Below are 50,047 nucleotides of genomic sequence, written 5' to 3'. Positions count from 1 at the left end.
CGCCTACAGCGCCCCTGTGGCAGCTGCCAGCGCCGTGTTCCTGATCTACCCCTTCGGTCAGGGATCCTTCTCTGACGGCATGCCCCTCGGCATCTCGGGCACCTTCAACTACATGCTGGTGTTCCAGGCTGAGCACAACATTCTGATGCACCCCTTCCACATGCTGGGTGTGGCCGGTGTGTTCGGTGGAAGCCTCTTCTCCGCCATGCACGGTTCGCTGGTGACCTCCTCGCTGGTGCGTGAAACCACCGAGAGCGAGAGCCAGAACTACGGCTACAAGTTTGGCCAGGAGGAAGAGACTTACAACATCGTGGCAGCCCACGGTTACTTCGGTCGCCTGATCTTCCAATACGCCTCCTTCAACAACAGCCGCAGCCTGCACTTCTTCCTGGCTGCCTGGCCTGTGGTTGGCATTTGGTTCACCGCCCTGGGCGTGAGCACGATGGCCTTCAACCTGAACGGTTTCAACTTCAACCAGTCGATCCTCGACGGCCAAGGCCGTGTGGTGAATACCTGGGCCGATGTGCTGAACCGAGCTGGTCTGGGCATGGAAGTGATGCACGAGCGCAACGCTCACAACTTCCCGCTCGATCTGGCCGCCGCTGAAGCCACCCCCGTGGCTCTGATGGCTCCTGCGATCGGCTGAGGTCACCCCTCAACCCAACAGGCGTTCGAATCATCGATCACCTTTCTGGCCCTTCTCTCCAAGAGAAGGGCTTTTTTGTGTCTTGGGATCGGATCGATCTGATCCGTCAGCCAGCAAAGCGATCAGCCGGCAAATCGATCGGCCGCGGAGCGATCGGCTGGGGCCGCATACCCCCACGTCCGCACAGAGCTGCAAGACGTTGAGCCGGTAACTCCCCCCTACCTTTCTTCGATCCCGTGGTGTTGCTGCGTCTGCAGATCCGCTCGTGGCGGAGCAACACGGCGGGCCATGGCAGCGTGCCTTCCGGTCCAGGCTGCCGCGTCAGGTTGAACCGGCAATGCTGTGGCGGAAGCGCGGTTCCAGCAGCAGCTCCAGATCCTGGGTTGCTGGCTGGGGTCTGCCGAAGAGATAGCCCTGGAAATGGCGGCAGCCCGCCTCCTTCAACAGAGTCCATTCCTGCTCGGTCTCAATCCCCTCGGCGATGACCCGCAGTCCCAGGGTGTCGCAGAGCGCCACGATCGCCCGCACGATCGCGGCATCCTGGGGATCGAAGCTGAAGCGTTCCACGTAGCTGCGATCAATCTTGACTTCCTGCACCGGTAGCCGGCGCAGGTAGGTGATCGAAGAGAAGCCGGTGCCGAAATCGTCGAGGGAAAAGGCGAGATCGTGCTCACTGAGCTCACGCATCCGCTTGGCCGCGAAGTCGAGATCGGTGAGCACCGTGGCTTCGGTGATCTCCAGGTTCAGCAGCCTTCCGGGGATCCCGGTGTCGTGCAACAAAGAGATCAGATCGCCGGGGAAATCCGGATGGAGAAACTCCGTGGGACTGATGTTCACAGCAACCCGCAGATCCGGCAGCCGCTCCAGGCCCCAGCGTGCGATCTGGTGGCACACGGTTTCCATGCTCCAGCGCCGCAGAGCATGGATCACCCCCGATTCCTCGGCGATTGGGATGAATTCAGCCGGGGAGATCAGGCTGGATCCCTTGGGGTCCCAGCGCATCAGGGCCTCCAGTCCGCAGAGCTGGCCCTTGTCGTCTACCTGGGCCTGGTAGTTGACGCGCAGTTCGTCGTCTTCAAAGCCCTGGCGCAGCTTCGATTCGAGCCGGCTGCGGGTCTCGATCCGTTGCAACATGGCGGGTTCGAACAGCTTGACCAGGTTGCGCCCCAGCTTCTTGGCTTCATAGAGCGCCACATCAGCCCGTTGCAAGAGGGTGTCGACGCTGAGGTCGTTGGTGGTCATCAGGGCGATACCGATGCTGCCGCTGCTGTGCACGACGCCGATATCAATCACCTTGGGCTGGTGGAGGGCCTCCAGAATCTCGCCGGCGATCCGAAAAGCTTCCCGCTTGGCGGCCTGGGGTGTGGCGCCGAGGTTCTCGAGCACCACCATGAACTCGTCTCCCCCTTGCCGGGACACGGTGTGGCTGTCCCGCATCAGGCGACGCAGCTGGCGGCCGATCAGGCAGAGCAATTGGTCGCCAGCGGCATGGCCGTGGGTGTCGTTGAGGATCTTGAACCGGTCGAGATCGAGCATCAGCACGCCATGGATCCGATCGACCCGCGGAAAGGCGATCGCCAGCTGCTGCAGCCGATCCACCAACAGGCGCCGATTCGGCAGTTCGGTGAGGGGGTCGTAGAAGGCGAGTCGATGCACATGCGCCTCGTGCCGCTTGCGTTCGGAGAGATCGAGGATCGATCCGGCGAAGTGGGTCGGACGTCGTTCCTGGTCGCGGGCCACGATGCCTCGACTCAGCACCGTCAGAAAGGATCCGTCCTCGTGGCGTAAGCGCAGTTCGCTCTCGACGCTGTCGATCTCACCAGCCAGGGCCCGCTCCAGCTGCAGCTCGAAGGCGGGCCGGTCCTGAGCATGAATGCGCTCCAGCCACAGACCGGCGGTATGGCGGGCTTCCAGCGCCTGGTGGCCGAGCATGTTCAGCCAGCGCACCGAGAGGAAGCAGCTGTCGTTGGCGATGTCCCAGTCCCACCAGCCATCGTTGGTGCCCTGCAGCACCAGTTCCAGGCGCGACTCAGAGGCATGCAGGGCCTGCACCTGGGCTTCAATCCTGAGGTGATCGCACTCCCGATCCAGGTGGGCGGCGAACTTCTCGGCGATCAGGCTGAGCACCTCGGTGGCATCGGTGCTGATCGGCTCGAAATTGGCGGCCACCGAGCGCCGGTTGGCGGCCAGCAGCACGGCATGGCAGCGGCCCTGGCGGCCGATGCTGCGGCAGGCCAGGGCGTCGCAGAGATCGAGGCCAGGCAGGATGCCGCCCATCTGGTTCGGCAGGATCACCGCCTGAGCCGAACCGAGACTGGCCAGATAGGCCGCCAACCGCTCGATCGAGTCGGAGCTCTCCTGCAAGGGCGGATCGCTGGGCAGGCTGCCGCAGAGGGCGAAGTCCCAGACATGATCGGAGGCCTCGGACGGCGCCACCCACACGGCCCCGATCCCCAGATCGAGCACATCCGCGATCGCCTCAGCCACGATATCGATTGCCCGGCGGCTGGGACCGCTTGCCAGCAGGGAGTCCGAGAGGCGATTGAGTCGGGTGAGCTGGGCGATCTGGTGATCGAGCCTGCAGCGCAGTGTGATCAGCTCCTGCTGGAGCCGTGAATAGGCCACGGCCCAGTCCCTGATCTCAGGCGGGTCGGGGCGCATGGTCATCCGTGGGCCCTGCTGCGGCCAGTCATGCCGGATCGACGCGGTACAGAGCCGCCAGTGCCGTGGTGTAGTTGTGATAGGCGTTCGATCCACCCAGCTGGGCGTACTCGCCGAAGCCGTACATGCCGAACCAGGGGGGAACCTGGCCCTGGTCAAGAAAGGGTTGCTGCATGCGGTGGACCAGCTCCTCCTTGATGACGCGGTTGAACAGGCGGCGGCCGCGTGCCAGGCAATCAGCGTGGAACACCGCCACCGGGGGACCTGGGGGAGCGGCGGCGGTCATGGCGGCCAGCATGCGGTCCATGTCCGCGAAGATCCTTTCTTCATCCCGCACCGTAAGCCGGAGGGACGTGCCTGCGGCGCACTCAGTGGCATAGATGATCTCACCGGCGGCGGTGTGATGGGTCACGACCCGCAGGATGTGGTCATTGCCGTAGTCCGCGGTCAGCTCCGCCGGCAGCAGCTCGGCCAGGGCCCCGATCGGAATGGTGTCCGCTTCGCTGGCATCGGCCGGCAGGCCGAGCCGTTCGAGGTAGGCGCTCCAGGCCGGCTGCCCATTGATCCGCACGATCCTGTTGCCCCGGGCTTCGCTCACCCATAGCGGCTCTCCCACCGCCACGAAGCCATGGCTGGCCTGAGTGATCACCGCCAGGCTCGGGTCCCAGATTCCCACCGCGAAGGCGGCGTGCTGGTACAGCACCCCGTCGATCGCTTGATGGGTGCTGACCCCCTGCATCTGATCGGACGAGGTGGCACCGAAGATCACCACCTCCGGTCCAAGCACCGATTCAATCCCGGCGATCAGGCGGTCGTTGGCGATGTCGATGCCGGAGGCAAGCAGGTAGAGCATGCGCACCGGCTGCGGCGCGGCCTCCTGCAGCCCCCGGGCCAGTTCAGCGCCCTTCTCGAAGGAGGTCGGCCCCAGCAGTCCATCGACCTGGGCGACGCTGCAGCCCTCACCCGTGATCCCCATCACGGCAATGTCGTGCATGGATTCCCCGGGCCCCTCGCGGCCCACCACCCCGGCGCAGGAGGCGGCCAGGATGCGTGCCTGCGGACACTGACGGGCAGCCACGGCACTGAGCGCCAGCAGGTCGTGCCCCACCACCGCATTGATCAGCAGCAGGGAACATTCAGGCTGGTCGGTGCCGTAGGCCTGCTCGAGGGCCTCGAGAATCGCCCGCTCGGCATTCACGGCGCGGATGGTGCCGGAACGGAACTCGAGCATGGTGCTGCCAGTGGGCAGGGAACGTCTTGCCATCGACAGTAGCGAGATCCCTGCTTCTGGGGCCTCAGACTTTTGCGGCCGTCAACAGCTGTGGCTGCCGGCAGGGTGGCCTGCCTGCAGGGTCGGCTTCAGCGGGCTCTGCTCCAGGCTCCTGCTCCTTCAAGCCAGCTCTGCGCCATGGCCGTACAGATCCATGGCGGCACGGCTCCAAGGCGTTGCCGCTTCAAGGCTGTGCTTGCCGCTTCAAGGCAGTGCTTGCTGCTTCTAAGCGGTTCTGCTGAAAGAGTTTCCCCGCAACGTCAGCGTGTCTGCAGGCAGGGTCGCTGCTATTGATCAGAGTCCAGAAGCACGCAGCTGTTGAGGATGCCAGAGATGGTTGGCTGGGTGGTGGTAGGTGCAGAACTGGAAAAGTGTGAAACAGCGAAGTGGAAAAGCCGGTGACTGGATTTGAACCTGCGACCTACTGATTACGAATCAGTTGCTCTACCGCTGAGCTACACCGGCAACCCCCTGAAACTAGCATTCGCCTTCACGTTGTCCCCTGGTGGTGCGTCTCATGGGATCCAGGCAGGACGACTCCCGGTCGCGCGATCTCGATCCCGCCCTGCGCCAACGGCTGCTCACCGAGCTCCGCACTCCCTGGCGAGGGCTGCGCCGGGCCTTGTGGTTCGCACTGCTGGCTTCGGCCAGTCTGGGCCTGGCCACGATGGCTCTGAGGGGCGCCAGTGGCGAGGGGGTGGCCTCAGCCGATCTGTTGATCCAGATCGGAGCCTTCGTGATCTTTGCCGCGCTCCTCTGGTTCGATCGCACCAAGGAGAGCTGAATCGTCGGTCTGGTGGTTGGCGGCCTGTTCTGGCCCTGATTCCAGGGCGGCGGCGGCTGGATCTGGTGTGATGTCTGCGTTGATCGCATCAGGTAGAGCTGTCTCGCTGGCTTCGGCAACGAGAGGCTCCCTTGCCGCCGCCTCTGGAGCTGTCGCAGCGACAGGCAAGGAAATGGCCAGATCCGGAAGCAACAACAGGGGGAGACCGAGGCAGAGCCGCCTGTCCTCCAGTTCCACCTGGCTGAAGGGTGCTGCAGCCGCGATCGCGGCTGGGCTGCGGCTGAGCAACCAGGCGCTCTGAATCAGCTGCTGCCACTGCCACAGCATCAGGGTCAGCACCGGCATCGTCAGCAGCAGGGCCTGCAGCCGCTGATCACCATCCAGCAACGCCAGTGGTCCAGCCACCAGGGCAGCGTGACCATCCAGCCACCAGAGCAGGGGCAGCCCCGCAACGGCGCCAGCGATCAGCCCCCCCCGCAGCAGCGGGGCCTCCTGCAGGCGGCTGAGCCGCCGCTGCTGATCCCGACGGGCCCGCAGTGGGGCCTGCACAAGCAGCAGGGAGAAAGGGTCCGGAGGCCGGCGCCAGAACAGTACCGCCGGCACCAGTACGCCGATGGCCCAGGTGAGCAGCCGTTCCAGGCCAGGCCATGGGCCTGGATCACTGCCCCCGAGCAGCAACAGCACCACCAGCGCTTCCAGGGGAAGGGCGGTGATGCCGAGGAGCTGCAGCCACAGCAGCGGTTCGCTGCGGGGATTCACGACGATCAGGTGCTGAGAGTCCGGCGCTGGGTGACGAACTTGTAGGCCTCGACCCGGTCGCCTTCCTGCCAGGCGTTGAAGCGATCACAGCCGATGCCGCACTCGAAGCCGGTGGCCACCTCCTTGACATCGTCCTTGTTGCGGCGCAGGGAGTCGAGATCGCCCTCGTACACCTTGTCCTTGCCGCGGTGGACGCGCACCTTGCAGTTGCGCTGCAGCTTGCCGTTGGTGACATAACAGCCGGCCACGGCGCTCTTGCCGATCGTGAACACGGCGCGCACTTCGGCTTCGCCGAGGGATTCCTCGACCAGCTCCGGCTCCAGCAGGCCTTCCATGGCCATCTGGATGTCTTCGAGCAGTTTGTAGATCACCTCGTAGTCGCGCACATCGACCCCGGTGGCATCGGCGGCGCGCTTGGCGCCGGAGGCCATCGAGGTGTTGAAGCCCACGATCACGGCGCCGGAGGCGGCCGCCAGGTCCACATCCGTTTCGGTGATCTCGCCCGGTGCCGAAAGCAGCACCCGCACCTGGACCTCGTTCTTCGGCAGTTGCTCGAGCGATCCGAGGATCGCCTCCACACTGCCCTGCACGTCGGCCTTGAGGATCAGATTGAGCTCCTTGAGTTCGCCCTCGCTGACCTGGCCGGACATCGAGGCCAGGGAGACCCGGCGGGAGGCCATCTGCTGGGCCAGGCGGGTCGCCCGGGCCTCATTCGCCCGATCGCCCACCACACTGCGGGCGGTCTTCTCATCGGGGTAGACCTCGAATTCGTCGCCGGCGGTGGGCACTTCGCTGAAGCCCAGAGCCTCCACTGCGCAGGAGGGGCCCGCTTCCTTCACCCGCTTGCCGGTGTCGTCGACCATGGCGCGCACCTTGCCGAGCACAGGGCCGGCTGCCAGTACATCGCCGGCCCGCAGGGTGCCGTTCTGGATCAGCAGGGTGGCCACCGGTCCCTTGGCCTTGTCGAGGTGGGCCTCGATCACGGTGCCGCGGGCCATCCGATCCGGGTTGGCCTGGAGGTCTTCCACCTCCGTCACCAGCAGGATCATCTCCAGCAACTTGTCGATGTTTTCACCCTTGATGGCGCTCACCGGCACCATCACGGTGTTGCCACCCCAGTCTTCCGCCACGAGATCCTGGCCGGACAGTTCCTGCTTGACCCGCTCGGGCGACGCGCCCTCCTTGTCGATCTTGTTGATCGCCACCACGATCGGCACTTCGGCTGCTCGGGCATGGCTGATCGCCTCCAGGGTCTGGGGACGGACACCGTCATCGGCGGCCACCACCAGCACAGCCACGTCGGTCACCTTGGTTCCACGGGCACGCATGGCGGTGAAGGCCTCGTGACCTGGGGTGTCCAGGAAGGTGATGCGGCGGTGCTCGCCGGCGTGGGGGATCTCCACCTGGTAAGCACCGATGTGCTGGGTAATGCCACCGGCTTCGCCGGCTGCCACGCGGGTCTTGCGGATCGCGTCCAGCAGGCTGGTCTTGCCATGGTCGACGTGGCCCATCACCGTCACCACGGGAGGGCGGCGGATCAGGTGGGCCAGATCGCTGGCCTCGATCATCTCCACCGTCTTCTTGGCGGCGGCCTCGACGTCGTCTTCAAGCACCGGCACGCCGAATTCCTCGGCCACCGTTTCGATCGTGGAGAGATCCAGCGTCTGGGTGACGGTGGCACTGATCCCCTTGAAGAACAGGCTCTTGATGATCTCGGAGCTCTCGACACCGAGTCGGTCGGCCAGTTCCTGCACCGTGAGGTTGCCCTCCGGCACGATCAGCATCTCGGGGCGCTGAGCCTTGGCCTCGCGAGCAGCCCGGAGCTCCATGGCACGGCGGCGCTGGCGCTGGCGGGTGGTCTCCTTCTTGCGCTTGCGCACCGCCACGGTGGGCTTGGGTGCGGCGGCGACGGCGCTGCGTGGCTTGGCCGGGCGAGCCAGGCTGGCCTGCAGAACCAGAGCTTCCTGTTCGCCAGCGAAGCCGCCGGTCTCGGCGGTGAGCGCATCATCGTTGTCGCCGATGATGTGGACCTTCTGCCGCTGTTTCTGCGGCGAGCGGCTGCGCAGCGCCTCTAGTTTGGCGCTGTCGTCCCAGTCGGGGCGGCGGGGCCGGTTGGTTCCGGCCGGCATGCCGGGCCGGAAGGCCGGCCGGCGGGGCGCGTTCGGCGGGGTGGCGGTGGGACGGGCCGGATCGGTGCCGGTGCCTGCCGCCGCTTCGCCACGCTCAGGCCGGCGCGGCGCTGCCGCGATCGGCCGGGCATTGGGCTTCTGCAGCTGCATCAGCTCGCCGGGAGCCATCGGCTTGCGCATGCCGGCCGGCATGCCTGGGCGGGTCACGCCGGTCGCACCGGGGCCGGCGGCATCACGGCGGATGGGCTTGCCCACCAGCTCGAGCGGGGAGGTGCCGCTGCGATTGCCGGCACCGCGGGTACCGGCCTGGCCGGGCCGCACCGGAGCGGGGGCCGCAGGCCGCTGCGGTGCCCCGGGCCGTGGCCCCGTGGCTGTGGGACGGCTCACCGGCGGTGCTGCCGGACGGCCGCCAGCAGCGGCGGGAGCAGGGGTTGGGGTGGGCTGGCCGCTCTGGCTCTGGGGCCGACCCACGAGCTGGGGTTTTCCGGCTGGCCGTGCCGGCTGGCCGCCCGTGGCGCGTTGGGCTTGGCCGGGACGCTGCGGCATCGCGGGCCGCGGCGATGTGGGGCGGGCGTTGGCCCCGGGGCTGGCCGCTGCTGGCGCCTCGGGTTTCCGGGGTGGCGGGCTGGCAGCAGGTTTAGCCGGTGCCGGGGGCTTGATGACGGCGGCAGGACGGAGAGGTGCCGGCGGCTTGGCCGGCATGGCAGCAGGTTTGGCCGCTACCTGAGCTGGCTTGGCAACCACTGCAGCAGGCTTGGCGGCAACAGCAGCAGGCTTGGCGGCCGGTTTCTCAGGCGTGGCCGGTTTGGCTGCCGGAGCAGGGGGCGCCAATTCAGGCCGGCTGGGGCTGGCCGGCTTGGTGGCGATGACGGTCGGAGGTGCGGCTGGCCGACTGGGTTTGGCCGGCGCCGGGCGGTTGGGCGCAGCGGTAGACGCTGCCGGCCGACTGGGGGCGGCTGGCTGGGGCGCCGCTGCCGATTTCGGCGCTGCCGGCCGGGCGGGGGGGGCAGCGGGCTGGGTCGGGCTGGGAGGGGCGGCGGCCACCGGACGGGCGGGGGCAGCGGGCTTGCTGGGAGCCACGGCGGGGGGCTGGGGTTGGGTGTCGGCTGCGGCTTTCTTCACGGAAAGAATGGCCTTGGCGGGCGCTGCCGGGGCAGCTGGGGTCGCTCCGGATCCGTTGCCCTTGATCAGGGTCCGGATGCGGATGGCCTCGTCGTCGCTGATCGAGCTGCTGTGGCTCTTCACGGCGATGGACAGTTTTTCGGCGGCGTCGAGCACGTCCTTGTTCTCCAGGCCCAGGTCCCGGGACAGCTCATAAATTCTGACTTTGCCGCTGCTGGTCATTCAGGTCTCCAAGGGTCGGGGCCATCCGGCCGCCAGTCGGGACAACGGGTGCCACCGGGCCGCATCCATGCTGCAGCCACGGTTCATCTTGCCTCAGAGGTGGTCGCGTCGTCGTCGCGCAGACGCTGGTCAAGCGTGGCGATGATGGAATCCGCAACCTGGGTGCGCAGGGCCCGTTGGAGCCGCTTGCGCCGTTTCGCCTCGTCCAGGCAACTGCGGCTGGGGCAGAGGTAGGCCGAGCGGCCCATTCCCCTGTCCAGTCCGATACCGCCCTGCGCCAGCCGGATCACCCGCCAGAGCTGTTCACGGTTGAACAGCTCTCCGCAGGCGACGCAGCGGCGCAGAACGGGTCGCGCCATCACCGGGTTCCATCCTCGGCGTCTGCGGCGGGTTCAGGGGCGCCCTGGGATTCCGTGTCGCTGGCGTGATCAGCCGCAGCTTCAGGGGTGTCTGTGGCAGTCGCCTCAGTTGGGACATCGGCTTCTTCAGGCTCCACTTCGTCCGGCTCCGCATCAGCCAACTCAGCTTGAGCCAGCTCTGCTTCGCTGTTGTAGTCACCCCCCAGCATCTCCTCGTCCTCGGGCAGGGGATAGAGCTCGCGCAGGCGGGCGTCTTCCTCGGCGCGGGCGGCCTGCTCAGCGGCCAGGCGAGCCTCCGCCTCCGATTGCAGCGCCTCCTCTTCCTGGCGCAGGGCGATCAGTTCGGCCACCTTCTCGTCTTCGCTGGCCTGGTCGTATTCGGCGGCGTTCTTGATATCGATCTTCCAGCCGGTCAGTCGGGCGGCCAGGCGCACATTCTGCCCTTCGCGGCCGATGGCCAGGCTGAGCTGGTCGGGGGGCACCAGCACATGGGCGTGGCGTCCATCGGGATCCACCAGCCGCACCATGTCTACCCGGGCCGGGCTGAGGGAGTTGGCGAGGTACTGACCCGGATCGGGAGACCAGCGGATCACGTCGATCTTCTCGCCGCGCAGTTCGTTGACCACCTGCTGAATGCGGGAGCCGCGGGCTCCGATGCAGGCTCCGACCGGATCCACTTCGCGTTCGACGCTGTCGACCGCCACCTTGGTGCGGGGGCCGACCGATCGGGAGGGGGGGTTGGCCTCGCGGGCCACGGCCACGATCCGTACCGATCCTTCCTGGATCTCAGGCACTTCGTTCTCGAAGAGATACACCACCAGGCCGGCGTTGGAGCGGCTCACGAACAGCTGCGGGCCACGGCGAGGCACCTCGCTCACCTCCTTGAGAAACACCTTGAAGGTGGCGTTGGCGCGGTAGTTGTCGTTGGGCAGCTGGTCACGGCGCGGCAGTTCCGCCTCCACTTCGGGCCTGCCCAGGCCGCTGCTCACGGCCATGATCACGCTCTGGCGCTCGAAGCGGATCACCCGGGCGGTGAGCACCGGATCCTCCAGATCGGCGAACTCCTCCTGGATCATGCGACGCTGCTGATCCCGCAGCTTCTGGGCCAGCACCTGCTTGGTGGTGGCGGCGGCCATGCGGCCGAAGTCGTCCTTCTCAGGGGTCACATCCAGCACCACCGTGTCCCCCACCTGGGCGTCCGGGGCTACCTGGCAGACTTCTTCGTAGGCAATCTGATGGTCGTCGCTCTCGACCTCATCCACGATGATCTTGCTGGCCAGCACCCGGTAGCCCTCTTCATCGAGGTCGAGCGAGACGTCGAAATTGCTGAAGTAGTCCTCTTCGAACGGATCTTCGCTGATGCCCAGATACAGAGTGCGCCGGTAGCGCTCATAGCCCTTCAGCAGGGCCTCCCTCAGAGCGGCCTCCACCACCTGGGGGGCAAGTTTCTTCTCTTCGCTGATGTCCTCGATCAGGTTGTTCAGACCGGGGAGCAGGACGAGGGCCATGGACGAATCGGTGGTGGATGGAAAAAAAAGGGGGGGGGAGACGAACCGGAAGCGCGGGGGCTCAGGCGCTGCCGTCAGGAGTGACCAGGCGGACGCCAATCACCGCGTCGCGGGGGATGCGCACGATGCGGCCCCGCTGGTTGAGGCGCACGTCAGTGGCGTCGCGTTCCAGCAGCAATCCCTCCAGGCTGGTGCGAAGCCCTTTGGGGTCATCGAAACTGACTTCCACGGGAAAGCCACGGAAGCTGTGAAAATCCCGATCGTCGTGGAGCTCTTCGCCGATGCCGGGACTGGTGATCTCCAGAACATAGGCCTCGGTCAGCAGCCCGGACGTCTCAATCGCTTCGGCCAGCGGTCCGCTCAGGCCGGCGCACTCATCGAGGTTGATGTCGGCGCCATCGGCTCGCTGCACCACCACCTGCAGGGTCAGGGGGATCCGGTGGGTGTGCAGCCGCACCTCACGCACGTCGAGCGCCAGGGTGGAGGCCACCGGAGCGGCGAGCTGCAGCAGATCAGGAATCAGCGGATGGGGCAAGGCTCAAGGCTGCGGGCGTCGGCGTGCATGGCCGCCGGGCATCGCAGTTCTGGAACCGCCCCGAAACCACCCAGCGCCTGACGGCGTTCGGCGGAAGCGGGTCCTGCCCGGCGGGCAGTGCAGGTCTTCACCCTAGGGGATTGCTGAGATCGATCTCCGGCGCTTCGGCGTAGTAGTCGCTGGCAACAACCTCACCGCGCCGCGTCGCGTCCTGGTTGAGGCACTGCGAGCACTGTTCCGGGGTGCGCAGGTACTGGCAGACCCGGGCCCAGAGTTTGGCGCGGCTGCCGGGGGCTCCCTGGCTGAAATACACCAGGTCGTTGCCACCGGCCATGCCCTGGATCTCCACCTGGCAGAGCGTGCAGCGCTGGCGACTGCCGGGAGGAATGGGAGCCATGGCCGGCGAAAACACTCGCGGCAACTTAAGCCGATCGCGCCGTGATGGGGCACGGCCGTGCCCTTTTGCCACCGAGCTCCACCGGGTCAGGAGGCTCTGGCGTCAGAGTGATCTCTCCTGACCTCTGCGGTGCTCGGCTGTCTCCGGGTGCTCCCTGTTGCCTTGCGTGTCCTGCAGCTGAGCGATCCCCACCTGCTGGCCGATCCGGACGGTTGCTATCGCGCCCGCCAGCCGTTGGCGCAGTTGCGGCAGGCCCTGGAGCAAAGCCTTGGTGCCGGCGGGGCGGTCGGCAAACTCCCCGACGAGCTCCCCGATGTGGTGCTGATCAGCGGCGATCTCTGCCAGGACGAGACCTGGGGCGGCTACGTCAATCTGCGGGATCTGCTGGCTGCCGCCTGCCCCGGGCCAGGACGGCCCCAGCTGGCCCTGTTGCCGGGCAACCACGACCATCCCCAGCTGCTGCGCGCGGCCCTGGGGCGCCAGGCCTGGATCGCACCGGCGGAGCTGCGGATTGCCGGTGCTCGCCTCTTACTTCTGGACAGCCATTGGCCCGGCCAGCTCGCTGGCCGGCTGGGTCCGCGTCAGCTCGCCTGGCTGCGCGACCGGCTGGCGGCCGGCACCACCGCCGAACCCCTGCTGGTGGCGCTGCATCACCCACCGGTGCCGATCGGTGATCCCGGCATGGATGCGATCGCCCTGGTCGATGGTCCCGAGCTGCTCGCACTTCTGGCCGCTGCTGCGGGGCTGCAGGCTGTGGTGTTCGGGCACATCCACCAGCACTGGCTTGGCCAGCTGCCGGGTCCTACTGCCGTGCCGCTGCTGGGCTGTCCCTCCACCCTCTGCCCCTTTCCGGCCGTGCAGGTCTGTCCTCAGGGCCGGGCTCAGGACCCGGGCGGCCGGCTGCTCACCCTCTCCCCGTCCGGCCTGCGGCAGCGGCTGCTCCGCTGGGCGCCTGCGGCGGTGCCTAGCGTCGGCTGATGCTTCCTTCCCACCGTCTGGCCACCCTGGAATGCTCTGTGGCGCCCGCTTCGATCGCGGCGTGTCCCGCATCGCTTCGATGGGGGCAGCGCCTCCTGGCGGTGCTGGTGCTGCTGGCGGCTCTGCTGCTGCCGCTCGCGCCTGCCTGGTCTCTGGAGCCAGCCCCGGTGGCTTCAGAGACCCTGGCGGTTTCAGTTCCCCAGCCGGCTCCCCACAGTTTCGTGGCGGAGGCGGCCCGGCGGGTGGCTCCGGCGGTGGTCCGGATCGACACCGAGCGCACCGTGGCGCGCCAGCCCTTTGATCCGGCCCTGCTCGACCCCTTTCTACGGGAACTGTTCGGTGACCCCGCCGGCAGCATGCGTGAACGGGGCCAGGGCTCCGGCGTGGTGATCGAGGCCTCGCAGGGCCTCGTGCTCACCAATGCCCATGTGGTGGACCAGGTCGATGCCGTCGAGGTCACCCTGGCCAGCGGTCGCCAGCTGGACGCCACCGTGGTGGGCACCGATCCGGTCACCGATCTGGCCCTGGTGCGGATCGCCCGCGGTGGTGGTCTGCAGGCGGCTCCCCTGGGGGATTCCGAGGCCCTGGAGGTGGGCGACTGGGCGATTGCGCTGGGCAGCCCCTATGGCCTGGAGCGCACCGTGACCCTGGGGATCGTCAGCAGCCTGCACCGCGACATCAACAGCCTCGGCTTTGCGGACAAGCGTCTTGATCTGATCCAGACCGACGCGGCCATCAACCCGGGCAACTCCGGCGGCCCGCTGATCAACGCCGCCGGTGAGGTGATCGGCATCAACACGCTGGTGCGTTCCGGGCCGGGAGCCGGCCTGGGCTTCGCCATCCCGATCAACCTGGCCAAGCGGGTGTCGGATCAGTTGGCCGGCGGTGGCCGGGTGGTGCACCCCTATCTGGGTCTGCAGCTGGTTCCGCTCACGGCCCGGCGTGCCCGCGAGAACAACCGCGATCCCGACGCCCTGGTGCAGCTGCCCGAGCGGGACGGCGCTCTGGTGCAGCGGGTTCTTCCGGACAGCCCGGCGGAGGCGGCCGGGCTGCATCGCGGCGATCTGGTGGTGGCGGCCGGTGAGCAGGCGGTGGCCAGCCCCTCGGTGCTGCTGCAGCTGGTGGAGCATGCCGCCGTGGGCGAGCCGCTTCCCCTCAAGGTGCTGCGGGGGCAACGGGAGCTTCAGCTCTCGATCCGGCCGGCCGACCTGCCCAGGGCCGGCTGAGATGCCCTCTGGGGGGCTTGCGGCAGTTCCATTGCTACGGTCACGACCCCCGATTGCGCATGGCATGTCCGATCTGCAGGACCGCATGAAGCAGGCTGTGGCTGAGGCTGCGGTCGAGCAGATCCAGGACGGCATGGTGCTGGGGCTGGGCTCCGGTTCCACCGCTGCCCTGATGATCCGCGCCCTTGGCGCCAGGCTCCAGCAGGGCGAGCTCAAGGACATCGTGGGGGTGACCACCTCGTTTCAGGGCGAGGTGCTGGCGGCGGAACTGGGGATTCCCCTCAAAAGCCTCAATGCGATTGAGCGCATCGATCTGGCGATCGACGGCGCTGATGAGGTCGATCCCTCCTTCCAGCTGATCAAGGGCGGCGGCGCCTGCCATGTGCAGGAGAAGCTGGTGGCCCGCCGTGCCGATCGCTTCGTGGTGGTGGTCGATGCCACCAAGTTGGTGGAGACCCTCAACCTGGGTTTTCTGCTGCCGGTGGAGGTGCTGCCCGGTGCCTGGCGGCAGGTTCAGGCTGAGCTGATCACGCTGGGGGCTACGGCGGAGTTGCGCATGGCCGTCCGCAAGGCCGGGCCGGTGGTGACCGATCAGGGCAATCTCGTGCTCGATGCGGCGTTCGCCGGCGGGATCACCGATCCGCTCGGCCTGGAGAGGGAGATCAACAACCTGCCTGGCGTGCTCGAGAACGGCCTGTTCGTCAACCTCACCGATCAGGTGCTGGTGGGAGAGATCATCGATGGCGTGCCCGGTGTGCGGGATCTGGTGAAGCGCTGAAGCCCCGGCCCTGATGTGGGGCCCAGGGGGTCAGTTGAGCCGCCGCCGCACCGACTCGGCATGGCTGTGCAGCCCCTCGCTTTCGGCCAGGGTGATCACCGCCGCGCCCGTGGCCTCCAGCGCTGCCCGGTTGAAGTGAATCAGGCTGGTGTGGCGCAGGAAGGTCTCCACGCTCAGGGCCCCGGCGAAGCGGGCCGTGCCTGAGGTGGGCAGGGTGTGGTTGGGACCGGCCAGGTAATCGCCAACGGCTTCGGGGCTCCAGGGGCCCAGGAAGATGGCGCCGGCATGGCGGATGCGGTCGGCGAGGGCTTGGGGGTCGTGGACCAGCAGCTCCAGATGTTCCGGAGCGAAGCGATCACTCAGGGCCGCCGCTTCCTCCAGATCAGCGCAGAGCACGATCAGGCCCCAGTCTTCCAGGGCGCTGCGGGTGATGGCGGCCCGCGGGTGGCCAGCCAGCTGGGCCTCCAGGGCGGCCGGCATGGCTGCGGCCAGTTCGGCGCTGGTGGTCAGCAGGATCGCGGCGGCGAGGGGGTCGTGTTCGGCCTGTGCCATCAGATCGGCGGCCACCTGGTCGGCGCGGGCGGTGTGATCGGCGATCACCAGCACCTCGCTGGGGCCCGCCAGCGAATCGATCGACACCCGCCCATAGACCGCCTTCTTGGCCAGAGTCACGTAGAGGTTGCCCGGGCCGCTGATCACATCCACCCGGGGGATCGTTTCGGTGCCGTAGGCCAGGGCCGCCACGGCCTGGGCGCCGCCGATCCGGTACACCTCCGTCACCCCAGCCAGATGGGCCGCGGCGAGCACGGTGGCGTTCGGTTCGCCGCCGGGGCCCGGTGGGGTCACCATCACGAGGCGCTCGACGCCGGCAACCCGTGCCGGCACGGCATTCATCAGCACGGTGCTGGGGTAGGAGGCCCTGCCACCGGGTACGTAGAGGCCAGCCCGCTCCACCGGTCGCCAGCGGCGCCCGAGCTGCTCGCCGTGGGGGCCGGTCACGGCCAGATCTTCAGGCTTTTGCCGCTCGTGGAAGGCGAGGATGCGTTGCTGCGCCAGGGTCAGCGCGGCCTGCAGCTGGCTCGGGCATTCCTGCCAGGCCTGCTCCAGGCGCTCCGGCGCAATGCGCAGCGGGTCGGGGCGGATGCCATCGAAGCGTTCGGTCAGCTCCAACAGCGCCTGGTCGCCCTGGCGGCGCACCTGCTCGAGGATCTCCTCCACCCGCTGCTGTTCCTGCTGCAGGCGGCTGCCGCTGGTGCGTTCGGCGATCGCCTCGAGCTGTTCCCACGCCGCCGCCGCATCGTGGAGCACCGTCAGTCGCAATGGACCTTGGGCTCGGTCGGGGGCGGCGGCAGGGGCGGAGGCAACCACGGGGCGGAGGCGCGGAGGACCGGCGCTGCAGAGGTTGGAAGCACGCTAGTGCTCGGCTCATCGAGGGGGTGATGGGCCGACCGGTAGGATCCTCGTTTGCCGAATCCGCGCCAGTACGCCTGTGGCCAATAACAAGTCGTCGAAGAAGCGCATCGAGATCGCGGAGCGCAACCGCCAGCGGAACCGCACCTACAAGTCGGCTTTGCGGACCCTGATGAAGCGCTGCTTCACCGCCTGCACCAGCTATGCGCAGGAGCCGGGCGATCAGACCAAGGACGTGGTTCAGACCAGCATGAGCGCCGCCTTCAGCAAGATCGACAAGGCCGTGAAGTGTGGTGTTCTGCACCGCAACACCGGTGCCCATCAGAAGTCGCGCATCAGCGCCGCCGTCAAGAAGGCGATCGAGCCTGCCGCTGCTGTCGGTTGATCCGGCCGTTTCCGGTCGATCACCCCAGTCCCTCTGCAAGGCCCCATGCCGGCGACCCTGGTTGATAGCCATTGCCACATCGTTTTCCGGAACTTCGACGACGACATCGACCTAGTGGCCCAGCGCTGGCGTGAAGCCGGAGTTCGGAGCCTGGTCCATGCCTGCGTCGAGCCCTCGGAGATCCCGGCGATCCGTGCCTTGGCGGATCGTTTCCCTGAGCTCCGGTATTCCGTGGGTGTCCATCCTCTGGATACGGAGCACTGGCAGTCCGATACCGCCAAGGTGCTGCGTCAGGCAGCCCTCGACGATTCCCGGGTTGTGGCCATCGGCGAACTGGGTCTGGATCTGTTCCGGGTCCAGAATCTCGACGAGCAGCTGGCGGTTCTTGTGCCCCAGCTGGACCTGGCGGTGGAGCTGGATCTGCCGGTGATCATCCACTGCCGCGATGCGGCCGAGCCCATGTTGGATCTGTTGCGCGATCGCGCCTCCGATCAGCGCTGCCCCCGTGGGGTGATGCACTGCTGGGGCGGTACCCCGGAGGAGATGGCCGGTTTTCTGGAGCTGGGTCTTTTGATCAGCTTCAGCGGCACGGTCACCTTTCCCAAGGCCGAAGCCACCCATGCCTGCGCTCGGGCAGTGCCCGCCGATCGTTTTCTGGTCGAAACCGATTGCCCTTTCCTGGCCCCCGTGCCAAGACGCGGCAAACGGAACGAACCCGCTTACGTGGCTGCCGTGGCCGCCAGGGTTGCCGAGCTCAGGGGCGAGAGCCTCGAGCAGGTGGCCCAGACCAGCAGCGCCAACGCAGCACGTTTGTTCGGCCTGGGGCTTGACAGTGTATGATTTTTTATTGCCTTGGTAGCGGAAGCGCTCCTTTGTCGACGCCTGCAGCCGTGAAGCGAGTCCCGTAAAGAGAGCCGGCAGCGCTGGCCGTTCCTGGTGCCAGGAGCGGCTGTTCGCATGTCGGAACTCTCCAGCCCTGGCTCACCGGCCTCAGCTGCACCCCAGCCCCCTCAAGCCCATCGGTGGCATTTCCCCAACGGTGTCCACAGCCGTTGCCGTTCCACCGAGCCCATTTTTTACCCCACCGTTCCTGCAGGTCCACCGCATGAGCAGCGCGATCCAGGTCGCCAAGACCGCCACTTACCTCCCTGATCTGGTGGAGGTACAGCGGGCGAGCTTCAAATGGTTCCTGGAGAAGGGCCTGATCGAAGAGCTCGAGAGCTTCTCTCCGATCACCGATTACACCGGCAAGCTGGAGCTGCACTTCATCGGTAGCGAGTACCGGCTCAAGCGTCCGCGCCACGACGTGGAAGAGGCCAAGCGCCGCGATGCCACCTTTGCGTCACAGATGTATGTGACCTGCCGCCTGGTCAACAAGGAGACTGGCGAGATCAAGGAGCAGGAGGTGTTCATCGGTGAACTGCCTCTGATGACCGAGCGTGGCACGTTCATCATCAACGGCGCCGAGCGCGTGATCGTCAACCAGATCGTGCGCTCCCCCGGGGTCTATTTCAAGGATGAGCAGGACAAGAACGGCCGCAAGACCTTCAACGCCAGCCTGATCCCCAACCGCGGTGCCTGGCTGAAGTTCGAGACCGACAAGAACGACCTGCTGCATGTGCGTGTCGACAAGACCCGCAAGATCAACGCCCACGTGCTGATGCGCGCCATCGGCCTGTCGGACAACGATGTGCTCGACAAGCTGCGGCATCCGGAGTACTACCAGAAGTCGATCGAGGCGGCCAACGACGAGGGCATCGCCTCTGAGGATCAGGCCCTGCTGGAGCTCTACAAGAAGCTGAGGCCCGGTGAGCCCCCCTCCGTCAGCGGCGGTCAGCAGCTGCTTCACAGCCGTTTCTTCGATCCGAAGCGCTACGACCTCGGCCGGGTCGGTCGCTACAAGATCAACAAGAAACTTCGCCTCACGATCCCCGATGCGACCCGCACCCTCACGCCGGAGGATGTGCTCAGCACGATCGATTACCTGATCAATCTGGAACTTGATGTCGGTGGCGCCAGCCTCGACGACATCGATCACCTCGGCAATCGCCGGGTGCGCTCGGTGGGTGAACTCCTGCAGAACCAGGTGCGTGTGGGCCTCAACCGCCTGGAGCGGATCATCAAGGAACGCATGACGGTCGGCGAGACCGAATCGCTCACCCCGGCCCAGCTGGTGAACCCCAAGCCCCTGGTGGCGGCGATCAAGGAGTTCTTCGGCTCCAGTCAGCTGAGCCAGTTCATGGACCAGACCAATCCCCTGGCGGAGCTCACCCACAAGCGGCGCATCAGCGCCCTCGGTCCAGGGGGCCTCACCCGGGAGCGGGCCGGTTTCGCCGTGCGCGACATTCACCCCTCCCACTACGGCCGGATCTGCCCGATCGAAACGCCGGAAGGTCCGAATGCCGGCCTGATCGGTTCGCTCGCCACCCACGCCCGGGTGAATGAGTACGGCTTCATCGAAACCCCTTTCTGGAAGGTGGAAGAGGGCATCGTGCTCAAGCAGGGCGATCCGATCTACCTCTCCGCCGACCTGGAAGATGAGTGCCGCGTCGCCCCTGGCGACGTGCCGACCGACTCCACCGGCCTGATCACCGCCGAACTGGTGCCGGTGCGCTACCGCCAGGACTTTGAAAAAGTGCCTCCCGAGCAGGTGGACTATGTCCAGCTCTCGCCGGTGCAGGTGATTTCGGTAGCCACCTCGTTGATTCCCTTCCTCGAGCACGACGACGCCAACCGTGCCCTGATGGGCTCGAACATGCAACGGCAGGCCGTGCCTCTGCTGCGTCCGGAGCGCCCCTTGGTGGGCACCGGTCTGGAAACGCAGGTGGCTCGCGACTCCGGCATGGTGCCGATCACCAAGGTGAACGGCACGGTTTCGTTCGTGGATGCCACCGCGATCGTGATCCGCGATGAATTCGGTGTGGATCACACCCACTATCTGCAGAAATACCAGCGCTCCAACCAGGACACCTGCCTCAATCAGCGCCCGATTGTCAAGCTGGGCGATCCGGTGATTGCCGGTCAGGTGCTGGCCGATGGATCCGCTTGCGAGGGCGGTGAAATCGCCTTGGGTCAGAATGTATTGATCGCCTACATGCCGTGGGAGGGATACAACTACGAGGATGCCATCCTGGTGAGTGATCGCCTTGTTCAGGAAGATCTCTACACCTCGGTGCATATCGAGAAGTATGAGATCGAGGCTCGTCAGACCAAGCTCGGCCCCGAGGAAATCACTCGCGAGATTCCCAACGTTGCCGAGGAGAGCCTTGGCAACCTCGATGAGATGGGCATCATCCGCATCGGTGCCTATGTCGAGAGTGGCGACATCCTGGTGGGTAAGGTGACGCCGAAGGGCGAATCTGATCAGCCCCCCGAGGAAAAACTGCTGCGCGCCATCTTTGGCGAGAAGGCCCGTGATGTTCGCGACAACTCCCTGCGGGTGCCCAGCACCGAGCGCGGCCGCGTCGTTGACGTGCGCATCTACACCCGGGAGCAGGGTGATGAACTGCCGCCGGGCGCCAACATGGTTGTGCGGGTCTATGTGGCGCAGCGCCGCAAGATTCAGGTGGGCGACAAGATGGCCGGCCGCCACGGCAACAAGGGGATCATCAGCCGCATCCTGCCGCGGGAAGATATGCCCTACCTGCCCGATGGCACGCCGATCGACATCGTGCTCAACCCCCTGGGTGTGCCGAGCCGGATGAACGTCGGTCAGGTGTTCGAGTGCCTGATGGGCTGGGCGGCGTCCCACCTGGAGTCACGGGTGAAGGTGGTGCCCTTCGATGAGATGCACGGCCCCGAGATGTCGAAGCAGACCGTGCAGGCTTTCCTGGAAGCGGCCAAGGCCCTTCCCGGCAAGGATTGGGTCTACGACCCTGAGAACCCCGGCAAGATCCAGCTGGTGGATGGCCGCACCGGCGAACCATTTGATCAGCCGGTCACGGTGGGCTTCGCTCACATTCTCAAGCTGGTCCACCTGGTCGACGACAAGATCCACGCCCGTTCGACCGGCCCCTACTCCCTGGTGACCCAGCAGCCCCTGGGCGGCAAGGCGCAGCAGGGTGGCCAGCGCCTTGGGGAGATGGAGGTGTGGGCCCTGGAGGCCTACGGCGCCGCCTACACCCTGCAGGAACTGCTCACTGTCAAGTCCGACGACATGCAGGGCCGCAACGAAGCCCTCAACGCCATCGTCAAGGGCAAGCCGATCCCCCGGCCTGGCACGCCCGAGTCGTTCAAGGTGCTGATGCGCGAACTCCAGTCCCTGGGGCTCGACATCGCCGTCTACACCGATGCCGGTGAGGAGGTGGATCTGATGCAGGACGTCAATCCACGCCGCAGCACCCCCAGCCGTCCCACTTACGAATCCCTCGGCGTCGCGGACTACGACGACGACTGATCGCTGATCCGTTCCGTTCCCTTCGACCTCCGCGCGCTCCAAGCCCATGTCCAACAGCAACCTCCGCACCGAGAATCACTTCGACTACGTCAAGATCACGCTCGCTTCGCCCGAGCGGATCATGCAGTGGGGGCAGCGCACGCTGCCCAACGGTCAGGTGGTGGGTGAGGTGACCAAGCCGGAAACGATCAACTACCGCACGCTCAAGCCGGAGATGGACGGCTTGTTCTGCGAGAAGATCTTCGGCCCGTCGAAGGACTGGGAGTGCCACTGCGGCAAGTACAAGCGTGTGCGGCATCGCGGCATCGTCTGCGAGCGCTGCGGTGTGGAAGTTACGGAGAGTCGGGTGCGTCGCCATCGCATGGGCTTCATCAAGCTGGCGGCCCCGGTATCGCACGTGTGGTACCTGAAGGGAATTCCCAGCTACGTGGCAATTCTGCTCGACATGCCCCTGCGGGATGTGGAGCAGATCGTCTACTTCAACTGCTATGTGGTGCTCGACAAGGGCGACCACAAGGACCTCACCTACAAGCAGTTGCTCACCGAGGATGAGTGGCTCGAAATCGAGGATCAGATCTACGCCGAGGATTCGGAAATCGAGAATGAGCCCCAAGTGGGCATTGGCGCCGAGGCTCTCAAGCAGCTGCTCGAAGACCTTGATCTGCCCGTGATTGCTGAGCAGCTGCGCGAGGATATCGCTGCCAGCAAGGGCCAAAAGAGGGCCAAGCTGATCAAGCGCTTGCGTGTGATCGACAACTTCATCGCCACCGGCGCCAAGCCGGACTGGATGGTGCTGGATGTGATCCCGGTGATCCCGCCCGATCTGCGTCCGATGGTGCAGCTCGACGGGGGCCGCTTCGCCACCTCCGACCTGAACGATCTCTATCGTCGCGTCATCAACCGCAACAACCGCTTAGGCCGTCTGCAGGAGATCCTCGCTCCTGAGATCATCGTCCGCAATGAAAAGCGGATGCTGCAGGAAGCTGTTGATGCGCTGATCGATAACGGTCGTCGTGGCCGCACCGTGGTGGGGGCCAACAACCGGGCCCTGAAGTCGCTGAGCGACATCATCGAGGGGAAGCAGGGTCGCTTCCGTCAGAACCTGCTCGGCAAGCGGGTCGACTACTCCGGTCGTTCCGTGATCGTGGTGGGCCCCAAGCTCAAGATGCACCAGTGTGGTCTGCCCAAGGAGATGGCGATCGAGCTGTTCCAGCCGTTCGTGATCCATCGCCTGATCCGTCAGAACATCGTCAACAACATCAAAGCCGCCAAGAAGCTGATTGCGCGCGCCGATGATGAGGTGATGCAGGTGCTTCAGGAGGTGATCGAAGGCCATCCGATCCTGCTCAACCGGGCCCCGACCCTGCACCGCCTCGGTATTCAGGCGTTTGAGCCTAAACTGGTCGATGGGCGTGCGATCCAGCTGCACCCACTGGTCTGCCCCGCCTTCAACGCCGACTTTGACGGTGACCAGATGGCCGTGCACGTGCCCCTGGCGATTGAGGCCCAGACCGAAGCCCGCATGTTGATGTTGGCCAGCAACAACATCCTCTCGCCGGCCACCGGTGAACCGATCATCACCCCCTCCCAGGACATGGTGCTCGGCGCCTACTACCTCACGGCCGTCAAGCCCGATTTTGAAAAGCCTGCGTTTGGCGATCGCCGCCGCAGCTTCGCCAGCCTCGACGACGTGATCGCCGCCTTCGAGGAGAAGCACCTCACCCTGCATGACTGGGTCTGGGTGCGTTTCTCCGGTGAAGTGGAGAGCGACGACGAGGAGAGCGCTCCCTTGCTGGAAGAGACCCTCAGCGACGGGACCCGCATCGAGCAGTGGAAGTATCGCCGCGATCGTTTCGATGAAGACGGCGCCCTGATCAGCCGCTATCTGCTCACCACGGTGGGTCGGGTTGTGATCAACCACACCATCATCGACGCGGTGGCTGCCGCCTGAGTTTCGGCAGAGCAGAACAGTTTTTCTTTCTCTTTTCGTTTTTCTCCAGCGCGCGCTGCCATGACCGCCACCTCGTCCAAATCCAGCAAATCCAAGGCCAAAGCTGCGGCTGCGGCTGCGGCTGTTGTTGAGTCCACCCTCACCGCTGAGGGCCGCAATGCGCCGCTGAGCAAGATGGCGCCGCCGTTCCGCAACCGCGTGATCGACAAGAAGGCCCTGCGCAACCTGGTGGCCTGGGCCTACAAGAACCACGGCACGGCCGCCACGGCGGCCATGGCCGATGAGCTCAAGGACCTTGGTTTCCACTACGCCACCCAGGCCGCCGTGTCGATCTCGGTGGACGACCTGCAGGTGCCGGACGACAAACCGCAGCTGCTGCGAGAGGCAGAGCAGCAGATCACGGAAACAGAAGAGCGCTATCGCCTGGGTGAGATCACCGAGGTGGAGCGGCACACCAAGGTTATTGACACCTGGACTGAAACGAACGAGCGTCTCGTCAACTCCGTGAAGCGGAACTTTGATGAGAATCATCCGCTCAATTCGGTGTGGATGATGGCCAACTCTGGCGCCCGGGGCAACATGTCCCAGGTGCGTCAGTTGGTCGGTATGCGCGGCCTGATGGCCAACCCTCAGGGGGAGATCATTGACCTGCCGATCCGCACCAACTTCCGCGAAGGTCTGACGGTCACCGAATATGTGATCTCCTCCTACGGGGCCCGCAAGGGCCTGGTGGATACGGCCCTGCGCACCGCAGACTCGGGCTATCTCACCCGCCGTCTGGTGGATGTGGCCCAGGATGTGATTGTCCGGGAAGACGATTGTGGCACTACCCGCGGCATCGTGATTGAGGCCGATGAGAAGGGCCGTTTCGGTCCCAAACTCACGGGTCGCCTCGCCGGTGAACCGGTGGTGGATGCGAATGGCGAGATTCTGGTGGATCGCGATGGAGAAATCGATCCCCCGACCTCGAAGCGGATCGAGGCCGCTGGGGTGCGCTCCGTGGTGGTGCGTTCGCCGCTCACCTGTGAGGCATCGCGTTCTGTCTGCCGCAAGTGCTATGGCTGGGCCCTGGCGCACAACGAACTGGTCGACCTGGGCGAGGCCGTGGGCATCATCGCGGCCCAGTCAATTGGTGAGCCGGGCACCCAGCTGACCATGCGGACGTTCCACACCGGTGGTGTGTCCACCGCTGAAACCGGCGTGGTGCGCTCCCTGGTGGAGGGTGTGGTCGAGTTCGGATCCAAGGCGCGGGTGCGTGGTTTCCGCACGCCCCACGGCGTCGAAGCCCAGATTGCCGAAACCGACTTCACCCTGACGGTGAAACCGACGGGCAAGGGCAAAGTCCAGAAGCTGGACATCAGCAGCGGCTCGTTGCTGTTCGTGGCCGATGGCGCCGTCACCCCTGGGGATACGATGCTGGCCCAGATCTCTTCCGGTGCCACCACCAAGAAGAGCGTCGAAAAGGCCACCAAGGATGTGATCTGCGACCTGGCCGGTCAGGTGCGTTATGAGGATGTGATCCAGCCCAAGGAGGTCACCGACCGCCAAGGCAACATCACCCTCAAGGCCACTCGCCTGGGTCGGCTCTGGGTGTTCAGTGGTGATGTCTATAACCTTCCCCCCAACGCGCAACCGGTGGTTCAGGGAACCAAGCCGGTGGTGACGGGTGAGGTGCTGGCGGAGAGTCGTCTCGTGAGTGAATACGGCGGTGCTGTGCGGCTGCGGGATTCGGCCGGCGATTCACGTGAAGTGCAGATCGTGACGGCCAGCCTCACCCTGCGCGACTGCAAGCTGGTCGGTGAATCCAACCACTCGGGTGAAACCTGGTATCTGGATGGCAAAGACAACAGCCGCTATCTGCTCAAGACAGCTCCGGGCAGCAAGATCGGTGCCGGTGAGGTGATCGCCGAGCTGGCCGATGACCGGTTCCGCACCCAGACCGGCGGTCTGGTGAAGTATGCCCCAGGCCTGTCGATCAAAAAGGCCCGCAGTGCCAAGAACGGCTATGAGGTGAGCAAGGGTGGCACGCTGCTGTGGATCCCGCAGGAGACCCATGAAATCAACAAGGACATCTCCTTGTTGATGATCGAAGATGGCCAGTGGATTGAGGCTGGCACGGAGGTGGTCAAGGACATCTTCAGCCAGACCGCCGGCATCGTGACCGTGACGCAGAAGAACGACATTCTGCGCGAGATCATTGTTCGTACCGGCACCCTGCATCTGGTGTCCGACAGCAAAGTTCTCAGCCGTTTCGGCGAGGGCAAGCTGGTGAATCCCGGCGAAGACATTGCCCCTTCCCTCAAGGCCGAGGCCATGGTGTTTGTCGAGACGGTTGACACGCCTGAGGGTGGCGCCCTGCTGCTCCGTCCAGTGGAGGAATACACCATTCCTGATGAGGCCCATCTGCCCGACCTGGGCTCGGTCAAGCAGAGCGGTGGCCCCTCTTTGGGGCTCAAGGCCACGCAGCGCCTCACCTTCAAAGATGGCGAGCTGATCAAGAGTGTGGAGGGAGTCGAATTGCTGCGCACTCAGTTGATTCTGGACACCTTCGACACCACACCACAGATGACCGTGGACGTGGAGGTTGTGCCCGACAAGCGGGCCAAGACGATCGAACGGTTGCAGCTGGTGATCCTCGAATCCCTGCTGGTTCGCCGCGACACCCTGTCCGATGCCAGCCATGGCTCCACCCATACCGAGCTGCAGGTGCAGGACGGTGATGCCGTCAAGAGCGGGGATGTGGTGGCCACCACCCAGATCCTCTGCAAGTACGACGGTGTGGTCCAGCTGCCTGAACTGCTGGCTGACGAGCCGGTGCGTCGCCTGATCGTCGAGCGCGAAGGCGACACCCATGCCATCCCGCTAGGGTCCGCAGCTCCCCAGGTGGTGATCGGCCAGCGGCTGGTGGAAGGTGATGTCCTGGCCGAGGGCCTTGTGGCTCCCTGCTGCGGTCAGGTGGAGGCGATCGATGCCGGCGAGGTCACCATCCGCCTCGGTCGTCCCTACATGGTCTCGCCCGATTCGGTGCTGCACGTGCGTGACGGTGAGCTGGTGCAGCGTGGTGATGGCCTGGCCTTGCTGGTGTTCGAACGTCAGAAGACCGGCGACATCGTGCAGGGTCTGCCCCGGATCGAAGAACTGCTGGAGGCGCGCCGCCCGCGGGAATCAGCCGTGCTCTGCCGCAAGAACGGCACGGTTCAGATCAAGCAGGGTGAAGACGATGATTCGATCACGGTGTCGGTGATCGAGGCCGATGACGCGATCACCGAGTACCCGATCCTGCTGGGCCGCAACGTGATGGTCAGCGATGGCCAGCAGGTGTTGGCCGGTGAGCTGCTGACCGATGGTCCGATCAACCCCCACGAGCTGCTGGAGTGCTTCTTCGAAGATCGCCGCAGTCGTAAACCCACGATGGAGGCGGCTCAGGAGGCGATCTCACAACTGCAGTACCGCATGGTGCAGGAAGTGCAGAACGTCTACAAGAGCCAGGGCGTCTCGATCGATGACAAGCACATCGAGGTGATTGTGCGTCAGATGACCAGCAAGGTGCGGATCGAGGATGCGGGGGATACCACCCTGCTGCCCGGCGAACTGATCGAGTTGCGTCAGGTGGAGCAGGTCAATTCCGCCATGGCCATCACCGGTGGTGCTCCTTCCGAGTTCACCCCGGTGCTGCTGGGGATCACCAAGGCCTCGCTCAACACCGACAGCTTCATCTCGGCGGCCTCCTTCCAGGAAACCACCCGGGTGCTGACCGAGGCCGCGATCGAGGGCAAGAGCGACTGGCTGCGCGGACTCAAGGAGAACGTGATCATTGGTCGCCTGATCCCTGCGGGCACCGGCTTCGGCGGCTTCGAAGAGGAGCTGCGTGCTGAGGCGGGCCCCCATCCCGACATCCTGGAGGAGGAGAACGCCAGCTACCGCCGCATGCAGAACCTCCGCCCTGATTACACGGTGGAACTCCCCTCGCCGGCCAGTTCCACCGCGGTGCTCGACGATCCCTCCGATGCGGATCTCGAAGCCACCCGCAGCCGTCATGGCATCGAGGGCAGCAGTTATGCCGCCTTCACCCGCCCTGGGGCGGACGATGGTTTGCAGGAGGAGTTGATCCCTGACCCCGATGCCGTCGAGGGTCTTCAGGAGGAGGGTCTGCTGAGCGACGATTGAGGTCTCTTTCCTGCGCCGATCCTTTCGCCCCCCACGCGGCTGGTGCCGGGATTCCGTTCTGACGTTCTGCTGTTTTCGCCATGACCGCCACCACCACCCCGGTTCCCCAGCGTCGACTGCCGCGCTTCGGCTTTCACACCCATAACGAGATCCTGAATGGCCGTCTCGCCATGCTCGGTTTCATGGCGCTGCTTGGGGTGGAGTGGTTTCTGGGGCATGGGCTGCTGGTGACCCCCTGATGGGGAGCACGGCGCCGCTGCCTCTGCTGGGGATGGGTCTGGCGGAGCTGGAGTCCTGGGCGCAATCCCAGGGCCAGCCAGCCTTCCGCGGCCGGCAGCTGCACGACTGGATCTACGCCAAGGGCGCCCGGCGCCTCGCGGATGTCTCGGCGCTGCCGAAGGCCTGGCGCGACAGCCTGGCCGCAGAGCCACCAGCGGGTTCGGCTGACTGGATCGGCCGCTCCAGGGAGCTGCACCGCAGTGTCGCCCGCGACGGCACCACCAAATTGCTGCTGGGCACCGCCGACGGCCTCAGCTTGGAAACCGTGGGCATCCCGGCGGAGGGGCGGCTGACGGTGTGTGTCAGCAGCCAGGTGGGCTGCCCGATGGCCTGCCGCTTCTGCGCCACGGGAAAGGGCGGCTTGCAACGCTCCCTGGCGGTGCACGAGATCGTCGATCAGGTGCTGAGTGTGCGCCAGGCGATGGACCTGCGCCCCAGCCACGTGGTGTTCATGGGCATGGGCGAACCGCTGCTCAACACGGAGGCCGTGCTGGCGGCGATCGATTGCCTCTGCCGCGATCTGGGCATGGCCCAGCGTCAGATCACGGTGAGCACGGTGGGTGTGCCGCGCACGCTCCCGACCCTGGCTGAGCGCGCTTTGGAGCGCCTGGGCCGGGCCCAGTTCACCCTGGCCGTAAGTCTGCATGCACCGGATCAGCGGCTGCGGGAGGAGTTGATCCCCACGGCCCACTCCTATCCGATTGAGACATTGCTGGAGGATTGCCGCCGCTACGTGGCGATCACGGGCCGTCGGGTCAGCTTTGAGTACATCCTGCTCGGTGGTCTCAACGATCACCCCCGTCAGGCGGCGGCCCTGGCTCAGCGGCTGCGAGGCTTTCAGAGCCATGTGAATCTGATCGCCTACAACCCGATCGAAGAGGAGGAGTTTCAACGTCCCAGTCCTGAGCGGGTGGAGGCCTTCCGGCGCGCGTTGCAGGAGCGGCATGTGGCCGTGAGTGTGCGTGCCAGCCGGGGCCTGGATCAGGATGCGGCCTGCGGGCAGCTGCGTCGAAGGCTCACGCCGGCCTGAAGATCGAGGGCCTGGCCTGACCGTTCAGGTGGGATCCTTGGCCGGATCAAAGGCGCCGCGGGCTTCCGCTTCGTTCCAGGGTGCCAGCCGTGCCAGCAGCAGAAAGGCGGGCACGGCCGCCGCCACCGTGAACAGGAAGAACGCGGGCCAGCCCACCCGCTCCGCCACCACGCCCGCCGGTGCCGAGAGGATCGAGCGGCTCATGGCATAGACGCCTGAGAGCAAGGCGTACTGGGTGGCGGAGAAGCGCGGGTTGCAGAGGCTCATCAGTAGAGCCACGAACACGGCGCCCACCATGCCGCCGCTGATGTTCTCCAGGCTCACCGCCGCGATCAGTCCGGTGAAGCCGCCGCCGAAGCGGGCCAGGGCCCAGTAGCTGAGATTGCCCAGGGCTCCCGCCACGGCGAACAGCCAGAGGGAGCGGTTCATGCCCAGCCAGGCGAACAGGCCCCCCCCCAGCACCGTGCCCACGATGGTGGCGCCGATCGCCCAGCCGCCCTGCACCAGGCCGATCTCCGCCGCACTGAAGCCGCGCAGCTGCAGAAAGGGAATCGCCATGGCGCTGAGCAGGCCATCGGGCCAGCGGTAGAGCAGCACCAACAGCAGCAGTTGCCAGGTGCGGCCCGGCCCGGCCCGGCGCACGAACTCCCTCGCCGGGCCCAGCACCGCCTGGCGCAGGCTGGTCACGGCATGGTCCACTGGCTTGAGCTTCGGTGCCGTGAGCGTGAACGGAATCACCGCTCCCACCAGGGCGGCGGCGGCCAGGAATGCGGCGGGCCAGCCGTAGCGGCCAGCCAGTAGAAATCCCCCGGCCCCGATGGCCAGCATGGCGGCCCGGTAACCCAACGCCGCAGCGGCGGCGCCCGGCCCACGCTCGTGCTCCGGCAGCAGGTCGGTGCGGTAGGCATCCACGGCGATGTCCTGGGTAGCGCTGCAGATCGCCAGCACCAGCGCCGCGATGCCGATGGTCGTGAGGCTGGCCGGGTCGGTGCTGGGCCGCAGCAGCGCCATGGCGGCGATCACTGCCACCAGCATCACCTGCATCAGCAGCAGCCAGCCCCGCCGCCGGTCGGGCCAGGGGATCGGCCAGCGGTCGAGCAGGGGCGCCCAGAACAGCTTCAGCGTGTAGGGCAGTTCCGCCAGCGGAATCAGGCCGATCAGCGCCAGGGGGACGCCGCTGGCGGTGAGCCAGCCCTGCAGCAGCTTGCTGCCCACCATCAACGGGGCCCCGCTGGCCACACCCTCGGCGCTCACGGCCACAAGGCGGCGGACGGTGCCGTCTGCCCCCCTGTGCTGCGCGGTGCCAGGGGTCGCTGCCGGCTCAGACGCCATCCGTTCAGACGCCATCGGTGCGGGGCGGGTGGGCGAACCCTAGGGTCGGCCTTCCCGTTTGCCGTCACTAAGGCCCGTCACCCCGGGCCGTCACAATGGGAAGCAAAATCTGGATTCCGTGCAATTTTTTCGCTCTACCTTGCTGCCGGCGGCAATCGTGCTGCTCTTCGGCCTGGCCCTGGTCGCGGTGAGTGCGCGCATCTGGTTGCCCGGGGACATGGCAGCCCCGGCTCCGCTCCTCTGATCTCCTCGCCGACGGGACCGCCGCCATGAGCGAAGACCATCAGCCCTCCGATCCGCGTGAGCCTCAGGGCGAGCCTGGTGCCACGCCGCCCCAGTGGCTCAGTCCGCCCGAACTGGCCCTCGATCCGGACGTGCTGGCCCGCGAGCTGGCGGTGGAACTGCTCGGTGACCCGCTCGATGAGCTCGACAGCCTCGGGCCGGACAGCTTCGATGTGGCGGCTGAGTGCGATGCCGGTCTGGAGCTGCTGCAGGGCAGCCATGACCAGCGCATGCAGGGTCTGCGGATCTTCTGCGAGCACCGCGATCCGCGCTCCAACCCCCTGCTGCTGCCGCTGCTGGGAGCCAGCTGCCCGATCGTGCGCATGAGTGCGGTCTATGCCCTCGGGCGCAATCCCCATCCTCTGGCGGTGGAGCCTCTGCTGGGTCTGCTCTCCTGCGACGACAACGGCTATGTCCGCAAGGCGGTGGCCTGGAGCCTGGGCAACTATCCCGAGGCGCCGATTCTCAATCCCCTGATTCGCGCCCTGCAGGTGGACGTGGCGGCCGTGCGGCTCTGGGCGGCCAGTTCCCTGGCGGAAGCGGGCAGCACGGGGCCGGCCAAGGCCGATCCGGCGGCGGCCCAGCTGCTGCAGAGCCTGCGGATCGACAGTGAACCCGCCGTGCGCAGCAACAGCGCCTGGGCCCTGGGGCGCCTCTATCCGGAACTGGTTGAACCCCGCCAGCAGGACGTGGTGCAGACCCTGCTGCACACCATGCTGGAAGACGGTGAATCGAGCGTGCGGGACGAGGCGCGGATCGCCCTCGAGCAGTTGGAGCAGCCGGATGTGCTGGAGCGGCTGCAGACCCTGGTGGAGGAAGGCCTGCTCAGCTGATCGGAATCACCGCTAGCATCCAGCCACCCTTTTGGGCTTCGGGATGGCACAGCGGACCATCCGTTTCCGCATCCGGCCCGATGGTCGGGTCGAGGAGACGGTGGAAGGAATCCAGGGTGAAGGCTGTCAGCAACTCACCGAGAGGATCGAGGCGCGCCTCGGTTCGGTGCAGCAGCGCCGCCCCACGGCTGAGGCCTTCCAAGCCGGGGTCTCCCAGGGGTCCATCGCCAGCCAGTCCCAGTCCCTCGAACAGCTCGGCTCCACCTCCGTCTGATCTGCGCACCGCTTAACCATGTCTCACTTCAGTACCGTCAAAACCGAGCTGCGCGACCGCCAGGCGCTGGTTGCCGCCCTTACCGATCTCGGCCACGAGCCAGCCGAGGGCGAGCGGCCGGTGCGTGGCTATCGCGGCCAGACGGTGACGGCCGATCTGGCCGTGTCCCAGAGCAGCGGTGCTGACATCGGCTTCCGTTGGAATGCCGAGGCCGGCAGCTACGAACTGGTGACGGATCTGGACCTCTGGAAGCAGCCGATTCCTGTGGAGCGCTTCCTGGCCCAGCTGCAGCAGCGCTACGCCCTGCGCAGCATCCTGGCCGCCACCGCTGAAGAGGGGTTCCAGGTGAGCGAGCAGACCAGCCAGGTCGATGGTTCGATCGAGCTGGTCGTGACCCGTTGGGACGGGTGAGCGACCCGGCTCTCGCCTTCCGCACCGCTGCCACCGAGGTCGACCCCCCCAGCGGCCTTGAGCCGGTCCTGGGGGGTGCTCTGCGGCAGCAGGCGGTGTGGGTGGATGAAGCCGTCTGCATCGGCTGCCGCTACTGCACCCATGTGGCCACCAATACTTTCGTGGTGGAACCCAACTGGGGCCGCTCCCGTGCCATCCGCCAGGACGGCGACAGCACCGAACGGATTCAGGAGGCGATCGAGACCTGTCCGGTGGATTGCATCCACTGGGTGGCCTATGAGCGGTTGCCGGCCCTCGAAGCCGAGCTCGAGCAGCAGGACATCCAGCCCCTGGGGCTTCCCTCCTCCTCTCGGCTGAAGCGCACCCTGCCGCGCCGCTCTTCTTCGCTTGGCTGACATCAATCGTCTGAAGTCAACCGTCTGAGTCCCCTCGCCTGACTTGCTGTCTCGTTGAGCGCCTTGCCCCCGATCCCCAGCCGCCGTTTCGGCCGCACCGAGCTGGCCATGCCGGTGCTGTCGCTGGGGGGAATGCGCTTTCAGCAGAGCTGGAGTGATCTGCCGGCCGATGCGATCACCGCGGCCAGCCAGGCCAATCTGCGCGCCACCCTGGAGACGGCGGCGGCAGCGGGCCTGCACCACATCGAAACCGCCCGCCACTACGGCACATCTGAACGTCAGTTGGGCGATCTGCTCGGCTCGGTGAGCGATCCGCAGCGGCTGCTGCAGACCAAGGTGCCCCCCTCTGAGGATCCGGCCGCCTTTGAAGCCGAGCTGGAGCGCAGCTTCCGGCGCCTTGGGCTGGCCGATCCCCAGAGCCCCGGCCGCATCGATCTGCTGGCGGTGCATGGCATCAACCTGCCCGAGCATCTCGATCAGACCCTGCGGCCCGGCGGCTGCCTGGAGGTGGTGCGCCGCTGGCAGCAGCAGGGCCGGATCGGATCGGTGGGCTTCTCCACCCATGCGCCCTTGCCGCTGATCCTGGCGGCGATCGAGAGCGATCAGTTTGATTATGTGAATCTGCACTGGTATTTCATCCGCCAGGACAATCGCCCCGCCATCGATCGGGCCCGTGCCCACGACATGGGCGTGTTCGTGATCAGCCCCACCGACAAAGGTGGTCATCTGCACAGCCCGTCGCCGCGTCTGCTGGAGCTCTGCGAACCACTGCATCCGATCGTGTTCAACGATCTCTTCTGTCTCTCGGATCCCGGCGTGCACACGATCAGCGTGGGGGCGGCAGGGCCGGCTGATCTGAATCTCCATCTGGAGGCGGTGCAGCTGTTGCCCCGGGCCGGCGAGCTGCTGCCGCCGATCCTGGAGCGCCTGCAGGCGGCACGGCGCGAGCGCCTGGGTGACGCCTGGCTCGGCACCGCGTTCCAGGGCCTGCCGGACTGGAGCCAGACCCCCGGCCAGATCAACCTGCCGGTGCTGCTGTGGCTGTATGAGCTGCTCGAAGCCTGGGATCTGGAGAGCTTCGCCCGGGCTCGCTACGGGCTGCTGGGCAACGGCAGCCACTGGTTCCCGGGAGAGAATGCCGATCAGCTCGATCACGCCGTCAGCGAGCTGGAGCTTGAGGCGGTGTTGGGCGAGAGCCCCTGGGCCACGCGGATTCCCGAGCTGCTGCGCCAGTTGCGTCAGCGGGTCGGGGGGCAGCAGACCAAGCGTCTGGCGGTGCCCTGATCCCGTCAGCGGGCGATGGCCGTCCCCAGGGGCTGCTTGCTGGGCAGCCCCACCGCCCGCGGATAGGTGCGGGGGCAGGGGCCGGTGGGGGTCAGGGTCAGGGCGTGGCGGATGCCGCGGCCAGCCGGCAGGTCACGGGCTTGGCTCGGCGTGCAGCGGGCCCGCAGCGGCACCAGGGCCCGGTCCAGGGCGGCCTGATCGTCGTTGCTCCATTGGCCGCGGTAGAGCAGGGCCTGGCCGTTGGGGCGCAAGAGCGGTACCAGGTATTCGGCCACCACTGGCGCGCTGGCCACGGCCCGTGCCATTGCCCAGTCGAAGCGACCGCGGCAGGCGGCCGCCTGGCCGGTCTTCTCGATGCGCTCGCAGCGCAGGCTCACCCGCTCGCCCAGGCCCAGGGCCGCCGCCATGGCCCGCACCGCCTCCACCTTGCGCCCCACCGAATCCACCAGGGTGAGACGGGCCCGGGGCAGGGCGATCGCCACCGCCAGCCCCGGGAAGCCGCCGCCTGTGCCCACGTCGATCAACTCCAGGGGTGAAGCGTCAGCGGCAGGGGTCTGCTCGGCCTGAAGCAGCGGCAGGAAGGGCCAGAGGCTGTCGAACACCTGGGCGATCCAGAAGTCTTCGCCCTCCACCAGGCGGGTGAGGTTGAGCCGGCCGTTCCAGAGGCGCAGCTGCTCCTGCAGCGCTGTGAACTGCTGCTGCTGCTGCTGCGTGGGCTGCCAGCCCAGGGCCTGCCACAGCGCTGGACCGGCAGTGGCATCGGCTGTGGCAGTGGCAGCGGCATCCTCCGGGGCGGGGGCATCGGGCCGGCTCGGCATCGGCAAAGGATCCAGGACTGTTCTCCCTAGGATCCCCCACATCCTGGCGGCAGCCCCGTGGCGGCCGCGGCCAAGCCCGGGGGCCATGCCCAGCCCGACGACCCCTTCCAGCCTCCTCCCCACGCCGAGCCACTACGCCTTGCTGCAGCTGGATCCGGGCGCCAGTGCCCAGGAGCTGCGGCAGTCCTTTCGCAGTCTCAGCAAGCGGTTCCACCCCGACACCACAACCCTGCCGGAGGCTGAAGCCGCGGCTGCCTTCCAGCGGCTGCAGGAGGCCTATGCCGTGCTCAGTGATCCGCAGCGCCGTCAGGCCTACGACGCCCAGTTGCGACGTGCCGCAGCCCTGGCGGCGGTGGCGCCCGTCAGTCGGCCGGCCCCGCCGCGTGCCGCGCCCCGCCCGGTGCCGGTGCGTCGCCCTCTCTCTGGCGGTGAGTGGTTCGCCCTGCTGTTGCTGGGGTGCGCCCTGGTGCTGAGTCTGGTGCTGGGCCTGGGGCTCGCCTGGGCCCGGGGGGTGGAGATGATCCAGCGCCCCAGCTGGTGGGTGGAGGAGGCCCCACTCCCACTGGTCGACGTCAACACGCTGCAGCCTGACGAGCGGCCTGCGCCGCAGACTGAGGGCACCGCCGCAGCCCTTCACGACGATGGCGAGCCCGATTCCTCCCGAGATCCCGCTCTACAAGCACCCCCTGCCCCGACTGGAGGATTGGCTGCGCCAGCTGGGCGGGAGCCAGTCGCGGACGGATCCATCCCAGTGGGATCTGCACCAGCCCCGCTGGAGCGCCCAGATCGTGCTGGAGGTTGAGGAGCTCAAGGTGACCTGGCACCAGGAGGGCCAGCAGAGCGTGCGGCACTTCCCCTATGGCCTGCCCCGTGCCGATGTGGAGGCGGCGATCCTGGCTGGACCCTGAGCGCCCAGCAGGCTCACCCTTCGTTGAGGGCAGTGGCGATGGCGCTGTAGCAGGCTTCCAGTTCCGCCGCGTCAATGCACAGCGGCGGCATCAGATACACCACGGAACCCAGCGGACGCAGGAAGACACCGTGCTGCCGCACCCGCCGTGCCAGCTCCTTTCCGGCCGGATTGAAGTAACTGGCCGGCTCGGCCCCCAGATCGAAGGCGGCGATGCCGCCCAGAAGCCTGGGCCGCTTGACCTGTGGATGGGCCGCCAGCCGCTCCAGGTGGGGGCGGTGACGTGCTTCGATCTCCCGATAGCGCTGGGGGTTCTCCTCCAGCAGATCGAGGCTGGTCAGGGCGGCGACGCAGCCGAGCGGATTGCCGGTGAAGCTGTGGCCGTGGAAGAAGGTGAGCTGCGGCTGCTCCCCCACGAATCCCTCGAACAGCGCTTCGCGGGCCATGGTCACCCCCATGGGCAGGAAGCCACCGGTGAGGCCCTTGGAGAGGGCCATCAGGTCGGGCTGGATGCCGGCCCGCTGGCTGGCGAACAGGGCCCCGCAGCGGCCGAAGCCGGTGAGCACCTCATCGGCGATCAACAGGGCGCCGGCCTGCCGCACCCGCTGCTCCACGGCTTGCAGGAAGGCCGGCCGCACCATCGCCATGCCGCTGGCCCCCTGCACCAGCGGCTCGAGAATCACGGCGGCGGTGGGGGTGTCCAGCAGGGTGTCGAGCTGCTGCAGGGCCTCTTGCTCGCGGGCCTCCACCGTGTCGTCAGACCACCAGGTGGCGGGCCAGGGGGCGCGGGCCACGTGGAACAGCAGCGGCTCGAACGCTGCTGAGAAGGCGGAGCGTTCCCCCACCGCCATGGCCCCGAAGGTGTCGCCGTGGTACGCCCCGCTGAAGGCGATCAGCTGGGAGCGCTGCTCACCGCGGTTGTGCCACCACTGCCAGGCGATCTTGAGGGCCACCTCCACGGCGGTGGAGCCGTTGTCTGAGAAGAAGAGGCGGTCCAGCCCCGTGGCGGCGCTGAGCCGTTCGGCCAGCCGTTCGGCCGGAGGATGGCGGAAATTGGCGAAAATCACCTGCTCGAGCCTGACGGCCTGGGCAGCGATCGCCGCGGCGATGCGAGGTTCGGCGTGACCGTGCAGGGTCACCCACCAGCTGCTGATCGCGTCGATCAGGCGACGACCATCCTCCAGTTCCAGCCAGACGCCCTTGCCAGCCACCACCCGCAGCGGTGGCTCCGCCGTGGCCACCTGGGTGGTGGGATGCCAGAGGTTCGGATGCCAGAGGTTGGGATGCCAGCCAGAGCCAGGAGCGGCCAGCGGATCCAGACCCTCCGAGGTTGGGCTTCCGTTCATCGATCGTGGGCTCAGCGGCAGGCTTGCGAGGCCTTCTCGCCGCTGCTGCTCCAGGGGCCGCAGTTGAACCAGTGCACAGTCCGCACTTCGATGTCGGTGAACAGCACCAGGATGCCGGCGCACAGCACGGCCACGGCACCGCTGATCAACAGGTGTTTCTTGCCCATGGCCGCAGCCTACGGGGCAGCTCGGAGCACTGCCACTGCTGCTGCAGACCACTGGCCTCAAGGGGTTCGAGGGGCGGCAGCTCCGCCAGCACCGGCACACCGCCGAGCTGTTCGAGGGTGCGGGGGTTGTCGGGATGGAGGGGACCGTTCAGCACCAGCCCCAGCACCGGGATCCGCCGGGCCCGCAGGGCTTCGAGCGAGAGCAGGGTGTGGTTGAGCGTGCCCAGGCCGCTGCGGGCCACCAGCAGCACCGGCAGCCCCCAGCGCTGCACCTGCTCGATCTGCAGCCAGTCGCGGCGCAGCGGCACCAACAGACCACCGGCGGTTTCGACCACCAGAGCTCCTGAGCCGGCGGGCAGCCTGAGGTGCTCGGGGTCGATCGTGAGGCCCTCCCGCTCGGCGGCCCAATGGGGGGAGACGGGTGCCTGCAGCCGGTAGGCCTCGGGCAGAAGCCGTTCCGAGGGCAGCTGCAGCAGATCCTGCACCCGGCCCCGATCCCCCTCGCCGTCCAGGCCGCTCTGCACCGGCTTCCAGTAGCGGGCCCCCAGGCCCTGCACCACCAGGGCGCTCACCACCGTCTTGCCCACATCGGTGTCGGTGCCGCAGATCACCAGGCCGCTGTGGTTCTCGGCTGCCGCGCCCGCTGTGTCGCCGCCGGCTGTTTCGCTGGCAGTGGCTGGGTCGGTACTGGAGGGGTCGTGGCGGTGGCTGGAGGGGTCGTGGCGGTGGCTGGCGGGCATCGTGTTGACGAAGGCAGTGTCACTGCAGGCAGAACCGCAGCGGCACTTGGGATTCTGCTCAGCGGCCCCAGTCAGCGCTCCCAGTCAGCGCCCCCCGTCAGCTGCCCCCTGTCGTGGGGCGCGAGCCCAACAGCAGCAACACCTCCCAACTGAGACCGGGCTGCTTCCAGTGGCGCAGGAGCCGTCGCAGTTGAGCTGCCGACAGCGGCGCGCTGCGGCTGGCGCCGGCGCCAAGGGCGCGCATCCGTCCCAGGGCCTCATGTCCATCGAGGCATAGCCGCTGAAAACGGAGTACCTGGGCATGCCGCAGCCCCAGACCGCCACGCTCGGCCGCGGCGATCAGAGCCTCAGCGTCTGGCAGGGGCAGGGCCGTGCAGGGAACGGCGGCGGCAGCGGCGGCGGAGCGCCATTGCGGAAAGCTGCCGCTGGTCGGCACCGCCAGGGCTAGCCAGCCACCCGGCATGAGGCTGTGGCACCAGCCTTCCAGCTGCTTTGCCGGGTTCTCCAGCCACTGCAGAGCAAAGCTGGAGATCAGCAGGGCCGCCGACTGCGCCGCCGCCGGCAGCCCGCGCTCCAGATCCCAGCCCCGCCGCTCCCGGCTGTTGGCCAGTGCGTTGCGGGTCAGCAGTTCGGGGCAGAGATCGATCTGCTGCAGCCGGGGTGAAGCGTTCCCTGAAGGCCATTGCTCCAGCAGGGCCCGGCTGAGCAGCCCGGTGCCGGCGCCGAGGTCAGCCCTGGGGCCTGGCAGCAGCGGCAGGTGGCGGCAGTGGTGTGCCAGCCGCCAGGCCACCGCGCGCTGCAGATGGGCCTCCTGGTCGTAGGCGCTGGCCCCAACGGCGAATCGCTGCCTCACCTGGGTGCTGAAGCGGGTCGCCGCTGTCGTGCCGAAGGCCGCAGCAGCCGTCATTCGGGAGACCCAGCCGGTACCGGCCCAGAGGCCGATGAACCGCTTCCCCCTGCCTGGCCCCACTGGCTCTGCCTGGCCTCAAGCCAGCTGAACACCAACGGCACCACGTTCGTCTGCAACAGGCTGTGGCCGGCGCCGGGCAGCACCTCCATCGCGGCTGTGGGCAGGGCGTTGCGCAGCAGGGAACGGGCGGCGGGCACCACAATCCGATCGGCTTCCGCCTCCACGATCAGCACCTGGGCTGCGGCGGGAAACCCGGTCGGCAGGCCGTCGCACTGTTCCAGTCGTTCCAGGTCGTCGAGCAGGCGTCCGCAGCCCGCGGGGGTGATGTGGTCGGTTTCCGGCCCGGGGGGCAGCAGGGCGGCATCAGCAGGATCAGCCGCCTGCTGCAGAAAGGCCGACAGCATGCTCTGAACAGCACTCTCACTGGTCTCCAAGCCGCTGGCCAGGTGGGCTTGCAGCGGCGCTGCCATACCGGCCAGTCCCCGCTGCAGCCGCCGGCGATCGCGGCCCTCCGGCACGAAGCGTCCGAAGCTGGCCAGCAGCACCACCAGATCGGCGGCTGCCAGCACGTTCGCTGGCACCAGGTGGGGGCCGAGGGAGTGGCCGATCAGCACGCGGGGCCCGGCCGTGGCCGCGCCGTTGGGGATCCAGGTGGGTTGGAACGGCGGCAGGGAGCCGTAGCCGCGTTCACCGCTCTGCCACGGCCAGTTCCGCTGCTCGGCCAGCTGCCGCCAGGGTTCCCAGGCCCGGCTGTCGCCGCCCCAACCGTGCATGGCGATCACCTGGAGGGTCATGGCGCAGGCGGTGAACCGAGGGCCTTCAGCAGGTGATGCAGACTGCCCGGAGGCAGATCCTCGCGCAGCACGAGGCGCAGACGGGCCTGACCCTCCGGCACCGTGGGCGGGCGGATCGCCACGATCAGCAGGCCGGCCCCCTCAAGTCGGGCCTGGAGGTCGAGCGCTTCCTGGTCGCCTCCCACCACCAGCGCCAGGATCGGGCCGTGGCCGGCGGGCCTGGGCCAGCCGGCAGCCTCGAGGCCATCGCGCCAACGCCGGGCCCGCTCCAGCAGTGCCGGGCCAGCCGCCTGGCCAGAGGCTTCCCGGCTCTCCATCAGTTCCAGCGCGGCGAGCGCCCCAGCCGCCAGCGGTGGTGCCAGAGCTGTGGTGAAGCGGAAGCCGCCACTGCGCTGCAGCAGCCAGTCGCCCACCAGGGCATCGCTGGCGAGGAAGGCACCGCCCCCGCCGAAGGCCTTGCCGAAGGTGCCGCTCACCAGGGTCACGGCGGGCAGTCCCCAGGCCAGGCCGCGGCCTCCCTGTCCCAGCACCCCCAGCGCATGGGCCTCATCCAGCAGCAGCAGGGCCCCATGGCGCTCGCACAGCCGTGCCAGGGCCTCCACGGCCGGGCTGGTGCCCTCCATGCTGAACAGGCTTTCGCTCAGCACCAGCAGGCGCTGCCCCGGATCGGCCTGCCGTGCAGCCACCAGGCGCCTCTCCAGATCGGTGAGATCGTTGTGTCGGAAGCGCTGCAGGCGGGCACCGCTGGCCTGCACGCCCACCAGCAGGGAGTGGTGGATCAGCCGATCGGCCAGCACCAGGCTGTGGCGATCCGCCAGGGCTGTCACCGCGGCGAGATTGGCCTGGAAGCCGCTCGGGAAGAGCAGCACCCGTTCCCGTCCCAGCCAGCGGGCCAGGGCCCGCTCCAGGGCTTCGTGGATGGGCCGGCTGCCGCACACCAGCCGTGAGGAGCCGGCGCCGAGGCCTTCCTCGTTCAGGCAGGCCGTCGCGGCCCGGGCCAGGGCCGGATGGCGCGCCAGACCCAGGTAATCGTTGCTGGCCAGATCGAGCAGGGGGGGGGCGTTCGCTTGCGCGTCTTGCAAGGAGGCGGCGCTGCGGCCGGGCAGGAAGGTGCGGATCCGGCGGTGGCGTTCCGCCGGCAGGGCGGACAGGCTGGCGATCAGCTGCTCACGCCAGAGGGGGGCTGTGCTGATCGGCTCGGACACCGGCATTGGCTGCCGCATCTGCCCAACCTAAGCAGGGTCAGGTTCTCGCCCGTTGTCCCCTGTTCTGATGCGGGGTCTTTCGCTGACGCCTCCAGGTCCGCTGAGCAGGATGGGCCGCAAGCCCGATCTGCCGTCGATGGCACCTCCGCCGCAAGCCGCCCCGCCGCAACCTGCTGCGCCGCCCGCCGCCCTGCCGCCGCACCTGGGGCTGCTGGAACGCTTCACCCTGCTCTTTCCGGTCTGGACCCTGGCGGCGGTGCTGCTGTCGCTGCCGTTTCCGCAGCTGTTCACGTGGCTGAAGGGGCCGGCGATCGTCTGGGCCCTGGCGGTGATCATGCTGGGCATGGGGCTGGGGCTGCAGCTCGGGGATTTCCGGCGGGTGCTGGCCCGTTCGGCCTTCACCAGCCCGCTCACGGCCTTGCCCGGTGCGATCTCGGCCGTGGTGCAGGCGGTGCTGGGCAGCCTGCTGGCCGCCTGGTGGCGCTCCCGCAGTGGAACCGGGTCAGCCCGCCCCTAGGATTCGCCGATGCCCAGTTCTGGCCAACGTGCTGATCAGCCAGTGCCGGCGCTGGACCAGCTGTTTCCGTTTTCGCTCGATCCCTTCCAGCTCGAGGCGATCGATGCGCTGAACCAGGGCCACTCGGTCGTGGTGAGTGCCCCCACCGGCTCCGGCAAGACCCTGGTGGGCGAGTACGCCATCTACCGCGCCCTGGCCCACGGCCAGAAAGTCTTTTACACCACGCCCCTCAAGGCCCTCTCCAACCAGAAACTGCGTGATTTCCGCCATCAGTTCGGGGCGGAGAAGGTGGGGCTGCTCACCGGTGATCTGAGCCTCAACCGTGAGGCCCAGATCGTGGTGATGACCACCGAGATCTTCCGCAACATGCTCTATGCGGAAATCGACCATCCCGACGACGACCCCCTGGCGGACGTGGAGGCGGTGGTGCTGGATGAGTGCCACTACATGAACGATTCCCAGCGCGGCACCGTCTGGGAGGAATCGATCATCCATTGCCCGCCGCCGATCCAGCTGGTGGCGCTTTCGGCCACGGTGGCCAATGCCGGCCAGCTTACCGACTGGATCGAGCGGGTGCACGGCCCCACCCGCCTGGTGCACAGCGACTTCCGGCCGGTGCCGCTGGCCTTCAGCTTCTGCAGCGCCAAGGGTCTCCACCCCCTGCTCAATGACGAAGGCACGGCACTGCACCCCAACTGCAAGGTCTGGCGGCCTCCCAAGACCACCCGCCGCAAGGGTCCCAAGCCGCCGCGGCCACCCCAGCCCGAGGCACCGCCTCTGGCGTTCGTGGTGGCCCAGATGGCCGAGCGGGACATGCTGCCGGCGATCTATTTCATCTTCAGCCGTCGCGGCTGCGATAAGGGCGTACGCGACATGGGCAAGCTCTGTCTGGTCACCCCCGAGGAACAGGCGCGCATCGCTGTGCGCCTTGACGCCTACGTAGCTGCCACACCAGAGGCGGTTCGGGAGGGCCATGATGAACCGCTGCTGCGGGGCATCGCTTCCCACCACGCCGGTGTGCTGCCGGCCTGGAAGGAACTGATCGAAGATCTTTTTCAGCAGGGACTGATCAAGGTGGTGTTTGCCACCGAAACCCTGGCGGCGGGCATCAACATGCCGGCCCGCACCACCGTGATCTCTTCGCTGTCGAAGCGCACCGAGCGGGGCCACCGCCCCCTGATGGGCAGTGAGTTCCTGCAGATGGCGGGCCGGGCGGGCCGGCGTGGCCTCGATGTGCAGGGCTATGTGGTGACGGTGCAGAGCCGCTTCGAGGGGGTGCGGGAGGCGGGTGCGTTGGCCACCAGCCCGGCCGATCCGCTGGTGAGCCAGTTCACGCCCAGCTACGGCATGGTGCTCAACCTGCTGCAGCGCTACGACCTAACAAAGGCGCGCGAGCTGGTGGAACGCAGTTTCGGGCGGTATCTGGCCACCCTCGACCTGGCAGACGACGAGGCCCGCATCGCCGAACTGGGGGCCCAGCTCGCCTCCCTCGAGGCCGGCAGCGGCGATGTGCCCTGGGACGACTTTGAAGACTATGAAAAGCAGCGCGGCCGCCTGCGCGAGGAGCGTCGCCTGCAGCGGATCCTGCAGCACCAGGCCGAAGAGACCCTGGTGCACGAACTCACCCTGGCCCTGCAGTTCTCCAGTGAAGGCACCCTGGTGAGCCTCCGGGCGCCCCAGTTGCGGGGCCGGGTCACACCGGCGGTGATCGTGCGGAAGGTGCCGGGCCCCGGCCAGTTCCCCCTGCTGCTCTGCCTCACCGATGAGAACCAGTGGCTGCTGCTCCCCTGCCATGCGGTGGTGAGCCTCCATGCCGAGCTCAGCTGCCTGCAGGTGAGCCAGCTGGATCCGCCCGAGCTGCAGCATCAGGGTGAATTGCGCCATGGCGACCAGGCCAGTGGTGGTCTGGCCCTGGCGGTGGCCTCGATGGCCCGCCGCCACGACATGAGCACCCCCCAGTTCGACCTGGCCGGAGAGGTGCAGGAGCAGGCGCGGCTGGTGCAGCAGCTCGAACAGGAGCTGGAACTCCATCCGGCCCATCGCTGGGGCGATCGCAAGCGGCTCAAGCAGCACCACCGCCGCATGGAGGAGCTGGCTGTGGAGATCGAAGAACGCCAGACGCTGCTGCATCACCGCTCGAACCGCCACTGGGATACCTTCCTGGCCCTGATCGACATCTTGCGCTTCTTCGGGGGGCTGGATGGAGCTGAGGGGCTTGAGCCCACGGAGGTGGGTCGCACTGTGGCGGCCCTGCGGGGCGACAACGAGCTCTGGCTGGGGCTCGCTCTGATGAGTGGTCATCTCGATGGGCTCGACCCCGCCGAGCTGGCCGCGGTGCTCGAGGCGATCTCCACCGAGGTGAACCGCCCCGATCTCTGGTGTGCCTTCCCGCCGCCACCGGCAGTGGAGGAAGCCCTGCACGACCTGCGCGGCCTGCGGCGGGAGCTGCAGCGCCAGCAGGAGCGCGGCAAGGTGGTGGTGCCGGTCTGGTGGGAGCCCGAACTCACGGGGCTGGTGGAAGCCTGGGCCCGGGGGGCCAGCTGGACCGATGTGATCGCCAGCACCTCCCTCGATGAAGGCGATGTGGTGCGCATCCTGCGCCGCACGGTGGATCTGCTCGCCCAGATTCCCTACTGCGAAGCGATCAGCGAGCAGCTACGCCGCAACTCCCGCCGTGCCCTGCAGGCGATCAACCGCTTCCCGGTCTGCGAGATCGAGGATCTGGTGGGACAGGCTGCTGCCCCGGCTGTGGCTGGGTCTGAGTCGGCGGTTCCGTCTTTGGTTGCGACTGAGGCGGTGGCTGCGGTTGAGGCAGTGGCTACGGCTGTGGTTGAGGTTGAGCCTTTGGATGAAGTTCCTGAGGACAGCCCTGCCTTCTAAACAACACCTTCAGAAGAATCCTGCTTCACAGGCCCAGATTGCGGAAGATGTCGCGGTCCAGGGGTGCAGGCCAAGGGCTCAGGAGGCAAGGGATCGGCCAGGCGCCTGTGGGAAAGTATCCGCAGTCACCCTGAATCGTTGCCTGTTTCGTCCAAGGCCTCTGGTCACCGCGGCATTATCCTGGCCGGTGGCAGCGGCACCCGCCTGCATCCGATCACCCAGGCGGTGAGCAAGCAGCTGCTGCCGGTTTACGACAAGCCGATGATCTATTACCCGCTCAGCACCTTGATGCTGGCGGGCATTCAGGACATCCTGATCATCTCCACCCCCCACGATCTGCCTCGGTTCCGGGATCTGCTCGGCGACGGCTCCCGCTGGGGCGTTCGCTTCTCCTACGCCGAGCAGCCCAGCCCCGATGGCCTGGCCCAGGCCTTCCTGATCGGTGAGACTTTTCTGGACGGCCATCCGGCGGCCCTGGTTCTGGGCGACAACCTCTTCTATGGGCACGATCTCTCGATCAGCCTGCAGGCGGCGGCGGCTCGCGGCGATGGTGCTTCGGTGTTCGCCTATCGGGTGGCGGATCCGGAGCGCTACGGCGTGGTGGGGTTTGATGCGCAGCGGCGGGTCACCTCGCTGGAGGAGAAGCCGGAGGTGCCAGCTTCCAACTACGCCGTGACCGGCCTGTATTTCTATGATTCCCAGGTGGTGGAGCTGGCTCATCAGGTGAAGCCTTCCCCACGGGGCGAGCTGGAGATCACCGACCTCAATCGCCTCTATCTCGAGCGGGGGCAGTTGCAGGTGGAACTGCTGGGCCGCGGCATGGCCTGGCTGGATACCGGCACCTGTGATTCTCTGCATGAGGCCGGCAGCTACATCCGCACCCTCGAAAAACGCCAGGGGCTCAAGATCGGCTGCCCCGAAGAAGTGGCCTGGCGGCAGGGCTGGATCAGCGATGACCAGCTGGCCCAACTGGCGGCACCGCTCCACAAGAGCGGCTATGGCGCCTACCTGGAAGGCCTGCTGGCGGAGCGCTGCGCATGATCACCCCGACTCCAGGTCCATCTTTTTCAATGGCCTCCTCTGCTGCTGCACCAGTGCTGCTGATCGGCCGCAGCGGCCAGGTGGCCAGCGCCCTGCAGGCCCTGGCACCGGCGCTGCTGCCGGATCGTCCCCTGGTGGTGGCTGGGCGGCCCGAGATCGATCTGGCAGCTCCATCGGGCGAGCTGGTCCAGCAACTTGAGGCTCTGCTCGATCAGCTGAAGCCTGCCCTGGTGATCAATGCCGCTGCATACACGGCGGTGGATCGGGCCGAGAGCGAGCCCGAGCTGGCCCAGGCGGTGAATGCCGTTGGAGTGGGTGTGCTGGCCCAGGCCTGTGCGGCGCGGGATCTGCCCCTGATGCACCTCTCCACCGATTATGTGTTCAACGGCTGTGGCGACTCGCCCTGGCGGGAAGAGGATCCCACCGGCCCCCTGGGGGTGTATGGCGCCACCAAGCTGGCCGGCGAGGAGGCGCTGCGAGCGGCCGCTGGTCCCCACCTGCTGCTGCGGGTGAGCTGGGTGTTCGGCATCCAGGGCGCCAATTTCGTGCGCACAATGCTGCGGCTGGGGGGGGAACGCCTGGCCCTGTCGGTGGTGGACGACCAGATCGGTGGCCCCACCAGTGCCGAGGCGATTGCCCGCACCCTGCTGCAGCTGGCCGAGCCGGCCATCACCGCAGGTCTGCCCTGGGGCACTTACCACTACGCCGGCCAACCCGCCGTGAGCTGGCACGACTTTGCCGCCGCGATCTTCGCGGAGGCGGTGGACCTCGGCCTGCTGGAGCGCGCCCCCGCCCTCAGCGCCATCCCGTCGAGTGCCTACCCAACCCCGGCAGCCCGCCCGGCGAACTCACGGCTGGATGGCTCCCGCTTTGAGGCGGCCTTTGGCCTCCCCCTGCCGAACTGGCGCGAGGATCTGCGGCAGTGCCTCGAGGCCTGGCAATGATGTTTTCTTCCATGACCCGCCATCTCTTGATCACCGGCGGCGCCGGATTCATCGCCGGCAACCTGGTTCACCATTGGGCCGCCACCCATCCGCAGGATCGCCTGGTGGTGCTGGATGCCCTCACCTACGCCGGCAAACGCGCCACGATTGCGCCCCTGATCGATGCGGGCCAGGTCCAGTTCGTGCATGGCGACATCGGCGATGCGGCGTTGGTGGCCAAGGTGCTCCAGGAGCAGTCCATCACCCATGTGGCCCATCTGGCGGCCGAATCCCATGTCGACCGCTCGATCAGTGGACCCGGCGCCTTCCTGGCCACGAACGTGGGGGGCACCTTCACCCTGCTGGAGGCCTTCCGGGCCCACTGGTTGGCCAACGGCTCACCCGAGCACTGGCGGTTTCTGCACGTCAGCACCGATGAAGTGTTCGGCAGCCTTGAGCCGCAGGATCCTCCCTTCAGTGAATCCACCGCCTATTCGCCCCGCTCGCCTTATGCCGCCAGCAAGGCTGCCAGCGACCACCTGGCCCGGGCCTGGCAACACACCTACGGGCTGCCGGTGCTGGTGAGCAATTGCTCCAACAATTACGGGCCCTACCACTTCCCGGAAAAGCTGATTCCGCTCACGCTGATCAACATCCTGCTCGGCCGGCCGATTCCGGTCTACGGCGACGGCTCCAATGTGCGCGACTGGTTGTTCGTGCACGACCACTGCCGGGCCCTGGAGCGGGTGCTGTTGGCCGGCGAGCCTGGCAGCACCTATTGCATCGGCGGCAACAACGAGGTGGCCAATCTTGATCTGGTTCACCTGCTTTGCGACCTGATGGAGGAGCTGGCTCCGGATCTGCCGGTGCGTCCCTGCCGCGAGCTGATTCGCTTCGTGGCGGATCGCCCTGGCCACGACCGCCGCTATGCCATCGATGCCTCCCACATTCGCCGCACGTTGGGGTGGGAGCCCCAGGTGACGGTGCAGGAAGGCCTGCGGCGCACGGTGCAGTGGTATCTGGCCAATCGCAGCTGGTGGGAGCCGCTGCTCTCGCCGGAGTACAGCGGCTACCTGGAAGCACAGTACGGAGCCTCCCTGGGAGCCTGAAGCTTAGGGATTCCCGAGCCCCCAGGATTCCCTGTCTTCGTTTCGCGCTTGATTCGTTGTTGTTCTGATCCTTTGTGTCGTCCTGACGCGTGGTTGTCCGGACGCGTTTGAGTTCTGTTCTTTCCTGTTTCGGTTCTCTCTCTCTCTCTCTCTCTCTCTCTCTCTCTCTCTCGGCTGCGTTTCACCGTCATGCAGATCATTCCCCAGTCCATCCCCGACGTGCTGTTGCTGCAGCCCAAGGTCTTCGGGGATGCCCGAGGCTTTTTTGTGGAAACGGCGCGCCAGAACGTGCTGGATCAGGCCGGAATTCCGCCGCTGGTGCAGCACAATCAGAGCCGCAGCCGCCAGGGGGTGCTGCGCGGGCTCCACTACCAGCTCGTGCAGACCCAGGGCAAGCTGGTGCGCTGCTCCCGCGGGGCGGTGTTTGATGTGGCGGTGGATGTGCGCCGCGGCTCTCCCTTTTTCGGCCAATGGGTGGGTGCCTTGCTCGACGACGTGACCCACCAGCAGCTCTGGGTGCCGCCGGGCTTCGCGCACGGCTTTCTGGTGCTCAGTGAGCTGGCGGATTTCTGCTACCTCTGCTCCGATTATTACCATCCGGCCTCAGAACAGGGGATCGTCTGGAATGATCCCGCCGTTGGCATTGTCTGGCCCGAACTGCCGCCAGGGGTGGAGATCCAGCTCTCGGCTAAAGACCAGGCCAATCCCACCCTGGCCAACCAGGATCCGGCGCTCCTGCCAGCCTCAGGCCTACTCGCCTGAAAGCCGGCGGCCTGAGAGCTGCGAGCCTCAGATCCCCAGCCGCTCCCAGATCACCCCCAGGTTGGCCAGGTGTAGGTCGGCGGCGAAGCAGTGTGCCAGCTGCTCGGGGTTGAGACGGCTGGTCACATCGGCATCGGCCTCGAGGTTGGCGCGGAAATGGCCGCCTTCAGTGTTCCAGGCGGTGTGGGCGTTGCGTTGCACGATCCGGTAGGACTCCTCGCGGCTCAGTCCTGAGGCCACCAGGGCCAGCAGCACCCTCTGGCTGAACACCACACCGCCGTAGACGTTCATGTTGCGGGCCATGTTCTGCGGGTAGACCCCGAGGCCCTTCACCACGTCGGTCATTTCGCGCAGCATGAAGTGCAGGGTGACCGAGCAATCGGGCAGCATCATCCGCTCCACCGAGCTGTGGCTGATGTCGCGCTCGTGCCAGAGGGCACAGTTCTCCAGGGCAGCCACCACGTAGCTGCGCAGCACGCGGGCCAGGCCGGAGATGCGCTCGCTGCGGATCGGGTTGCGCTTGTGGGGCATGGCGGAGCTGCCCTTCTGGCCCTTGGCGAAGTTCTCCTCCACCTCCAGCACATCGGTGCGCTGCAGGTTGCGGATCTCGGTGGAGAAGCGCTCCAGGGCGGCGCCCACCAGGGCCAGGGTCTGGACGTACTCGGCATGGCGATCGCGGCCGATCACCTGGGTGCTGGCCGTGTCGGGCACCAGGCCCAGTAATTCGCAGGTGATCGCTTCCACCTGGGGATCGGTGTTGGCGTAGGTGCCCATGGCGCCGCTGATCTGGCCCACGCTCACCACCTGCTCGAGCCGTTCGAGCCGCTCCTGGTTGCGCACCACCTCCGCCAGCCAGCCAGCCACCTTGAAGCCGAAGCTGATCGGCTCGCCATGGATGGCGTGGGAGCGGCCGATCATCACGGTGTTTTTGTGCTCCCGGGCCAAGGTCCGCAGGGCGTGGGCCAGAGCATCAAGCTCCTGGCGCAGCAGCTGAACCGAGGCCTTGAGCTGCAGGGCCAGGCCGGTGTCGAGCACGTCGGAGCTGGTCATCCCCACGTGGATGTAGCGTCCGGCATCCCCCACGTGCTCATTCACGTTGGTGAGGAAGGCGATCACGTCGTGACGCACCTCCGCCTCGATCTCGAGGATGCGGGGCACCTCAAACCGGGCTGTGGCCTTGATGGTGGCGAGGGCATCGGCAGGAACGCGGCCGAGGCGTTGATTGGCTTCGGTGGCGGCGATCTCCACATCCAGCCAGCTCTGGAATTTCGCCTCTTCACTCCAGATCTGGCCCATGGCGGGCAGGGTGTAACGCTCGATCAAGGGCCAGCGCGTGGCAACGACGGGGCCAATCTATGGCGTAGTGGGTGGAGGCTTGAGCGTGCGGGGCATCAGCGGCTGTTCGCAAAAAAAAAGCCGGGGATTCCCCCGGCTGGCTGGATCAAATCGATCAGACGATCACTCGAAGGTAATGAAGTCGATACCGTCTTCTGCCAGCTTGGCTGCGATGCCAGGCTGGGTGTAAGTCACATCACCGATCCTGAGAACGTCATTGCTATCGAAGTTCTTGATTGTCAGCTTCTTGACTTCTGCATCCTGTGCGATAAGGATCCTGTCACTGCCGCCGGTACCCAAGTCAATCGTAGACTTCGTGACGTTAGAGCCATTGCCGAAGCTCACAACATCGTCGCCCTCGCCAAGATTGAGGTCAGCCTGCTTGACCTTGGAACCTTCTGCGAAGGCGATCGAGTCTGCACCAGCTCCAAGATCGAACGACGTTTTCTTGAAGACAGTGGCTGCAGCATCAATGGCGTTGTCGCCTTCGTCGCCGGTAACGGTCGACTTCTTCGCCTTGAATTCGGCGAAGATGAAGTCGGCGCCTCCAAACATGTTGAAGCTGGAGCCGGTGGTCTTCTCACCAGAGACGAGGGTTGTGCCACTAATTGCAGTGGTGTTGACGCCACTGGTCTGGCCGCCAAAGACAACGGATGTGCCCTGAGGGGTTTCTGTGACGACGGGCGGCGTTTGGCCTACTGGCGTGATGACCTCTGACTGAGGCGTGATTTGAGTGGACATGGGTGAGGAATTCGGCCTCGTAGTCGCCAAACACTACGGGAATGGGGGG

At 66.8% G+C, this 50,047-nt stretch carries 44 protein-coding genes, 1 tRNA gene and 1 pseudogene; 26 read left to right on the top strand and 20 right to left on the bottom strand.

Features of this window, described 5'->3' with window-relative positions:
* A pseudogene (locus KQ310_RS04870) lies at positions 1-646 on the top strand (photosystem II q(b) protein); the annotation flags it as partial.
* Between the two features lie 321 nt (positions 647-967).
* Here KQ310_RS04870 and KQ310_RS04865 read toward each other — a convergent pair.
* From KQ310_RS04865 to KQ310_RS04855, 3 genes are all read right to left on the bottom strand, one after another.
* Complete coding sequence (locus KQ310_RS04865) at positions 968-3,313, bottom strand: bifunctional diguanylate cyclase/phosphodiesterase (protein WP_259720655.1); 2,346 nt, start codon at positions 3,311-3,313, stop codon at positions 968-970.
* A gap of 22 nt (positions 3,314-3,335) precedes the next feature.
* Positions 3,336-4,538 (bottom strand): FIST signal transduction protein, encoded by a 1,203-nt coding sequence (locus KQ310_RS04860; RefSeq protein WP_259720654.1) that lies wholly within the window; start codon positions 4,536-4,538, stop codon positions 3,336-3,338.
* Positions 4,539-4,970: 432 nt separating this feature from the next.
* Positions 4,971-5,042, bottom strand: a tRNA-Thr gene (locus KQ310_RS04855).
* A gap of 52 nt (positions 5,043-5,094) precedes the next feature.
* Here KQ310_RS04855 and KQ310_RS04850 point away from each other — a divergent pair.
* Positions 5,095-5,361 (top strand): DUF3493 domain-containing protein, encoded by a 267-nt coding sequence (locus tag KQ310_RS04850; RefSeq protein ID WP_259720653.1) that lies wholly within the window; start codon positions 5,095-5,097, stop codon positions 5,359-5,361.
* Here the strand turns inward: KQ310_RS04850 and KQ310_RS04845 are convergent.
* The 6 genes from KQ310_RS04845 to KQ310_RS04820 all read right to left on the bottom strand — a co-directional run bounded on the left by KQ310_RS04845 (position 5,281) and on the right by KQ310_RS04820 (position 12,392).
* Positions 5,281-6,120 (bottom strand): low-complexity tail membrane protein, encoded by an 840-nt coding sequence (locus KQ310_RS04845; protein WP_259720652.1) that lies wholly within the window; start codon positions 6,118-6,120, stop codon positions 5,281-5,283. The genes KQ310_RS04850 and KQ310_RS04845 overlap by 81 nt on opposite strands.
* Before the next feature lie 5 nt (positions 6,121-6,125).
* A complete protein-coding gene (gene infB / locus KQ310_RS04840) occupies positions 6,126-9,593 on the bottom strand; it encodes a translation initiation factor IF-2 (RefSeq protein ID WP_259720651.1) in 3,468 nt (1,155 codons plus the stop codon).
* 83 nt (positions 9,594-9,676) lie between these two features.
* The gene (locus KQ310_RS04835) at positions 9,677-9,952 is read right to left on the bottom strand and encodes a YlxR family protein (protein ID WP_399237660.1); all 276 of its coding nucleotides are present in this window, start codon (positions 9,950-9,952) and stop codon (positions 9,677-9,679) included.
* A complete protein-coding gene (nusA, locus tag KQ310_RS04830; protein ID WP_259720649.1) occupies positions 9,952-11,460 on the bottom strand; it encodes a transcription termination factor NusA in 1,509 nt (502 codons plus the stop codon). The genes KQ310_RS04835 and nusA overlap by 1 nt, the downstream gene beginning before the upstream one ends.
* Before the next feature lie 61 nt (positions 11,461-11,521).
* Positions 11,522-11,995 carry a ribosome assembly cofactor RimP gene (locus KQ310_RS04825; protein WP_259720648.1) on the bottom strand — a complete coding sequence of 158 codons (474 nt, stop codon included), beginning with the start codon at positions 11,993-11,995 and terminating at the stop codon, positions 11,522-11,524.
* Between the two features lie 127 nt (positions 11,996-12,122).
* Complete coding sequence (locus KQ310_RS04820) at positions 12,123-12,392, bottom strand: hypothetical protein (RefSeq protein WP_259720647.1); 270 nt, start codon at positions 12,390-12,392, stop codon at positions 12,123-12,125.
* 162 nt (positions 12,393-12,554) lie between these two features.
* On the opposite strand from KQ310_RS04820, the gene KQ310_RS04815 reads away from it, so the two are divergent.
* The 3 genes from KQ310_RS04815 (at position 12,555) to rpiA (ending at position 15,374) form a co-directional block, all read left to right on the top strand.
* Entirely contained in the window at positions 12,555-13,370 is an 816-nt protein-coding gene (locus KQ310_RS04815) for a metallophosphoesterase (protein ID WP_399237668.1), read from the top strand.
* Positions 13,367-14,596 (top strand): trypsin-like peptidase domain-containing protein, encoded by a 1,230-nt coding sequence (locus tag KQ310_RS04810; RefSeq protein ID WP_399237666.1) that lies wholly within the window; start codon positions 13,367-13,369, stop codon positions 14,594-14,596. The genes KQ310_RS04815 and KQ310_RS04810 overlap by 4 nt, the downstream gene beginning before the upstream one ends.
* 64 nt (positions 14,597-14,660) lie before the next feature.
* Complete coding sequence (gene rpiA, locus KQ310_RS04805; protein WP_259720644.1) at positions 14,661-15,374, top strand: ribose-5-phosphate isomerase RpiA; 714 nt, start codon at positions 14,661-14,663, stop codon at positions 15,372-15,374.
* A gap of 30 nt (positions 15,375-15,404) precedes the next feature.
* Here the strand turns inward: rpiA and hisD are convergent, their stop codons facing one another.
* Positions 15,405-16,742, bottom strand: a complete 1,338-nt coding sequence (gene hisD / locus KQ310_RS04800) for a histidinol dehydrogenase (RefSeq protein ID WP_399237656.1) — start codon at positions 16,740-16,742, stop codon at positions 15,405-15,407.
* Between the two features lie 121 nt (positions 16,743-16,863).
* Here hisD and rpsT point away from each other — a divergent pair, with 121 nt between their 5' ends.
* The 7 genes from rpsT (at position 16,864) to rlmN (ending at position 28,992) form a co-directional block, all read left to right on the top strand.
* A complete protein-coding gene (rpsT, locus tag KQ310_RS04795; RefSeq protein WP_259720643.1) occupies positions 16,864-17,169 on the top strand; it encodes a 30S ribosomal protein S20 in 306 nt (101 codons plus the stop codon).
* A gap of 45 nt (positions 17,170-17,214) precedes the next feature.
* Positions 17,215-18,009 (top strand): TatD family hydrolase, encoded by a 795-nt coding sequence (locus KQ310_RS04790; protein WP_259720642.1) that lies wholly within the window; start codon positions 17,215-17,217, stop codon positions 18,007-18,009.
* Positions 18,010-18,274: 265 nt separating this feature from the next.
* Complete coding sequence (gene rpoB / locus KQ310_RS04785) at positions 18,275-21,565, top strand: DNA-directed RNA polymerase subunit beta (protein WP_259720641.1); 3,291 nt, start codon at positions 18,275-18,277, stop codon at positions 21,563-21,565.
* 46 nt (positions 21,566-21,611) lie between these two features.
* Positions 21,612-23,516: a DNA-directed RNA polymerase subunit gamma gene (locus tag KQ310_RS04780; protein WP_259720640.1), complete on the top strand. Its 1,905-nt coding sequence runs from the start codon at positions 21,612-21,614 to the stop codon at positions 23,514-23,516.
* Positions 23,517-23,576: 60 nt separating this feature from the next.
* Positions 23,577-27,683, top strand: a complete 4,107-nt coding sequence (locus KQ310_RS04775; protein ID WP_259720639.1) for a DNA-directed RNA polymerase subunit beta' — start codon at positions 23,577-23,579, stop codon at positions 27,681-27,683.
* 80 nt (positions 27,684-27,763) lie between these two features.
* Entirely contained in the window at positions 27,764-27,922 is a 159-nt protein-coding gene (locus KQ310_RS04770; RefSeq protein ID WP_259720638.1) for a chlorophyll a/b-binding protein, read from the top strand.
* Positions 27,922-28,992 carry a 23S rRNA (adenine(2503)-C(2))-methyltransferase RlmN gene (gene rlmN / locus KQ310_RS04765; RefSeq protein ID WP_259720637.1) on the top strand — a complete coding sequence of 357 codons (1,071 nt, stop codon included), beginning with the start codon at positions 27,922-27,924 and terminating at the stop codon, positions 28,990-28,992. The genes KQ310_RS04770 and rlmN overlap by 1 nt, the downstream gene beginning before the upstream one ends.
* 24 nt (positions 28,993-29,016) lie before the next feature.
* Here the strand turns inward: rlmN and KQ310_RS04760 are convergent, their stop codons facing one another.
* Positions 29,017-30,339: an AmpG family muropeptide MFS transporter gene (locus tag KQ310_RS04760; RefSeq protein WP_259720636.1), complete on the bottom strand. Its 1,323-nt coding sequence runs from the start codon at positions 30,337-30,339 to the stop codon at positions 29,017-29,019.
* Between the two features lie 103 nt (positions 30,340-30,442).
* On the opposite strand from KQ310_RS04760, the gene KQ310_RS04755 reads away from it, so the two are divergent.
* From KQ310_RS04755 to KQ310_RS04730, 6 genes are all read left to right on the top strand, one after another.
* The gene (locus tag KQ310_RS04755; RefSeq protein WP_255518220.1) at positions 30,443-30,568 is read left to right on the top strand and encodes a hypothetical protein; all 126 of its coding nucleotides are present in this window, start codon (positions 30,443-30,445) and stop codon (positions 30,566-30,568) included.
* 25 nt (positions 30,569-30,593) lie between these two features.
* A complete protein-coding gene (locus KQ310_RS04750) occupies positions 30,594-31,439 on the top strand; it encodes a HEAT repeat domain-containing protein (protein ID WP_259720635.1) in 846 nt (281 codons plus the stop codon).
* 43 nt (positions 31,440-31,482) lie between these two features.
* Complete coding sequence (locus KQ310_RS04745; protein ID WP_259720634.1) at positions 31,483-31,713, top strand: DUF2997 domain-containing protein; 231 nt, start codon at positions 31,483-31,485, stop codon at positions 31,711-31,713.
* Positions 31,714-31,731: 18 nt separating this feature from the next.
* Entirely contained in the window at positions 31,732-32,124 is a 393-nt protein-coding gene (locus tag KQ310_RS04740) for a DUF1257 domain-containing protein (RefSeq protein WP_259720633.1), read from the top strand.
* Positions 32,121-32,519: a ferredoxin gene (locus KQ310_RS04735; protein ID WP_259720632.1), complete on the top strand. Its 399-nt coding sequence runs from the start codon at positions 32,121-32,123 to the stop codon at positions 32,517-32,519. Before KQ310_RS04740 ends, KQ310_RS04735 begins: the two co-directional genes overlap by 4 nt.
* A gap of 108 nt (positions 32,520-32,627) precedes the next feature.
* Positions 32,628-33,803 (top strand): aldo/keto reductase, encoded by a 1,176-nt coding sequence (locus KQ310_RS04730; protein WP_259720657.1) that lies wholly within the window; start codon positions 32,628-32,630, stop codon positions 33,801-33,803.
* Positions 33,804-33,808: 5 nt separating this feature from the next.
* Here the strand turns inward: KQ310_RS04730 and rsmG are convergent, their stop codons facing one another.
* Complete coding sequence (gene rsmG / locus KQ310_RS04725) at positions 33,809-34,621, bottom strand: 16S rRNA (guanine(527)-N(7))-methyltransferase RsmG (RefSeq protein WP_259720631.1); 813 nt, start codon at positions 34,619-34,621, stop codon at positions 33,809-33,811.
* 85 nt (positions 34,622-34,706) lie between these two features.
* On the opposite strand from rsmG, the gene KQ310_RS04720 reads away from it, so the two are divergent.
* Together KQ310_RS04720 and KQ310_RS04715 are read left to right on the top strand one after the other, a co-directional pair.
* Positions 34,707-35,423, top strand: a complete 717-nt coding sequence (locus KQ310_RS04720) for a J domain-containing protein (RefSeq protein ID WP_259720630.1) — start codon at positions 34,707-34,709, stop codon at positions 35,421-35,423.
* Complete coding sequence (locus KQ310_RS04715; protein WP_259720656.1) at positions 35,329-35,529, top strand: DUF3143 domain-containing protein; 201 nt, start codon at positions 35,329-35,331, stop codon at positions 35,527-35,529. Before KQ310_RS04720 ends, KQ310_RS04715 begins: the two co-directional genes overlap by 95 nt.
* A gap of 13 nt (positions 35,530-35,542) precedes the next feature.
* Here the strand turns inward: KQ310_RS04715 and bioA are convergent, their stop codons facing one another.
* The 6 genes from bioA to KQ310_RS04685 form a co-directional block, all read right to left on the bottom strand.
* A complete protein-coding gene (gene bioA / locus KQ310_RS04710) occupies positions 35,543-36,874 on the bottom strand; it encodes an adenosylmethionine--8-amino-7-oxononanoate transaminase (RefSeq protein WP_259720629.1) in 1,332 nt (443 codons plus the stop codon).
* An 11-nt stretch (positions 36,875-36,885) separates the two neighbouring features.
* A complete protein-coding gene (locus tag KQ310_RS04705; protein WP_259720628.1) occupies positions 36,886-37,041 on the bottom strand; it encodes a hypothetical protein in 156 nt (51 codons plus the stop codon).
* Positions 37,020-37,781, bottom strand: a complete 762-nt coding sequence (gene bioD, locus KQ310_RS04700; protein WP_259720627.1) for a dethiobiotin synthase — start codon at positions 37,779-37,781, stop codon at positions 37,020-37,022. The genes KQ310_RS04705 and bioD overlap by 22 nt, the downstream gene beginning before the upstream one ends.
* A gap of 97 nt (positions 37,782-37,878) precedes the next feature.
* Positions 37,879-38,688 carry a methyltransferase domain-containing protein gene (locus KQ310_RS04695; protein WP_259720626.1) on the bottom strand — a complete coding sequence of 270 codons (810 nt, stop codon included), beginning with the start codon at positions 38,686-38,688 and terminating at the stop codon, positions 37,879-37,881.
* A complete protein-coding gene (locus tag KQ310_RS04690; protein WP_259720625.1) occupies positions 38,685-39,485 on the bottom strand; it encodes an alpha/beta fold hydrolase in 801 nt (266 codons plus the stop codon). The genes KQ310_RS04695 and KQ310_RS04690 overlap by 4 nt, the downstream gene beginning before the upstream one ends.
* Positions 39,482-40,636 carry an aminotransferase class I/II-fold pyridoxal phosphate-dependent enzyme gene (locus tag KQ310_RS04685; protein WP_399237664.1) on the bottom strand — a complete coding sequence of 385 codons (1,155 nt, stop codon included), beginning with the start codon at positions 40,634-40,636 and terminating at the stop codon, positions 39,482-39,484. The genes KQ310_RS04690 and KQ310_RS04685 overlap by 4 nt, the downstream gene beginning before the upstream one ends.
* 163 nt (positions 40,637-40,799) lie before the next feature.
* Here KQ310_RS04685 and KQ310_RS15820 point away from each other — a divergent pair, with 163 nt between their 5' ends.
* The 6 genes from KQ310_RS15820 (at position 40,800) to rfbC (ending at position 47,922) form a co-directional block, all read left to right on the top strand.
* Positions 40,800-41,207: a hypothetical protein gene (locus KQ310_RS15820; RefSeq protein WP_311134699.1), complete on the top strand. Its 408-nt coding sequence runs from the start codon at positions 40,800-40,802 to the stop codon at positions 41,205-41,207.
* Between the two features lie 9 nt (positions 41,208-41,216).
* Complete coding sequence (locus tag KQ310_RS04675; protein ID WP_259720623.1) at positions 41,217-44,087, top strand: RNA helicase; 2,871 nt, start codon at positions 41,217-41,219, stop codon at positions 44,085-44,087.
* Positions 44,088-44,225: 138 nt separating this feature from the next.
* Positions 44,226-45,128: a glucose-1-phosphate thymidylyltransferase RfbA gene (rfbA, locus tag KQ310_RS04670; protein ID WP_259720622.1), complete on the top strand. Its 903-nt coding sequence runs from the start codon at positions 44,226-44,228 to the stop codon at positions 45,126-45,128.
* Between the two features lie 29 nt (positions 45,129-45,157).
* The gene (gene rfbD / locus KQ310_RS04665; protein ID WP_259720621.1) at positions 45,158-46,072 is read left to right on the top strand and encodes a dTDP-4-dehydrorhamnose reductase; all 915 of its coding nucleotides are present in this window, start codon (positions 45,158-45,160) and stop codon (positions 46,070-46,072) included.
* An 11-nt stretch (positions 46,073-46,083) separates the two neighbouring features.
* On the top strand, positions 46,084-47,160 hold the full coding sequence (rfbB, locus tag KQ310_RS04660) for a dTDP-glucose 4,6-dehydratase (RefSeq protein WP_259720620.1): 1,077 nt from the start codon (positions 46,084-46,086) through the stop codon (positions 47,158-47,160).
* Positions 47,161-47,349: 189 nt separating this feature from the next.
* Positions 47,350-47,922, top strand: a complete 573-nt coding sequence (gene rfbC, locus KQ310_RS04655; protein WP_259720619.1) for a dTDP-4-dehydrorhamnose 3,5-epimerase — start codon at positions 47,350-47,352, stop codon at positions 47,920-47,922.
* A 27-nt stretch (positions 47,923-47,949) separates the two neighbouring features.
* Here the strand turns inward: rfbC and purB are convergent, their stop codons facing one another.
* Both purB and KQ310_RS04645 read right to left on the bottom strand, forming a co-directional pair.
* Positions 47,950-49,245 (bottom strand): adenylosuccinate lyase, encoded by a 1,296-nt coding sequence (gene purB, locus KQ310_RS04650; RefSeq protein ID WP_259720618.1) that lies wholly within the window; start codon positions 49,243-49,245, stop codon positions 47,950-47,952.
* A gap of 135 nt (positions 49,246-49,380) precedes the next feature.
* The gene (locus KQ310_RS04645; protein WP_259720617.1) at positions 49,381-49,998 is read right to left on the bottom strand and encodes a hypothetical protein; all 618 of its coding nucleotides are present in this window, start codon (positions 49,996-49,998) and stop codon (positions 49,381-49,383) included.
* Positions 49,999-50,047 lie beyond the last annotated feature (49 nt).

It is taken from the genome of Synechococcus sp. CS-1328 (genome assembly GCF_025128095.1).
Classification (GTDB): Bacteria; Cyanobacteriota; Cyanobacteriia; order PCC-6307; family Cyanobiaceae; genus CBW1002.
Note: the sequence above shows the minus strand (reverse complement) of the source record. Positions and strands in the feature narration are given on the sequence as shown.

Excerpts from the sequence above, each read along its gene's own strand:
- KQ310_RS04865 (WP_259720655.1), bottom strand. The coding sequence starts at position 3,313 with ATGACCATGCGCCCCGACCCGCCTGAGATCAGGGACTGGGCCGTGGCC.
- KQ310_RS04860 (WP_259720654.1), bottom strand. The coding sequence starts at position 4,538 with ATGCTCGAGTTCCGTTCCGGCACCATCCGCGCCGTGAATGCCGAGCGG.
- KQ310_RS04850 (WP_259720653.1), top strand. The coding sequence starts at position 5,095 with ATGGGATCCAGGCAGGACGACTCCCGGTCGCGCGATCTCGATCCCGCC.
- infB (WP_259720651.1), bottom strand. The coding sequence starts at position 9,593 with ATGACCAGCAGCGGCAAAGTCAGAATTTATGAGCTGTCCCGGGACCTG.
- KQ310_RS04835 (WP_399237660.1), bottom strand. The coding sequence starts at position 9,952 with ATGGCGCGACCCGTTCTGCGCCGCTGCGTCGCCTGCGGAGAGCTGTTC.
- nusA (WP_259720649.1), bottom strand. The coding sequence starts at position 11,460 with ATGGCCCTCGTCCTGCTCCCCGGTCTGAACAACCTGATCGAGGACATC.
- KQ310_RS04820 (WP_259720647.1), bottom strand. The coding sequence starts at position 12,392 with ATGGCTCCCATTCCTCCCGGCAGTCGCCAGCGCTGCACGCTCTGCCAG.
- rpiA (WP_259720644.1), top strand. The coding sequence starts at position 14,661 with ATGTCCGATCTGCAGGACCGCATGAAGCAGGCTGTGGCTGAGGCTGCG.
- KQ310_RS04790 (WP_259720642.1), top strand. The coding sequence starts at position 17,215 with ATGCCGGCGACCCTGGTTGATAGCCATTGCCACATCGTTTTCCGGAAC.
- rpoB (WP_259720641.1), top strand. The coding sequence starts at position 18,275 with ATGAGCAGCGCGATCCAGGTCGCCAAGACCGCCACTTACCTCCCTGAT.
- KQ310_RS04780 (WP_259720640.1), top strand. The coding sequence starts at position 21,612 with ATGTCCAACAGCAACCTCCGCACCGAGAATCACTTCGACTACGTCAAG.
- KQ310_RS04775 (WP_259720639.1), top strand. The coding sequence starts at position 23,577 with ATGACCGCCACCTCGTCCAAATCCAGCAAATCCAAGGCCAAAGCTGCG.
- KQ310_RS04770 (WP_259720638.1), top strand. The coding sequence starts at position 27,764 with ATGACCGCCACCACCACCCCGGTTCCCCAGCGTCGACTGCCGCGCTTC.
- rlmN (WP_259720637.1), top strand. The coding sequence starts at position 27,922 with ATGGGGAGCACGGCGCCGCTGCCTCTGCTGGGGATGGGTCTGGCGGAG.
- KQ310_RS04760 (WP_259720636.1), bottom strand. The coding sequence starts at position 30,339 with ATGGCGTCTGAACGGATGGCGTCTGAGCCGGCAGCGACCCCTGGCACC.
- KQ310_RS04750 (WP_259720635.1), top strand. The coding sequence starts at position 30,594 with ATGAGCGAAGACCATCAGCCCTCCGATCCGCGTGAGCCTCAGGGCGAG.
- KQ310_RS04745 (WP_259720634.1), top strand. The coding sequence starts at position 31,483 with ATGGCACAGCGGACCATCCGTTTCCGCATCCGGCCCGATGGTCGGGTC.
- KQ310_RS04740 (WP_259720633.1), top strand. The coding sequence starts at position 31,732 with ATGTCTCACTTCAGTACCGTCAAAACCGAGCTGCGCGACCGCCAGGCG.
- KQ310_RS04730 (WP_259720657.1), top strand. The coding sequence starts at position 32,628 with ATGCCGGTGCTGTCGCTGGGGGGAATGCGCTTTCAGCAGAGCTGGAGT.
- rsmG (WP_259720631.1), bottom strand. The coding sequence starts at position 34,621 with ATGCCGAGCCGGCCCGATGCCCCCGCCCCGGAGGATGCCGCTGCCACT.
- KQ310_RS04720 (WP_259720630.1), top strand. The coding sequence starts at position 34,707 with ATGCCCAGCCCGACGACCCCTTCCAGCCTCCTCCCCACGCCGAGCCAC.
- bioA (WP_259720629.1), bottom strand. The coding sequence starts at position 36,874 with ATGAACGGAAGCCCAACCTCGGAGGGTCTGGATCCGCTGGCCGCTCCT.
- KQ310_RS04705 (WP_259720628.1), bottom strand. The coding sequence starts at position 37,041 with ATGGGCAAGAAACACCTGTTGATCAGCGGTGCCGTGGCCGTGCTGTGC.
- bioD (WP_259720627.1), bottom strand. The coding sequence starts at position 37,781 with ATGCCCGCCAGCCACCGCCACGACCCCTCCAGCCACCGCCACGACCCC.
- KQ310_RS04695 (WP_259720626.1), bottom strand. The coding sequence starts at position 38,688 with ATGACGGCTGCTGCGGCCTTCGGCACGACAGCGGCGACCCGCTTCAGC.
- KQ310_RS04690 (WP_259720625.1), bottom strand. The coding sequence starts at position 39,485 with ATGACCCTCCAGGTGATCGCCATGCACGGTTGGGGCGGCGACAGCCGG.
- KQ310_RS15820 (WP_311134699.1), top strand. The coding sequence starts at position 40,800 with ATGGGCCGCAAGCCCGATCTGCCGTCGATGGCACCTCCGCCGCAAGCC.
- KQ310_RS04675 (WP_259720623.1), top strand. The coding sequence starts at position 41,217 with ATGCCCAGTTCTGGCCAACGTGCTGATCAGCCAGTGCCGGCGCTGGAC.
- rfbD (WP_259720621.1), top strand. The coding sequence starts at position 45,158 with ATGGCCTCCTCTGCTGCTGCACCAGTGCTGCTGATCGGCCGCAGCGGC.
- rfbB (WP_259720620.1), top strand. The coding sequence starts at position 46,084 with ATGACCCGCCATCTCTTGATCACCGGCGGCGCCGGATTCATCGCCGGC.
- rfbC (WP_259720619.1), top strand. The coding sequence starts at position 47,350 with ATGCAGATCATTCCCCAGTCCATCCCCGACGTGCTGTTGCTGCAGCCC.
- KQ310_RS04645 (WP_259720617.1), bottom strand. The coding sequence starts at position 49,998 with ATGTCCACTCAAATCACGCCTCAGTCAGAGGTCATCACGCCAGTAGGC.